Origin of the sequence: uncultured Albimonas sp., from assembly GCF_963977235.1 — a bacterium.
Lineage (GTDB): Bacteria > Pseudomonadota > Alphaproteobacteria > Rhodobacterales > Rhodobacteraceae > Albimonas.
The window spans coordinates 387,873-443,406 of record NZ_CAXBOD010000001.1; the positions used below are offsets into that span (position 1 = coordinate 387,873).

The window sequence follows — 55,534 nt, forward strand, 5'->3', positions numbered from 1 at the left end:
CGTCCTGCAGTGCCTGGATTACGTGGCGCATCTCGACGATTACGCCGAGCGCATCGGGATGTTCCACGTCAAGGACGCCGAGTTCAATCCGACCGGCCGCCAGGGCGTCTACGGCGGCTTCCAGGCTTGGGTGGACCGCGCCGGCCGCTTCCGCTCTCCGGGCGACGGTCAGGTGGATTTCGGCGCGATCTTCGCCAAGCTCGCCGCGATGGATTTCGACGGCTGGGCGGTGGTCGAGTGGGAATGCTGCCTCAAGCACCCCGAGGACGGCGCCCGCGAGGGCGCGCAGTTCGTGCGCGACCACATCATCCGCGTCACCGACCGCGCCTTCGACGATTTCGCCGACGGCGGCGCGGACGAGGCCGCCAACCGCAAGATGCTGGGGCTCGACCGATGAGCCGCTTCGCCGGCCGCACGGGCCCCATCCGCCTCGGCATGGTGGGCGGGGGCAAGGACGCCTTCATCGGGGCGGTGCACCGCATCGCCTCGCGCATGGACGGGGAGTTCGAGCTGGTCGCCGGCGCCCTCTCCTCCACCCCTGAGCGGGCGCAGGAGAGCGGGGCGGCGCTGGGCCTCTCGCCGGATCGGATCTACGACGACTTCGAGGCGATGGCCAGGCGCGAGGCGCGGCTGAAGGACGGGATCGAGGCGGTGGCGATCGTGACGCCGAACCACCTCCACTTCGCCCCCGCCCGCGCCTTCCTGCGCCGCGGCATCCATGTGATCTGCGACAAGCCGATGACCGCGACCGGCGCCGAGGCGAAGAAGCTAGCGGGCGAGGCGGAAAAATCCGACGCGCTCTTCGTCCTGACCCACAATTATTCCGGCTATCCGATGCTGCGCGAAGCCCGCGCCATGGTCGCCGAGGGCTTCATCGGCCGCCTGCGCGGCGTGCAGGTCGAATACGTGCAGGACTGGCTGGCGACGGCGGTCGAGACCGAGGGCTCGAAGCAGGCCGAGTGGCGCACCGATCCCGCCCGCTCCGGCGCCGGGGGCGCGCTGGGGGACATCGGCACCCACGCCTTCCACCTCGCCGGCTTCGTGGCGGGCGAGACGCCGGAGGCGGTCTCGGCCGACATCACCAGCTTCGTGCCGGGCCGCACGCTCGACGACGACGCGCGGGCGATGCTGCGCTACGCCTCGGGCGCCAAGGGCGCGCTGTGGTGCAGCCAGGTCGCGCCGGGGAACGAGAACCGCCTGACCCTGCGCCTTTACGGCGACAAGGGCGGGCTGGAGTGGTCCCACGAGGCGCCCGAGCACCTGATCGCCACCCCGCTCGGCGAGGCTCCGCGGATCCTGACCCGCGCCACCGCCGGCCCCGCCGCCACCCGCCTGCAGCGCGTGCCCCCGGGCCATCCGGAGGGCTATCTGGAAGCCTTCGGCAACATCTATGTCGAGGCCGCCCGCGCCATCCGCGCGCGGCGCGAGGGCGCCGCGCTCTCCTCCGAGGTGCTGGTTCCCGGCGTCGCGGACGGGCTGGCCGGGGTGCGCTTCGTCGAGGCCTGCGTCGCCTCGGCCGGGCGCGACGGCAAGTGGACGAGGCTGACGTGAGCGCCCTGGCGCCAGAGGCCGCGGCGGCCGCCCCCACCCTGGCGGCGCGGGGGATCTCGCGTCTGTTCGGCCCCAACCAGGTGCTGTTCGACGTCGATTTCGAGCTGCACCCCGGCGAGGTCCACGCCCTGATCGGCGAGAACGGCGCCGGCAAGTCCACCCTGATGAAGATCCTGGGCGGCTACCTGGCCCCCTCCGGCGGCGGGCTGGAGGTGGACGGGCGCCCGGCCGCCTTCGCCTCCCACCGAGAGGCGGAGGCGGAGGGGGTGATCCTGATCCACCAGGAATTCAACCTCGCCATGCCCCTGACGGTCGAGGAGAACATGTTCCTTGGCCGCGAACTGCGCCGGGGTCCGTTCCTCCGCTCGAAGGACATGCAGGCGGAGTGCCGGCGCCTGCTGGCCCGGCTCGACTGCACCGTGGATCCGCGGCTGCGCTGCCGCGACCTCTCGGTGCCCGAGCGGCAGATGGTCGAGATCGCCAAGGCGCTCGGTCAGAACGCCCGCGTGCTGATCATGGACGAGCCGACCGCCGTGCTGACCGCGCGCGAGACCGACGTGCTGCTGGAGCAGATCGAGCGGCTGCGGGCGGAGGGGACCGCGATCCTCTACACCTCCCACAAGCTGGGCGAGGTGGCGCGGATCGCCGACCGGGTGACGGTGCTGCGGGACGGCCATCGCGTCGCCTCGCGCGCGGCCGAGGGCTTCACCGAGCACGCGATGGCCGAGGCGATGGTGGGCCGGGAGCTGTCCAACCTGTTTCCGCCCAAGGCGGTCCCCGGGGCCGAGACCGTGCTCGAGGTGCGCGGCCTGACCGTGCCGGGTCATGCCAGGGACGCCTCGTTCCGCCTGCGCAAGGGCGAGGTGCTGGGCTTCGCCGGCCTCGTCGGCGCCGGGCGCACCGAGCTGATGGAGGGCGTCGCCGGCCTGCGCCCGGCCCGCGGCGAGGTCGAGGTCTTCGGCCGCAAGGTGAAGACCGAGGACCCCCGCGCGATGCGCGAGGCGGGCCTCGCCTACCTGACCGAGGACCGCAAGGAAAAGGGCCTGCTGCTGGGCTTCCCGTTGCAGGAGAACCTGACGCTGCTGGCGCTCGACCGTTTCACCCGCGGCGGCCTGCGCATCGACAAGGCCGCCGAGGCCCGCGCCCTGACCCGCGCGGTCGAGGAATTCGACCTGCGCGCCCGCGACCTGACGATGGACGCGGGCGGCCTCTCGGGCGGGAACCAGCAGAAGCTGCTGCTGGCCAAGACCATGCTGGCCGAGCCCGGGATCGTGATCATCGACGAGCCGACCCGGGGCATCGACATCGGCACGAAATCCCAGATCTACGCCTTCATCGCCGCGCTGGCCGCGGCGGGGAAGAGCGTCATCGTCGTCTCCTCCGAACTGCCCGAGGTCATCGGGCTCGCCGACCGGATCGTGGTGATGAACCGCGGCCGCATCGCCGGCGAGCTGGAGGGGGAGGCGATCTCCGAATCCGCGATCCTGCGCCTGGCCATGGGCCTGGACGAGAAGGAGCCCGAGCCCGCATGACCGCCGACGCCATCCCGACGGAGTCCGAGCCCCCCCGCCGCCCGCGCCGGCGGATCAACCTGCACGTGCTGGGGCCGCTGCTGGCGCTGGCGGCGCTGGTGATCCTGGGGGCCTCGCTGAACGACAACTTCCTCTCGGCGGGCAACGTGCAGAACGTGCTCGCCCGCTCGGCCTTCATCGGCATCATCGCGGTGGGCATGACCTTCGTGATCACCGCCGGCGGGATCGACCTGTCGGTCGGCTCGATGTCGGCCTTCACCGCCGGCGTGACCATCCTCGCGATGAACGCGATGATCGAGCCGCTGGGCGTCTCGGTCTTCACCATCGTCGCGGGGATGGGCGTGGCGCTGCTGACGGGCCTGTTCGCGGGCATGGTCAACGGCGCGCTGGTCGCCCGCGTGCGGATCGAGCCGTTCATCGTCACGCTCGGCGCGATGGGCGTCTATCGCTCGCTGACCACCTGGCTCGCGGACGGGGGCACGATCTCGCTGAGCTTCGAGCTGCGCTCGCTCTATCGCCCGGTCTACTACGACGGGCCGTTCGGGATCAGCTGGCCGATCATCGTTTTCGCGCTGGTGGCGATCCTGGGGGAGCTGGCGATGCGCTCGGCCCCCTTCGGGCGGCACTGCGCGGCCATCGGCGCCAACGAGCAGGTGGCCCGCTATTCCGCCGTGCGCGTGGACCGGATCCGCATGGCCACCTACGCCCTGCTGGGGCTGCTGGTGGGGGTCGCGACCATCATGTACGTGCCGCGCCTCGGCTCGGCCTCGGGCTCCACAGGCGTGCTGTGGGAGCTGGAGGCGATCGCGGCGGTGATCATCGGCGGCACCGTGCTCAAGGGCGGCTTCGGCCGGGTCTGGGGCGCGGTGGTCGGCGTGCTGATCCTGAGCCTGATCGACAACATCCTGAACCTCGCCTCGATCGTCAGCCCGTATCTCAACGGCGCGATCCAGGGCGTGATCGTCATTCTCGCCGTCGTGCTGCAGCGGGAGAGGAAGGCCGAGGACTGATCGGCCGAAGAACCATCCCGGCCCCAGGGGGGCGCCGGAGACATGCACTGGGAGGAAATCAGATGAACCGCAGGGATATCTTCAAGGGCGCCGCGCTGGGCGCGGCCCTGAGCCTCGGCGCCGCCGCCACGCCGGCGATGGCGCAGGAGGAGTACACCATCGGGGTCGCCATCCCCTCGGCCACCCATGGCTTCATGGGCGGGCTGAACTTCCACGCGCGCGAGGCGATCTCGCGGCTGGAGGAGACCTATCCCCAGCTCAGCTTCGTGCTGGCGACGTCGGGCGACGCCGGCAAGATGGTCAACGACATCGAGGACATGGTCGCCACCCGCGGCATCGACGCGCTGGTGGTCCTGCCCTTCGAATCCGAGCCCCTGACCTCGCCGGTGCAGGCGGTCAAGGAGCAGGGCATCTGGGTGACCGTCGTCGACCGCGGCCTGTCGGTGCCGGGCATCGAGGACCTCTACGTCGCCGGCGACAACACCGGCTTCGGCCGCGTGGCGGGCGAGTACTTCGCCGAGACGCTGGGCGAGGGCGACAACGTCGTGGTCCTGCGCGGCATCCCCACCACGCTCGACAACGAGCGGGTCGAGGCCTTCCAGGCGGCGATCGAGGGCTCGGGCATCAACGTGCTGGACATGCAGCACGGCAACTGGAATCGCGACGACGCGTTCAACGTGATGCAGGACTTCCTGTCCAAGTACGACGACATCGACGCGGTCTGGGCGGCCGACGACGACATGGCCATCGGCGTGCTGGAGGCGATCAGCCAGGCCGGCCGCGAGGACGAGATGTGGGTGGTCGGCGGCGCCGGCATGAAGGAGATCGTCAAGCGGATCATGGATGGCGACCCCCGCCTGCCCGTGAACGTCACCTACCCGCCCGCGCAGATCGCCACCGCGATCGAGCTGACCGCGCTGGGCCTGGTCTCGGCCACGCCGGTCTCGGGCCGGTTCATCATCGGCTCCCAGCGGATCACGCCGGAGAACGCCGAGCAGTTCTATTTCCCCGACAGCCCGTTCTGAGCGGGACGCCGGGCGGATTTCGCCCGGCCCGAAATCGAAGAGGGGCCCCCGCGGGCCCCTCTTCTTGCGTCCGGGCCCTGGCGGGCGGGATCACATGTCCTTGGCGATCTCGCCACCGGCGATGGTGCCGATCACCGCGCCCGCGCCCGTGGCCACGATCTGACCGCTGCCGCCGCCGAACAACGAGCCGACGGCCGCGCCGGTGACGCCGCCCAGGATCTGGCCCTGGGTCTGCTTGTCGATCGGCACGCCCGAACAGCCGGCGAGCGCGGCCAGCGCCAGCGCCGCCGCGGCGGCGCGCATCGGGGTTGAAAGGCGGGTCATTCCAGTCCCTCCAGGTAGACGTTGATCTCGGTCAGCGTGACCATGCCGTCGCGCGAGGCGTCGGCCTCGAAGAAGCGGACCATGCGGTCGCCCACCGCTTCGCCCAGCGACAGCATGCCATCGCCGTCCCGGTCGGCCTTCGCGAACTCGGCCGGGTCGGCCTCGTCGATCTCTGCGAGCGTCAGCATCCGGTCGCCGTCCGCGTCCAGCGTCGCGAAATGCCCGACGACCGAGGCGACATACTCGTCCACGTCCAGCATCCCGTCGCCGTTCGCGTCCATCGCCGCGAAGGCCGTCTCGACCTCCGCCGCCGCCGCGAGCCCCGGCGCGGCCAACAGGCCCAGCGCGGCGCCCATCCATACGAACCGTCTGCGCATCGTCATCCTCCTCCGGTTGTTCCGGGTTCCGTACAGCATCCGATCCTCGCGGCGCGAAAACAATCGAATTCAGAGGTGTCGCGGGCGCCGGAGAGCTCCGGCGGCGAAATGTCCGGACGTTTGTGGGGCGAGACGAGGTATCCCTGCGCATCCACGGCCAGGAGGATGCGGGATGGAGCTTCGCGGACAGGGGATCTGGATCACGGGGGCGGCCAGCGGCATCGGCGCGGCCTGCGCCGAGACGCTGGCGGCCGCCGGCGCGCGCCTGGCGCTGAGCGACCGCGACGCCCCCGCGCTGGAGGCCCGCGTCGAGGCCCTGCGCGCGGCGGGCGCCGAGGCGCTGGCCCTGCCGCTCGACGTCACCGACCCCGCCGCCTGCGCCGCGGCGGTGGCGCAGGCCGAGGCCGAACTGGGCCCCGTCGCGTTCCTGGTGGCGGCCGCCGGCGTCAACATCCGCCGTCGGGCGCTGGCGCAGCTCGATCCGCTCGAGGCGGCGCGGGTGATGGACGTGAACGCCAACGGCGTGGTCAACGCCGCGCTGGCGGTCCTGCCGGGGATGCGGGCGCGGGGCGGGGGTGGGATGGCGCTGATCTGCTCCTGGGCCGGGCGGCATGTGCAGCCGTTCACGGGGGCGGCCTACAACGCCTCCAAGCAGGCGGTCTCGGCCTTCAGCCACACGCTCAACATGGAGGAGGGCGCCAACGGCATCCGCGCCTGCGCGATCATGCCGGGCGAGGTCTCGACGCCGCTGCTGGCGGCCAAGGACGACGCGCCGACGCCGGGGATGCGCGCGCGGATGCTCCAGCCCCGGGACGTCGCCCGCGCGGCGCGCTTCGCGCTCGAGAGCCCGCCCCATGTCTGCGTGAACGAGATCCTGATCTCGCCGTCCTGGAACCGCCTCTACGTGCCGGCCGAGCGGCAGGCCGCCCAGGCGGAGGCGGACCGGGCCGCGGGGTTGGGGTAGGGCGGGCGCAGGCGGTCGCGACCTCTCGCGCGGCGACCTTCGCGGCGCTAGGCTGCCGGGCGAACGACAATGAGACGGGAGGACGACATGGGCGCGCTGGATGGAAAGACGGCCTGGGTGACGGGCGCGGGCGGGGGAATCGGCGAGGCCTCGGCCAGGGCGCTGGCCGCCTCGGGCGCGCGGGTGGTCCTGACCGGGCGGCGGCAGGCCGAACTCGACCGGGTCGCCGCCGACATCGAGGCCGCCGGCGGGATCGCAGAGGTGGCGCCGCTCGACGTCTCGGACGCCGGCGCCTGCGCGGCCGCGGCCCGCTCGATCGAGGCGGAGTTCGGGCGCGTCGACATCCTGGTGGCCAACGCCGGGGTGAACGTGCCCAAGCGGCACTCGGGCGAGATCTCGGCCGAGGACTTCCGCATGGTGGTCGACGTCAACCTGACCGGGGTGATGAACTGCACCATCCCGGTGATGGCGCAGATGCGCGCGGCCGGCGGCGGGCTGATCATCATGGTCAGCTCCTGGGCGGGGCGGCACGCCTCGAAAATCACCGGACCGGCCTACAACGCCTCCAAGCACGGGGTGGTGGCGCTGAGCCACTCGATCAACATGGAGGAGGGGGCCAACGGCATCCGCTCCTGCGTGATCATGCCGGGCGAGGTGAACACCCCGATCATGGAGAAGCGCCCCGTGCCCCCCTCGGAGGCGGTGCGCGCGCGCATGCTCCAGTCCGAGGACCTGGGCCGGGCGGTGCAGTTCGTGGCCGAGGCGCCGCCGCATGTCTGCATCAACGAGATCCTGATCTCGCCGACCTGGAACCGCACCTTCCTGCCGCCGGAGCTGCTGAACGAAGCGCGCGGCTGACCTGCGGAGCGGCCGGGCCGTCGCGCGTCGCGCCAAACGGATCGGAGGGGCGGGATCGGGACGCGAGCCCCCTGCAGCCCCGCCCGTCCGCGCCATGCGCGCCACGCAGGACGAGCTTGCGCGGCGCGCTGCAGCGCAACGCTTGACGCCGACGGCGGGCTCGGATTGTAAGGAGAGCGTGTGGCCGGGCGAAGCGGCCGTTTCCGCGACCCTTCCTCATCGGACGACCCATGGTTCCCCAAAGCGCCCGCAAGGGTCTCGGCTTCGCATTGCTCGCGGTGACCATCTTCGCGGCGCAGGACGGCGTCTCGAAGCACCTGGCCGAGGCCTATCCGCCGGTCTTCATCGTGATGATCCGCTACTGGGCCTTCGCGGCCTTCGTGGTGGTGCGCGCGCTGAACGCGCCGGGGGGCATCCGGCGCTCCGCCGTCTCGGCGAACGTGTGGCTGCAGCTCGCCCGCGGCGGGTTGCTGGCCGCGCAGGTGGTGGTGGCGATCACCGCATTCGCCAAGGTGGGGCTGGCGGCGACCATGTCGCTGTTCGCGGCCAACCCGCTGATCCTCGCCGCCCTCTCGGTCCCGGTGCTGGGCGAGGCGGTGGGCTGGCGGCGCTGGACCGCCATCGGCGTGGGCTTCGTGGGCGTGCTGATCATCGTCCGCCCGGGGCCGGGGCTGTTCGACTCCGACATCTGGCTGGCGGTGGTGGCGAGCATCGGGATCGCGGTCTACGGCGTGATGACCCGGCTCGCGAGCCGCAAGGACTCGGCCATGGTCAGCTTCTTCTACACTGGCGTCGGCGGACTGATCGTGGCCACGGCGGCGGGCATCTGGCACTGGACCTGGCTCGAGCCCGCCGACTGGATCTGGATGGGGATCCTGTGCGTGACCGGGGCGGCCGGGCACTATTTCTTCATCAAGGCGCTCGAGGCCGCGGACGCGGTTGTCACCCAGCCGGTGCAATACGTGCAGATCGTGCTGTCGACCTCGGTCGGGATCCTGATCTTCGGCGAGAACCTGGACTGGCCGATGGCGCTGGGGGCGACGATCGTGATCGGCGCCGGCCTGTTCACCGCCTGGCGCGACTGGGTGCGTTCGCGCAGCGCTTGACGGCGCCCGGGGTGGGGGGCGTCGCGCCGCCGCCCCCGCCGACCCCGCAGCTGGCGCGGGGGGGCGTGGGGGCGGAAGGCTCGGCCTCCGGCGCGCCGCGCGTGCGGATGTTCCAGGCGACGAAGGGGGCGAGCGCGGCCATGGCGATGGCGGTGATCACCAGCGCGTGCTGCAGCCCCACGAGGTCGGCCAGCGTCCCGATCCCGATCGAGCCGATCGAGGCCCCGCCGATCCCCGAGATCAGCCACAGCGACATCACCCGTCCGCGCTTGCCCTCGGGCGTCGAGAGCTGGGCGATGGTCTGGTTGGCGACGCCGACCATGGTCCCGCAGGCGCCGATCAGGGCGACCGTGGCGATGGCCGCGGGCCAGCTGCCCACCAGCCCCAGCAGCGCGGTGCCCAGCAGGCCCAGCGCGGTGGCGAAACGGGCGCGATTGCGCAGCGACTCGGCGCTGCGCCCGCCGCGGGCCATGTAGACGGCCGTCAGCACCGCTCCCGCGCCGGCGGTGGCGGTCAGCACGCCGAACCCCCCCGCGCCCTGGCCGTAGAGCCCGTCGGCCGCCACCGGCAACAGCTCGAGGCTGCCGCGGGCGGCGACGGCGAACAGCGCGTTCATCAGCACCGCCTCGCGCACCATCGGCTGGGCCATGGCATAGCGGGCGCCCTCGGCCAGCTGGTCGAGCACGCCGCGCACGCCATGGCGGGCCTTGGGGTCGGGCTCGGTCTGGGCCGGGGGGTAGGCGCCCAGCGAGGCGATGGCGATCACCTGGGGCACGAACAGCAGGGTCGCGACCCCCACGGCGCCGGGCGCGCCGTATTCGTGGATCAGCCAGCCGCCGAGCGCGGGGCCCATCATCCGGGTGACGTTGAAGTTCAGCGCCCCGATCGCCAGCGCTTGGCCCAGCACGTCCTGGGGCACCAGCCGGGGCATCAGCGCCATGCGGAACGGGTGGTAGGCCGAGGCCGCGAGCCCCATCCCGAGCGCGGAGGCCATCAGCACCGGCGCCGAGAGCGCGTCGGCCAGCGCCAGCCCGAACAGGATCGCGCCGAACAGGCATTGGGTCGCCTGCGCCGCCACGATCCCGCGCTTGGGGTCGATGCGGTCGGCGAGCACGCCGAAGAAGGGCCCGGAGAAGACGATGGGCGCAAAGGTCAGGAACGAGACCACGCCCGTCACCGCCGCGGATCCGGTCAGTTCCCACGCCAGCCACGCGATGGCGATGCGCAGCATCCAGCTGCCGTTCATTCCGAAGAAGTTGGCGGCGATGTAGCGGCGATAGGCGGGGTGACGGAAAGGAGCAGGCAGCATGACGCTCTGACTTGGCGCCGCCTCGGCCGTTCGTCCAGAGATATTTTTGGAAACCTTAGTATGCTGCACTGCGGCATTGCCGCTGCGTTGCGGTATGTGCGTTGCACAAGGCGGCCTTGCCGAAACGTCCGTTGTCCTGACCTATCGGATCGATAAATTCCAATCTCGAAAGACGGCGGATCCGGCGCTTCAGGCTGGCCGCCATCGCCCGAGAAGGAATATCCAGATGGCTCTGACCGCAGACGCCCCGATCGCCGCCTCCCGCGCGGCCTCCGCTTCCACCCCGACGCTGGGCCAGACCCTGCGCGGCTTGACCTCGCTCAGCGTGGCCCGCCTTGCCCGCTGGCGCGAGTATCGCCGCACGCTGGCCGAACTGCAGGCGCTGGACGACCGCACGCTCAACGACATGGCGCTGAACCGCGCCGGTCTGCCCGGCGTGGCGCGCGAGGCTGCGGGCTACCGTTGAAGCCAGGCGACCTCCCGGCGCCGGGGGCGGCACATATCAAAAGGGGCGGCCGCGCGATGCGGCCGCCCCTTTTTCATCTGTCCCGGCCTTCTGGCAGGATCGTCTGTGCGGATCCGCAGGTCCGGACGAATCGCCCGAGGGCGAAGGGCGACTCAGCCCCCGGTGACGCTCATGTGCCGACCGACCTCGCCCTGGATCTCCCGGCGGGAGTAGTCGAAGTCGTGGCCCTTGGGCTTGCGGGTGATCGCCTCGCGGATCGCCTGGCGGACCGGGGCGTCGTCGTGGGGGCTGGCGCGCAGCGCCGCGCGAAGGTCCGCGTCGTCGTCCTGGCCGAGGCACATGTAGAGCTGGCCGGTGCAGGTCAGACGCACGCGGTTGCAGCTCTCGCAGAAGTTGTGGGTCAGGGGGGTGATGAAGCCGACGCGCCCGCCCGTCTCCTGCGCGCGGACGTAGCGGGCGGGGCCGCCCGTGGACAGGGGGATGTCCTCGAGCGTGAATTCCTTGGCCAGCTCCTCGCGCACGGCGGTCAGGGGCATGTACTGGTCGAGCCGCTCCTCGCCGCCGATGTCGCCCATCGGCATCACCTCGATGAAGGTGATGTCCATCCCGCGCTCGTGGCACCAGCGGGTCATCGAGCGGATCTCGTCGTCGTTCACGCCCTTCAGCGCCACGGCGTTGATCTTGACGTGCAGCCCCGCCTCCTGCGCCGCATCCAGCCCGTCGAGGACCTGGGCGAAGCGGCCCCAGCGGGTGATCTCGCGGAAGCGCCCTTCGTCGAGCGTGTCGAGCGAGACGTTCACCCGCCGCACGCCGCAGTCGTAAAGCGGTTTGGCGAAGCGGCGAAGCTGGGTGGCGTTGGTGGTCAGCGTCAGCTCGTCGAGCCCGCCGCCGGGGGTGTTCGATTCCAGGCGGCGGCCCATCGCCTCGAAGAACTTCATGATGTCGCGGCGGACCAGCGGCTCGCCCCCGGTGATGCGCAGCTTGCGCACGCCGAGGTCGACGAAGGCGCCGCACATGCGCTCGAGCTCCTCCAGGCTGAGAAGATCCTTCTTGGGCAGGAAGGTCATGTTCTCGGCCATGCAGTAGACGCAGCGGAGGTCGCAGCGGTCGGTCACCGAGACGCGCAGGTAGGTGATCGGCCGGGCGAACGGGTCGATCAGCGGAGCCGTCGTGGCGTCCGCCGCAGCGGGGCGCGCGTCGGTCATGTCGTCTGCCTCCGGATCGGGCGCGCCGGGCAGGCGCGGTCAGAGGGCAACGTAGGCCTCGCGACCCCGGCCTGCAATGCGCCGCGCGCCAGGATCTGCGCCGCGACGCGCGGGCCGCGACGCCGTCCGCCCGGTTCCGGCCTGGCAACCGCGCCCACCGGAACGGGCGAAGTCATGAGCGCAACGCAATCCCGGGTTGCGTTGCCATCTGGTCAAAAAACGCGCTTCAGCATTGCGGCTTACGCACACGTTAACTACGTCGGAAGTGTCGAGGCGACCTGCACGGGCCGCACGGCGCCGCTGGGCGCCGGGGGCGCGTGCCGGCAGCTTTCTGCCCACAGGGAGACGTTGCGCCAGGGGCGACCGGTCAGGTCGCCCCGCGTCGGCTCGGCCACCGTATGCGTTGCTTCATGCGGCGAGCCCCAGGGCGTCGCGTCATCGCTGCAGGCCGTCCGTCCTCCCCAGGCGGACGGCCACCCCCCCGGTCTCCCGGCCCCCGTGCGGCCCGGCGAACCCAGAGGACGACGAGTATGGTGAAGAACGCCAGCGAGGCCCGCTTCCGCCGGTTCCTCGTGCGCCTGGACGCGGCCGAGGCGTCGGACGACGTCTGGTCCGCGGCGATGGATCTGGCGCAGGCCGAGGGCTTCGCGCGGCTGAGCTATCTGCACCACGACCCCGCCGCGCCCGAGCTGTCGGGCCTGAGCTTCGCGCGCGGCTTCGATCCCGACTGGATCGCCGCCTACCGCGACGAGGACCTGGTCCAGGTCGACCCGGTGCCCTGGACCGCGATGGGCGAGAGCGATCCGTTCCGCTGGAGCAGGGCCGGCGCGCTTCGGCAGATGTCGCAGTCCGAGATCGCCTTCATGGATCGGTTCCGCGCCGCGGGCGGGGGCGAGGGCCTGGCGATCCAGGCCTTCGGGCCGCGCCGGCGGATGGGCTACATCGGTCTGGGCCATGACGGGGCGGATCCGTTCGGCGAGGCCGAGGGCCGTCACGCGCCCGAACGGCTGCGCCTGCTTCAGGCGGCCTGCCAGGTGGCGCACCTGCGCGTCTGCGGCCTGCTGGACGCCAGCGCCCGGCCTCTGCCCGCGCTGAGCGTGCGCGAACGCGAAGTGCTGACCTGGATGGCGCGGGGCAAATCCAACCCGGCGATCGCGGGAATTCTGGGCTGCTCGGCGCACACGGTCGACACTCATGTGCGACGGCTGTTCGCCAAGCTGGACGTCGGGGATCGAATCTCCTGCGTGGTGCGGGCGACGGCAGTGGGCCTCGTCAGCGCATGAAGTCCGGACATACGGGACGGCTGCGAATGCAAGATGCCGGCGCGTCGTGTCACGCGATCGCGTGACTGGCGCCGCTGCGGAATCGCAACCATAAGCTGTGCGTATGAAACAACCGGGTCGACGGGTTCGCCCGTCCCTTGCTCGGCTGCTTCGCAGCGTACGGCGTAAAGCGGTCAATTGTCTGGTCATTTGCGTACCGGCCGCACCGCGCAGTCGCCCGCCGCCCCGTGCCGGGAGCGGTCGTGGCAGCAGGGTTCGCGTCCTTTCCCCAGAAGGACGCGGGATCGGCATCCGTGGATCGGCGTCCCCGCGCCGGCTGCGGATGAAAGCGGCCGCCCCCTTCCCACACTCCGGGGGGGCCGCGTTTCATCAGGCGGACCTGTTCCTGGTCCGTCGGACATCGGAGGCTCCCTCGACCCCGGGAGGCTCCAACGTCCGCCCGCGCCTCCGGTCTTTCCGGAGGTCGGGCCAAAGGCCTGTATCAAGGCGCCCGCCGGCGTGCTCCCCACACGCCGGCGGGAGACCTCTCCCCGAGATCCCCTGGTCCCCTCCGCGCCCGGCGGTTCAGCCGCTGGCGCGATCCTCGTCGGCGGCCTTGCGCGCGGCGGCGGCGTCGGCGGCCCTGGCCTCGGCGTCGGCGACGGGACCTGACAGGGCCTCCCACGCCTCCTCGGCGGTTTCGACAAAGCGGAACAGCTCGAGGTCGGCGTCCGAGATCGTGCCCGAGGCCGCCAGCGCCTTGAAGTCGATGATCGAGCGCCAGAAGCTCTCGCCGAACAGCAGGATCGGGACCGGCGCCATGCGCTTGGTCTGGATCAGGGTCAGCGCCTCGAACAGCTCGTCGAGCGTGCCGAACCCGCCCGGAAACACCGCGATCGCCTCCGCCCGCATCAGGAAGTGCATCTTGCGGATGGCGAAGTAGTGGAAGTTGAAGCTCAGCTCCGGGGTCACGTATTCGTTGGGCGCGCTCTCATGGGGCAGCACGATGCCGAGCCCGATCGAGCGTCCGCCCGCCTCCTGCGCGCCGCGGTTGCCGGCCTCCATCACGCCCGGGCCGCCGCCGGTGACGATCACGTGCCGCCGGCCGCCAGTGGCCATCGAGGCCTCGGTGCAGCGGGCGGCGAAGCGGCGGGCCTCCTCGTAGTATTTCGACAGCTCGCCCAGCACGGGCGTGCGGGCGCTGCCGGCGGTCTCCGGGCTGGGGATGCGGGCGCCGCCGAAGAACACCACGGTGGAGTCGACGCCGGCCTCGGTCATCAGCAGCTCGGCCTTCAGCAGTTCGAGCTGCAGGCGCACCGGGCGCAGGTCCTCGCGCTTGAGGAAGTCGAGGTCGCGGAACGACAGGCTGTAGGCGGGCGAGGCCGACTGCGGGGTCAGCGGCTGCCGCTCGGCCGAGGCGATGTCCTCCTGCGCGGAGCGGAAGATCGAGTGGCGGTCGTCCCTGGTCTGGGGCGGGGTCATCGGGGGTGGGGTCATCGGGGGCGGAGATCTCCGGGCAGGCCGGCCCCCGCGGTCGGGCGGCCGGGATTGCAATGGGGCGCGGAGCGATTGCGCCCCGCCGTCGCCCCCTCTATAGCCTGCGGCCGGAAAAGACGCGACGCCCGGCAGGAGACATCCATGACCGCCCCCGATCTGGCCGCCCTCGAAAAATCCGTCGAAGCCGCCTGGGAGGCGCGCGACGGCATCTCCGCCGCAACCAGGGGCGAGACCCGCGACGCCATCGAGAGCGCGCTGAGCCTGCTCGACGGCGGGACCGCCCGCGTGGCGCAGAAGGGCGCGGACGGAAACTGGGTCGTGAACCAGTGGCTGAAGAAGGCGGTGCTGCTGTCGTTCCGGCTGACCGACATGGCCCCGATTTCCGGCGGGCCCGGCGGGTCTGGCTGGTGGGACAAGGTCCCCTCCAAGTTCGACGGCTGGAACGAGGCCGAGTGGAAGGCCGCGGGCTTCCGCGCGGTGCCCAACTGCGTGGTGCGCCGCTCGGCCTACATCGCGCCGGGCGTGGTGCTGATGCCCTCCTTCGTGAACCTCGGGGCCTATGTGGACGAGGGCACGATGGTCGACACCTGGGCGACCGTCGGCTCCTGCGCGCAGATCGGCAAGGGCGTGCACCTGTCGGGCGGCGTGGGCATCGGCGGCGTGCTGGAGCCGATGCAGGCCGCCCCCACGATCATCGAGGACGGCTGCTTCATCGGCGCCCGCTCCGAGGTGGTCGAGGGCGTGATCGTGCGCGAGGGCTCGGTGCTGGGCATGGGCGTGTTCCTGGGCCAGTCCACCAAGATCGTCGACCGCACCACCGGCCAGATCCACATCGGCGAGGTGCCGCCCTATTCGGTGGTGGTGGCGGGCTCGATGCCCGGCCGGCCGCTTGCCACCGGCGAGCCGGGGCCCAATCTCTACTGCGCGGTGATCGTCAAGCGCGTGGACGCGGGCACCCGCAAGAAGACCTCGATCAACGAGCTGCTGCGCGACTGATCCGCGGCGCGTCTCTGCGGATCGGGGGCCCTCGGGGCCCCCTTTCCCGTTTCAGGAACCTGACCCATGGCCGACGACCGCGACTCCGGGCCCGCCGAGAAACCCGCCCGCCCCCGCAAGGACGGCGCGCCGGCGAAGGCCCCCCGTCCCCAGCAGGTGTTCACCCTGCTGGTCGAGGTCGGCCGCGCCGCGGGCGACGGCCTGCCCGCGGACTCCACCGGCGCGGCGCTGATGTGCTATGCCTCGGGCGTGGACGAGCCCGAGGCCGTGCGCGAGACCGTCGCCGTGCTCAAGACCGCCGAGATGTCCCCGCTGGAGGTCACCGGCTGGGGCACGGTCGAGGAACGCGAGGAGCGCGGCGAGGAGATCGACGAGGCTGACCGCGCGCTGATGGCCCGGGCGCTGGCCGAGAACGCGGTGATCGTCGCCCAGGTCCAGCCCTTCTACGACTGAGCGGACGGCAGGGCCCTTCCGCCCCTTGCCTTCGCCCGCCCCGAGCGCCGAGGATGCCCCTCATGACCCAGCCTGCCTCTCTCGCCTCCCTCGCCTCCGCCGCGCGGGAGACCTACCTGTCGTTCTTCACCGGCATGGTCGAAAACACCGTCGAGCCGGGCGTCGAGGGCATGTCCGAGGTTGGCGTGGACCTGGACGACGCCGCGTTCATGGGCGGCCTCTACCGATTCGATCTGGTGCTGCGCCTGCCCGACGACCGGGCGGTGTCGCTGGATTTCGCCATGGAGGTGCCCCATGGCCAGGATCTGCCCTCGTTCGCCGAGCGTCTGGGCGGGCTGACCCTGCATGTCTTCCGCCTGCGCTGGGACGACGTGGTGGTGCACCATGATCTCGGGGAACTGCCCGAGACCGCGCTGGAAGCCTGGTTCGAGCGCTGGTTCGACGTCGAGAACGAACGGCGCGAGGATGACGAGACGTTCCCCGCCGACCAGCTGCACTCGGCCGCGATGAAGCCGGGCAGCGTGGCGGTCGACTTCGGCACCGCCCCCGCCGCGGCGCTGCTCGAGCTGGTCTCGCTGCTGGAGGCGCAGGGCGCCCGCTCGGTGCAGATTGACGCCTCGCGCGATGTCGAGCCCGACGAGGATGACGAGACGATCGAGGAAGTGGAGCTCGACGACGACGAGGGTCTGATGGCGCTTGTCCGCCGCCGCGGCCCCCTGCTGAACTGAGCGTTCCGCCGGCAGGAGGGGGCGGGGATGACCGCGCTTGACCATTTCGGCCGCCCGCCCCCGGGCGAGGCCCCGGCCCGCCCGCCGCCGCCGGGCGACTATCGTTTCGTGGCGCTGGACGTCGAGACGGCCTGCGGCCCGGTCTCGAGCATCTGCCAGGTCGGCCTCGCCTGCGTGCGCCATGACGGCGGCATCGAAAGCTGGTCGACCTTCGTGGACCCGGGCGCGGAGGTCGGATTCTCGAACACCTGGCTGCACGGCATCGGCCGGGCCCATGTCGAGGGCGCGCCGCTGTTTCCTCAGGCGCTGGACCTTCTGGCGCCGCTGCTGGGCCGGCAGCCGCTGATCCAGCACTCGGGCTTCGACCGGCGCGCGGTCGCCGCCGCCTGCGAGCTGGCCGGGCGCGAGCCTCCGGACTGGCGCTGGCATGACAGTGTCCGCATCGCGCGCGCCGCCTGGCCGGAGTTCAAGGGCAATGGCGGCCACGGGCTGGGCCACCTGAAGCGGGCGCTGGCGCTCGATTTCCACCACCATGACGCCGAGGAGGACGCCCGCGCCGCCGCGATGGTGGTGCTGAAGGCCGAGATGCGCCTCGGCCTCTCCTTCGCCGAGATCGCCCCGCCCCCGGCTTTGCGCCGACGGGTCGTTGCCCGGCCCCGCTGACCGTCCTTCGGGCAACGCCGCTGGAGCGGCGGTCCGCGTGAGGCCCCGGGTCGGGCCCGGGGCGCGCCGGCGGCGAGCGTCGGGAGGAGATCCCGAACGGAATCGCCGCGGACCGTGCGCCGTCAGCCCTTCCTTAACCTCTATAGGGTCGCATCGGCCCTCCCGCATCGGAGGGAGACGCGCATGGGCGCCCGGGAAGACATGCTCAAGACGCTGCTCGGCGCGCGATTGGCGGGCGCGCCGCCCCCCTTGCCCCGCCCGGCCGATTTCGTCCGCGCCGGCCTGGCCGATCAGGTGGCCGCGGTCTATCGTGCGCTGGGCGGGCTGCTGGACGAGCCGCCGGGCGAGCGGCTGGGCCCCTGGGACCTGGCGCTGGCCTCGACCGCGGTGGAACTGGACGAGGCGCTGCACTTCAACCGCTGGCGCGCCGTGACGCTCGAGGCGCCCATCTACGGCGCCCTCCCCCGCTTCCCGCGGCGCAAGTACCGCGACTTCTGCGAGAGCGGCGAGGCCGAGGCGCTGAAGGCTGGCAGCTCCGGCGGCCGCTGGACGACCCCGAGCGCCGAGCGGCAGTTCGGCCCCTCCGCCCCTCCGGGTCAGCTCGCGGGCCCGGGCGCCGCGCGCTGGCGGCAGCGGGCCTTCTACGACTTCCTCAAGGACCTCGCCCCGCTCGCCTGCGGGGTGGCGATGACGCGCATCGCCATCTGGGACCGGGTGGCCTTCGCCCATGTCTCGATGACGCTGGGATATGCGCTCGACACCGGGCAGGCGAGCGCCGCCTCGGCCATGGCCCGGCTGATCGAGTCCCGCCGCCCGCTGGAGATGTCGGGCTCGGTCTGACCGCTCCGCGCGAGGCCGTCGGGGCCGACCGGAACCCCGGCGCGACCCTTGCCAATCCCGCGGCGCTGCGCTCCCTTGGCCGGGATCTTCCGCAGGAGCCCTCGATGTCCGACCCCGCCGCCCCCGTCGATCCCGTCGCCCTGACCTCGGCGCTGGTCAAGTGCCCCTCGGTCACGCCCGAGGAGGGCGGCGCGCTGGCGTTGCTCGAGGTGCTGCTGTCCTCGGCCGGCTTCCGCTGCACCCGGATCGACCGCAACGGCACCCCCAACCTCTATGCCCGCTTTGGCGAGCAGGGGCCGTGCCTGGGCTTCAACGGCCACACCGACGTGGTGCCCACCGGCGATCCCGCCCGCTGGGCGCGGCCGCCGTTCTCGGGCGAGATCGCCGAGGGCATGGTCTGGGGCCGGGGCGCCTGCGACATGAAATCGGGCGTCGCGGCCTTCGCCGCGGCGGCGGTGGACGCCGCCCGCCAGGGGGTGCGCGGCTCGCTGGCACTGATGATCACCGGGGACGAGGAAGGCCCCTCGACCGACGGCACCGTGGCGATCCTGGAGTGGATGGAGCGCCAGGGCGAGAAGGTCGACCATTGCCTCGTCGGCGAGCCGACCAGCCGCGAGAGCTTCGGCGACATGGTCAAGATCGGCCGCCGCGGCGCGATCACCGCCACGATCACCGCCGCCGGCCGCCAGGGCCACAGCGCCTACCCCCACAAGGCGCTGAACCCGCTGCCCCCGCTCGCCTCGCTGGCCGCGAAGCTCGCCGCCCATGAGCTCGACCAGGGCTCCGAGCACTTTCAGCCCACCACGCTGGCGCTGGTGGCGATCGAGACCGGCAACCCCGCCGCCAACGTGATCCCCGGCGAGGCGCGCGCCGTGGTCAACATCCGCTTCAACGACCTGCACTCGGGCGCCTCGCTGACCCGCTGGCTGGAGCGCGAGGCCGCCGAGGCAGAGGCCGCCGCCGGGGGGGTGAAGATCTCGGTCGCCACCCGCCTGACGGGCGAAAGCTTCCTGACCCCTCCGGGCGAGCTCTCGGACCTGATCTCGGGCGCCATCCAGGCCGAGACCGGGAAGACGCCCGAGTTGTCGACCTCCGGCGGCACCTCGGACGCGCGCTTCGTGAAGGCGCATTGCCCGGTGGCCGAGTTCGGGCTGACCGGCCTGACCATGCACCAGACCGACGAATGCGCCCCCGTGGCCGAGATCGAGCGGCTGAAGGCCGTCTACGCCCGGATCATCCGCGACTACTTCGCCTGACGCGCCAGGCCCGCAAGCCGGCCCGCAACGCCGCCGGCAGGCGCGCGTTCCCGCGCTCCGCGCGCGCTGGGCGCCCCGACGCCAGGCCTGCCGCGCCGCGCGGGCGCGACGCCGGGCCCCGTGCAAGGCCCGACGCGCGGCTCCCTCCGCCGCCGCGGTTGCGGAGCCGGGCGCGCTGTTCCTCCGCCGGTCATAGCGCGAAGCCGGACCGCGGCCAGCGTTGAGGGCTCACGATAGGTTTCCCGGGAAACCGGCTGAAAAGTGAACCCGATCCGCGCGGCGCGCGTAACTGTTCCCGACATGCAAGCCGCGAAAGACATATCCCCCGCCCTGCTCTGGCTGCGCCGCGACCTGCGGCTGGCCGACAACCCCGCGCTGCATGCCGCCATCGCGCGCGGCGGGCCGGTGATCGCGGTGTGGATCCTCGACCCGGTGGCCGAGGCGACCGGCGCGGCGCACCGCTGGCGGATGCAGGGCTCGCTCGGCTCGCTCGCCGCCGATCTCGAGGCGATGGGCGCCCGCCTGATCCTGCGCCGGGGCGAGGCGCTGGAGGTGCTGCGCAAGCTGGTCGCGCAGACCGGCGCCGGCGCGGTGCTGTGGAACCGCCTCTACGACCCCGAGGCGCGGGCGCGCGACGAGGCGGTCAAGGCGGCCCTGAAATCCGACGGCATCGAGGCGCAGAGCTTCAACGGCGCCCTGCTGCATGAGCCCTGGACCGTCGAGACCGGGCAGGGCGGCCCCTACAAGGTCTACACCCCCTACTGGCGCGCCGTGGCCGACCGGGTGGTGCACCAGCCGATCGAGGCGCCCTCGCGCTGGCCCTCGCCCGAGAGCTGGCCCGCCTCCGACACGCTCGAGTCCTGGGACATGGCCGCCGACATGCGCCGCGGCGCCGCGGTGCTGGCCGAGCGCGTCGCGATCGGCGAGCGCGCCGCCCGGCAGCGGCTGGCCGAGTTCCTCGAGGAGGACCTGCGCGCCTACCCCGACGAGCGCGACCGGCCGGACCGCGAGGCGACCTCCGGCCTCTCGCACCATCTGGCGACGGGCGAGATCTCGCCCCGCCAGATCTGGACCGCCGCCCAGCCGCATCGCCAGGGCGCGGTCGCGAAACCCGCGCAGAAATTCCTGCAGGAAGTGGTGTGGCGGGAGTTCGCCTATCACCTCCTCCACCACGCCCCGCAGATGAGCGACCGCAACTGGCGGCCCGAGTGGGACGCCTTCCCCTGGCGCGGGGACTGCGCGGACGCCGAGGCCTGGCGGCGCGGGCGCACCGGGATCGAGGCGGTAGACGCCGCGATGCGCGAGCTGTTCGTCACCGGGCGCATGCACAACCGATTCCGGATGATCGCGGCGAGCTACCTGACCAAGCACCTGCTGGTGCACTGGAAGGTCGGCGAGGCGTGGTTCCGCGACACGCTGGTGGACTGGGATCCGGCCTCGAACGCGCTGGGCTGGCAGTGGGTGGCGGGTTCGGGCCCCGACGCGACGCCCTACTTCCGGGTCTTCAACCCGCAGACCCAGGCCGAGAAGTTCGACCCCGACGCCGCCTATCGCGACCGCTACATCGCCGAGGGTCGCGACGCGCCCCATCCCGACGCGCTCGCCTTCTTCGAGGCCGCCCCGCGCGCCTGGGGCCTGAGCCCGAAGGATCCCTACCCCAAAGCGCCGATCGTCGGCCTGAAGGAGGGGCGGCAGAAGGCGCTGGACGCCTACCAGGACTGGAAGACCCGGCGCGACGCGGCCTGACGGCCCGACCCGCGCCCCTGCATCAGCCCGGCTCCGGCCGGCGAGACGGAGATACGAATGAAGATCGCGGTCATCGGCGCCGGCATCTCGGGCCTGGGCGCGGCGCTCGCCCTCGCGGAGCGCCACGACGTCCACCTGTTCGAACGGGACGCGCGCTTCGGCGGCCACGCCAACACGGTCGAGGTCCCCGGCGAGCGCTTCGGCCTGACCGATCCCATCGCCGTCGACACCGGCTTCATCGTCTACAACCGGCGCAACTATCCCAACCTGACGGCGCTGTTCGAGCATCTGGACGTGCCGACCAAGTGGTCCGACATGAGCTTCGGCTTCTCGCTGAAGGGCGGGGCCTACGAATACGCCTGCGACGACCTTGCCCGGCTGTTCGCCCAGCTCTCGAACTGCGCCAACCCGCGCCACATCCGGATGCTGGTCGAGATCCTGCGCTTCAACCGCTCGGCCGCCGAGGAGCTGGAGGGCGGCGCGCTGGAGGGCGTTTCGCTGGGCGACTGGCTGGCGGCGCGCGGCTACTCGACCGCCTTCCGCGACCGCTTCGTGCTGCCGATGGGAGGCGCGATCTGGTCGACCTCGACGGCGCGGATGCTGGACTTTCCGGCCTCGAGCTTCGTGGCCTTCTTCCGCAACCACGACCTGATGACCGGCCTCGACCCCGCGCAGCGCTGGCGCACGGTCGAGGGCGGCTCGCGCGAGTATGTGCGGCGGCTGGTGCAGGCGCTGGGTCCGCGCGCCTCGCTGGGGGTGGGGGCGCAGGCCGTGACCCGCGGCCCCGAGGGCGTGCGCATCCGCTTCTCCGACGGCTCCGAGGGGCGGTTCGACCAGGTGATCCTCGCGACCCACGCCGACGTCTCGCTGGGGATGCTGCATGACGCCGACGCGCAGGAGCGGTCGCTGCTGGGCGCGATCCGCTATGCCGACAACCGGGCGGTCCTGCACTCGGATCCCGCGCTGATGCCGCGCAGGCGCAAGGTGTGGTCGTCGTGGAACTTCCTCAGCCAGGGCGCGGCGGCGGACGCCGAGCGGCCGGCCGACGTCTCCTACTGGATGAACCGCTTGCAGGGGCTGCCGGCGCAGGCGCCGCTGTTCGTCTCGCTGAACCCCGGCCAGGCGCCGGATCCCGCGCTGGTGCATGGCGAATTCTCCTACGCCCATCCCCTCTACGACGGGGCGGCGTTCGAGGCGCAGTCGGGCATCGAGTCGATCCAGGGCCGCGGCGGCGTCTGGCACGCCGGCGCCTGGCTGGGCTGGGGCTTTCACGAGGACGGGCTGCGCGCCGGCCTGCGCGCCGCGATGGCGCTGGGCGCCCGCCCCGCCTGGGCGCGCGAGACCGGCGCCCCGATCGTCGAGCGCTTTGCGGCCACGGCGGCGGAATGAGCCGGAGCGCCCCTCTCGCGCCCGATCAGGGCTGCGCCTACGAGGGCCATGTGATGCACATGCGCCTGCGCCCGAAGGCGCACCGATTCCGCTACGGTCTGTGGACGCTGCTGCTCGACGTGGACCGGCTGGCCCAGACCGGCCGCGCGCTGCGCCTGTTCTCGACGAACCGGTTCAACCTGTTGTCGCATCACGACGCCGACCACGGCCCGCGCGACGGCTCTCCGCTGCGCCCCTGGGTCGAGGCGCGGCTGGCCGAGGCCGACCGCCCCCGCCCCGCCCGCATCCGCCTTCTGGCGATGCCGCGCTTTCTGGGCTGGGTGTTCAATCCGCTGTCGGTCTACTTCTGCGAGGACGCCGAAGGGCGGCTCGAGAGCGTGATCTACGAGGTGAAGAACACATTCGGCGACCAGGTGCCCTACGTGCTGGCCGCCGAGGGCGAGGGCCCGCGCCGCCACTCGCAGGCCAAGGAGATGTTCGTCTCGCCCTTCATCGGCATGGACCAGACCTATCGGTTTCACCTCGCCCCGGCGGGGGAGCGGCTGGCGATCCGCATCAAGCAGGGCGACGCGCAGGGCGACCTGCTGATCGCCACGCAGAACGGCGAGCGCCGGGCGCTGAGCGACGCGACGCTTGCGCGTCTCGCGCTGCGCGCGCCGCTGCTGCCCGCGCAGGTGATGGCCGCGATTCACTGGCAGGCGCTGCGCCTGTGGCTGAAGGGCGCGCCTTTTCGGCGGTATCGCGGCCCGAAAGGCGATTGCGGGGCCGCTCCGACGACGGAAGCGCTGGCCGAGCCGCCGATGGCTCGTTAGCTTTTGACGTGAGGGGCACGGATGATCAGAGGGAGGCCGCCGCATGACCGAACAGCTCAGTTCCACCCGGGGGCAGCAGGGCCTGCCCCGCTGGTTCGCCTCGGTCTTCGACGTCGTGGGACGGATCGAGACCGGCAGCATGACCTTCGTTCTGCCCGACGGCCGCACGTTCCTGGCGAGGGGCGAGCGTCCGGGCCCCGACGGCATCGTGCTGGTGCGCGATCCGGCCGTCTTCGCTCGGCTGATCCGCGAGGGAGAGATGGGCTTTGCAGAGGCCTACATGGACGGCGCCTGGGACAGTCCCGACCTGCAGGCGGTGCTGGACGTCGCCCTGATCAACAACGAGACCATCGCCCGCCCCTTCGCCGGGGCTGGCCTGGTGCGGATGGTCGAGCGCGTGCGCCACTGGATGAACCGCAACACCAGGACCGGATCGAAGCGCAACATCGCGGCGCATTACGACCTGGGCAACCCGTTCTACTCCCGCTGGCTGGACGGGAGCATGACCTACTCCTCGGCCCTGTTCTCGGGCACGCAGGAGAGCCTGGAGGCCGCGCAGCGCAACAAGTACGCCGCCATCTGCGACGCCATCGACGCGCCCGAGGGGGGCCATGTGCTCGAGATCGGCTGCGGCTGGGGCGGGTTCGCGGAATATGCGGCCGGCGAGCGGGGGCTGCGGGTCACCGCGCTGACCATCTCCCAGGCGCAGCACGACTTCGCGCGCCAGAGGATCTTCGAGGCCGGCCTCGCCGATCGGGTCGAGGTGGTGATCCGCGACTATCGCGACGAGACCGGAACCTACGACGGCGTCGCCTCGATCGAGATGTTCGAGGCGGTGGGCGAGAAGTTCTGGCCGGTCTATTTCGGAGCGTTGCACGACCGGCTGAAGCCCGACGCGCGCGCCTCGCTGCAGATCATCACCATCCACGACCGGCTGTTCGACGGCTACCGCAAGGGCGTGGACTTCGTGCAGAAGTACATCTTCCCCGGCGGCATGTTGCCCAGCCCCTCGGCCCTGGCCGAACAGACGCGCCGCGCGGGGCTCGAGATTGCCGGCTCGATCGAGTTCGGGGACAGCTACTCCGAAACCCTGCGCCGCTGGCGCGACCGCTTCGAGGACGCCTGGCAGGAGATCGCGCCGATGGGCTTCGACGAGCGGTTCCGGCGGATGTGGAACTTCTACCTCGCCTCCTGCGCGGCCTGCTTCAAGGCCGGCACCACGGACGTCACCCAGGTGACCCTGCGCCGGCCCGCCTGAGGCGGTCCGGGGCGCGATCCGGGGGGCGGCGTCCGATCCCGGGCCGCGGGCCCGATGCGCCTCCGCGACGTCGTGAACCCGGGGTTCATGACGATGAGACGGGGGTGAACCTTGCGGAGCGTCGGATGCATCGTCATGCTGGTCGCGTAGATGCGTAACCTGCAGCTCCGGAGTCGAGCGCGTGAGCAGAATGAACGGACCGGCTTCGGCCGGCGGCGGGGCTTTGGTCGCGCGGGACCGCTATGCGACCGCCCGCATCGTCACCTCCCTCCTGTTCGCCATCGCGGCGCTTGGCGTGGCGACGCTGCATTTCCACCTGCGGCCGCTGGCCGAGATCCACGATCCGGTCGAGGTCTATGGGGCCGCCGCCCTGTGCGCGGCGATCGCCTGCTGGAAGGGCCTGGGGACGAGTCTTGGACGCGGCCTTGGGGTCACGGTCCGGGCGGCGCTGGGCTCGGTTCTGGCCGCGGGACTGCTGTTCTGCGTCACGGCGGGCTGCCGGGCGGTCGCGACCGCCTACGGCTTCACCCATTTCGCCACCCCCGAGGCGCTGATCATGCACCTGGTCAAGAAGGCCCTCGAGATGGGCGAGGCGCTGATCGCCTCGCCGGCGCTGATCCCCGCGCTGCTGGCCGCGGTTGTGGTCGGCCTGCTGGGCGAGCTTGCCCGCCGCGCCTGGGACCGGGTGGTGATCGAGCCGAGCTGACCGGGGCGGCTGCCGCGGCGCGGGGGCGGGCATGACCTGGCCGCCCGCCCGCATCCTTGCGGCCTACGCCGCGCCGATGGCGCCCCTGGGGGCGCTGCATTTCCCTGTCTATGTCTATGTGCTGCCGGCCTATGCGGCGCTGGGGGCGGACCTCGGCGCGCTGGGCGTGTTCATGCTGGCCGCGCGCCTGCTGGACGGGATCAGCGACCCGGTGGTCGGCGTGATGTCGGATCGCACGCCCGCGGGGATCGCGACCCGCTTCGGGCGCCGGCGGCCGTGGATGGCGCTGGCCGGGCCGCTGATCCTGGTCGCCGCGGCGATGCTGCTGCTGCCGCCCGCGGGGCCCACGGCCCTGCACGCGGGCATCTGGCTGACCGCCTTGACGCTCGCCTGGACGCTGGCGCTGACCCCCTATCTGGCCTGGGGCGCCGAGCTGACGCCCGACTACGCCGGGCGGGTGCGCGTCTCCTCCTGGCGCGAGGCGGCGGGCGTGGCCGGGATGCTGGGCGCGGCCATCGCCTACGCCGCCGCCGACGGGCCCGCCGAGGGGCTGCGCAACGTCATGATCCTGCTGGCCGTCACGCTGCCGCCCGCCTTCGCCTGGGCGCTGTGGAAGACGCCCGAGCCCGCCGACCTCTCGACCCGCCGCCTGCCCTGGCGCGAGGCGCTGGGCCGGGCCGCGCGCAACCGTCCGTTCCTGCGGCTGCTGGCGGCGTGGCTGGCCAACGGGGCGGCGAACGCGCTGCCGGCCTCGCTGTTCCTGTTCTTCGTCTCCCACCGCCTGGCCGCGCCAGAGCATGCGGGCACGCTGCTGGCGGTCTACTTCCTGGCCGCTGTGGCGGGCATGCCGCTGTGGTCGCGCCTGTCCGAGCGGCGCGCGAAGCACAAGGTCTGGGGCGGCGCGATGCTGTGGGCCTGCGCGATCTTCGCGGTCGTGCCGTTTCTGGGGCCCGGCGACCTCTGGGCCTTCGCGGCGGTCTGCGTGCTGTCGGGCGTGGCGCTGGGCGCGGACCTGGCGTTGCCGCCGGCGATCCAGGCCGATGTGGTCGACGCCGACGCGGCCGAGGGCGGAGAGAGCCGCGCCGGCGCTTATTTCGCGGTCTGGTCGGTGGCCACCAAGGCCGCTCAGGCGCTGGCCGGCGGGGTGGCGTTCCTGACGCTCGACCTGGTGGGCTTCGATGCGGCGGCCGAGGTCAACTCCGAGTCCTCGCTGACGACTCTGGCGCTGCTCTATGCCGGGGCGCCGGTGGCGCTGAAGCTGCTGGCGGTGGCGCTGGTCTGGCGGTTTCCCATAGATGCGGCGGCGCAGGCCGAGCTGCGCCGCCGGATCGAGGAGGCGGCCGCGAGAGGCCGCAGGGGCTGAGCCCTCAGGCCGCCCGGCGCCGCCGCAGCAGCATCAGCCCGCCAAGCGCCGCGGCCAGCAGCGGAGCGGCCGCAGGCAGGGGGACCGGCGTGGTCGAGGGCGTGTCGATGGGGAAGTCGCCCTTGAAGCCCCAGGCGTGCGCCTCGCCGTCGGTCAGGTGCAGGGTCTGCGCGACGATGGTCCCCTCGTGGGAGCCGCCGCTCTGGGTGACCGTCGCATCGGGCGCCAGCACCACGCCGAACAGCTTCGTCCCCAGCCCGAGCGTGACCACGTCCCTGAAGTTCCAGATGATCCGCGAGGCGATCGAGAAGTCCGACACCCCCAGCGGGTTCGCCTTCAGCTTCGCGATCGAGTTAGCCGAGCCGTCCACGTTGATCACCAGCGTCGCGTCGGGGTCGAGCAGGTAGCCGATCCCGGTGTAGCTCGAGAACTCGTCGGTGGTGATGTTGTAGTAGGTGACGCCCGAGCCCGAGGCGGTGAAGGTCGCGTCGTTGTAGGCAAGGCTCGGCCCGGCGGCGCCCGACGCGTGGGCGAGCGCGGCGAGATCCTCGGAGGTCTCGGTCAGCAGCGACTTCACCTGGTCGGCGTCGGGGAACGAGAAGGCCGGCGCCGCCGGGGTCGCGCCGAACTGCATCGAGCCATTGTTGACGTTGTTGTTGCTGCCGGTCCCGGAGACGCGGCCGGAGACGTTGTTGAACGTCGAGTTCCTGACGTTCCCGTTGATGTCGGCCGTGCCGCCGTTGTTCATGGTCAGGTTGGTGACGTTGCCGCCCGTCACGACCGTCTGGCCGTTCCCGGCCGAGCTTTGCTGCCCGGACGCGCCGACCGTGCCGCCGACATAGATGTGGCCGCCGGATTGCGCGTTGTTGAACTGGAAGGCGTCGACGTTGCCCCAGATCTGGGCGGTCCCGGCCTGCTCGACCTTCACCGTGCCGGTGACGTTGCCGCCGGGGCCGCCCGTCTTGGCCGCGGCGGCGCCGACATAGAGCGCGTCGAACGACGAGGACGGGTTCGGATCGGTCTTGCCGTTGAGCATGAACGAGGCGTTGCCCGACGCGTTCAGGTTGCCGCCGATATAACCGCGGCCGTCCGCGTGCTGTCGCGAGGACATGTCCCCGAACACGATGACGTTGAAATCGTTGAGCAGCATGGCGGCGTCGAGGCCCGAAGCCCGAGCCGGCGACGCTGCGCCCGAGAGGGCGATCGCTGCCGAGACGGCAAGCGCAGCCCCGAGGCGCTTCAAGGATACGGAGAACGGCGTGCGGGCCCGCGCAGACGCGCACAGCCCACAATACGCACCGACCGCCGAAAGGCGGGCGTTGGTGGTTGACATGTTTGACCCCAAGAATTCGGCGCTAAGCTCCCCAGCCGCGCCGAGTTTCCATTATACCGTAACGTCGTGTCGTTCCCGGGCTCCCCGCCCGGCGATGCAGGACCGACTCAATTGTCGCTCCTCCATGACATGAACATTACATGAAGCGGCGGATCGGATCAACAGGCGTTCATTCGCCCCCGGTCACGCCTTCGGGAGACGTCGCCCGGTTGCGCCGGCCGGCGCCGCCCGGTTGCGCAGGCCGGCGCCGCGCGGTCGGGACCCTTGCCTTCGCGCGCCGCGCTGGCTATCGCCCGGACACGGAATTCCAGGCGAAGCGGCCCGCCCTCCGCGCACCGGCGCGAGGCGCGCGCCGCGGTTCGGAGGACGGCATGGACGGTCAGGACGGAAACGGCGACGCGGCGGGTCTCGAGGGGCTGCGCGCCCAATGGTTCGCCCGCATCGCCGAGGCCGCGGACGAGTCCGCGCTCGAGACGGTGCGCGTCGGCGCGCTGGGCAAGAAGGGCGAGGTCAGCCTGAAGATGCGCGAGCTGGGGAAGATGACGCCCGAGCAGCGCCAGACCGCCGGCCCCGCGCTGAACGCCCTGAAGGACGAGCTGAACTCGGCGCTGGCCGCCCGGCGCGCCTCGCTGGCCGACTCCGCGCTCGCCGAGCGTCTGCGCGCCGAGTGGCTGGACGTGACGCTGGCCCCGCGGCCTACGCGCCGTGGCTCGATCCACCCCGTCTCCCAGGTCACCGAGGAGGTCGCCGCGATCTTCGCCGACATGGGCTTCGGCGTGGCCGAGGGGCCGCAGGTCGAGACCGACTGGTACAACTTCGACGCGCTGAACATCCCCGGCCACCACCCCGCGCGCGCCGAGATGGACACGTTCTACATGGCTCGCGGCGAGGGCGACGCGCGCGCGCCCCACGTGCTGCGCACCCACACCTCGCCGGTGCAGATCCGCACCATGCAGGCGCAGGGCGCGCCGCTGCGCATCATCGCGCCGGGGCGGGTCTATCGCTCGGACTTCGACCAGACCCACACGCCGATGTTCCACCAGGTCGAGGGGCTGGCGGTCGACCGCGACATCTCGATGGCCAACCTGAAATGGTGCCTCGAGGAGTTCTTCGCCGCCTTCTTCGAGGTCGAGGGCGTCGAGACCCGGTTCCGCGCCTCGCACTTCCCGTTCACCGAACCCTCGGCCGAGGTCGACATCCGCTGCTCGTGGGTCGACGGCCAGCTGAAGGTCGGCGAGGGCGACGGCTGGCTCGAGGTTCTGGGCTCGGGCATGGTGCACCCCAAGGTGCTGGCCTATGGCGGCATCGACCCCGAGGTCTGGCAGGGCTTCGCCTTCGGCATGGGGATCGACCGGATCGCGATGCTGAAATACGGCATCCCCGACCTGCGCGCCTTCTTCGACAGCGACCTGCGCTGGCTGCGCCACTACGGCTTCTCGGCGCTGGACGTGCCGACGATGCGCGGCGGGCTGAGCGCCTGAGCCTGCCGGCAGGGCGATGACGAAGGCCGGCCCCCGGGGCCGGCCTTCGCGCGTTCAGCGGAGGCGGCGGGCGGGCCTCACCACTTCTCGTCCCGCGCCTTGATCGCCTGGCGCGGCTTGCGCGTCAGGAACCACAGGAACAGCGGCAGGCCGGCGCCGACGCCGATCGTCCAGGTGATCGGCAGGCAGACCAGGCTGGGCCAGTCGCGGCGCGCGACCACATGCGCCAGGGTGGCGAGCGTCAGCGCCACCGCCGCCACGGCCAGGTCCCAGACCATGCCCTCGGTCGCGGCGTTGACGGTCCAGGCCTCGAACAGCGCGTCGAGCGAATAGCCGTTCTCGTCGGCCCATTTCTTGAAGTGCAGCAGTGGAAACACCGCTCCCGCCAGCGCCAGGAGCAGCCACAGGACCCCGAGGCGACGCATCTCAGTCGTCCTCGAGATCGCGGATCGGCTGGGTCACCTCGCCCGGCGCGATCAGCTGAGGCGCGGGACTGCGCGTCGCATCGGTCGGCGGAACCGGATCGTTCTTGCGCGCGCAGCCCGTGGTGGCGGTCAGAACCGCCAGCGCAAGCATCGCTGACATGGCCGCGGCGCGGCGGCCGGATGGCCTTGCGCGGGCGCTCGCCCGCAAGTCGGATGGCTTCGGGCGGGCGCACGCCCGCGCATCAGGATCACACATCCCCATCACTCCCCAGTGACGCCCCCGCCCCGCGCGACTGTCGCCTGTCACGACGCGATGGTCACGCCTTTTCTGCTGTGTTTTCCGATCCGAGCCGCTCGCGCCACGCCGCCGCCTGCGCCCGCACGTTGGCCGGGGCCGTGCCGCCGTAGGAGGTGCGCGAGGCGACCGAGGCCTCGACCGTCAGCACGTCGAACACGCCCGCGGTGATCGCGGGGTTCACCGCCTGCATTTCGTCCAGCGTCAGGTCGGGCAGATCGCGGGAGCTGTCCTCGGCAAGCTTGACCAGCGCGCCGACCGCGTGGTGGGCGTCGCGGAACGGCAGCCCCGCCTCGCGCACCAGCCAGTCCGCGAGATCGGTGGCCGTCGAAAAGCCCGAGGCCGCCGCCGCCCGCAGGTTCTGCGCCTGGGGGAGCATGTCGCGCACCATCCCCTCCATCGCCGCCAGCGCCAGCATCAGGGAGTCGGCCGCGTCGAAAGCCTGCTCCTTGTCCTCCTGCATGTCCTTGGAATAGGCCATGGCGAGGCCCTTCATCACCGTGGACAGCCCCACGAACGCGCCCGTGATGCGGCCGACCTTGGCGCGCACCAGCTCGGCCGCGTCGGGGTTGCGCTTCTGGGGCATGATCGAGGAGCCGGTCGAGAACCGGTCCGACAGGCGCACGAAGCGGAACTGGGCCGAGGACCAGATCACCAGCTCCTCGGCGAAGCGGCTGAGGTGGGTGCCGGTGATCGAGGCGGCGGCCAGGAACTCGAGCGCAAAGTCCCGATCCGCCACGGTGTCGAGCGAGTTCGCCGTCGGGCGGTCGAAGCCCAGCGCCGCGGCGGTCATGTGACGGTCCAGCGGAAAGCCGGTGCCGGCGAGCGCCGCGGCCCCCAGCGGACATTCGTTCATCCGCGCGCGGGCGTCCTGGAAGCGGGAGCGGTCGCGCGCGAACATCTCCACATAGGCCATCATGTGGTGGCCCCAGGTGACGGGCTGCGCGGTCTGCAGATGGGTGAAGCCGGGCATCGGCAGGTCGGCCCCGGCCTCGGCCTGGCCGACCAGCGCCTCGATCAGGGCGGTCAGGCCCCCGATCGCCGCATCGGCCTGGTCGCGCACCCACATCCGGAAGTCGAGCGCCACTTGGTCGTTGCGCGAGCGCGCGGTGTGCAGCCGCCCCGCCGCCGGGCCGATCAGCTCGCGCAGGCGGTTCTCGACGTTCATGTGGATGTCTTCGAGCGCGGTCGAGAACTGGAAGGTCCCCGCCTCGATCTCTGACAAGACCGTGAGCAGCCCGGCGTCGATCTGGTCCCGGTCGGCGTCCGTGATAATCCCTTGGGCGGCGAGCATGGCCGCATGGGCGCGCGATCCCGCGACGTCCTGCCCGGCCAGCCGCCGGTCGAAGCCGATCGAGGCGTTGATCGCCTCCATGATCGCGTCGGGGCCAGAGGCGAAACGCCCGCCCCACATCGCGTTGGCGCCCGGGGTGGGGGTCGGTTTGTCGTCGCTCATCCGGGGACCTCGTCCTCGCGTGTCATGGGGGAGAGAACCATGCGCCTCGCCGGTCTCGTTGCGCTCGTCATAGGCGCCGCCGCGATCTTTGCAAACCCCGCGGCCGCCGGAGACGGGCTCTCGGCCGAGCAGCGGACCGAGATCGAGGGGATGCGCACCGGCGCGATGGCCAAGCTCTCGCTGCGCGAAACGCCCGGCGAGCCAATCGAGGCGGAGTTCGTCAACGAGAACGGCGCCTCGGCCTCGGTGGCGGAGTTTGCGGGCAAGGTCACGGTGCTGAACCTCTGGGCCACATGGTGTCCGCCGTGCCTGAAGGAGATGCCGTCGCTCAACAACCTGCAGGCCGCGCTCGAGGGGTCGGGCGCACAGGTCGTCACGGTGGCGGTGCAGTCGGGCGGTCGGGCGAAGGCCAAGGATTTCCTCAAGGAAAAGATGCTCTATCAGCTGTCGGCCTACGCCGATGAGCGCAACGCCCTGCCGCGCGAGGTGGGCATCCTGGGCCTGCCCACGACCCTGATCCTCGATCCTCAGGGCCGCGAGATCGCCCGCGTCCAGGGCGACGCCGAGTGGGACGCGCCCGAGGCCGAGGCCCTGCTGCGGCGTCTTGCCGAGATGACCGCCGCCGGCGGCTGACCGCGAGCCTGCGTCAGACCCCGGGTCGGCCCCGGGGTCCGGCGGACCTCGGGCCGCCGTGCCGGCGCTGTGGACGTCTGGTCGCGCGGTCGCGCCAGACGGCGCTTGCCCCCCGCCGCCCCCGCGCGCGCGGACACGGCGCTTGCCGGGCGCGCGCGCCGGGACTAGGCAGTCCTGTGCCCGCCCTTCCGCCAGGACGCCCATGACCGAACCGGCCGCCGTGCCCGCGCTGTGCGTGATCATCCCCGCCAGCGACGAGGAAGACCACATCGGCCGCTGCCTCTGCGCGGTGCTGGCGCAGCGCGGCCTGACCCCCGGCGCGCTGGAGGTGGTGGTCGCCGCCAACAACTGCCGCGACGCGACGGTCGCCCGCGCCCGCGCCCTCGCGCCCCGCTTTGCCGAGCTGGGCTGGCGGCTGGAGGTGCTCGACATCCCCGAGGGGGGCAAGACCCACGCCCTCAACCTTGGCGACGCGGCGACGCAGGCCGGGTCGCGGGCCTATCTCGACGCCGACGTGACCATGGACCCCGACCTGCTGGCCTGGGCGATCGGGGCGCTGGACCGGCCCGATCCGGTCTATGTCACCGGCGCGTTGCGGGTGGCGCGGGCGCGCAGCTGGATCACCCGCCGCTACGCCGACCTGTGGACACGGCTGCCGTTCGTGCGCCCCGGCTCGGCCCCCGGCGCGGGCCTGTTCGCGGTGAACGCTGCCGGGCGGGCGCGCTGGGGCGCCTTCCCCGCCATCATCTCCGACGATTCCTTCGTGCGCTGGAGCTTCGCGCCGCAGGAGCGGATCGAGGTTCGCGCCGGCTACGACTGGCCGATGGTCGAGGGGTTCGCGGCGCTGGTCCGCGTCCGCCGCCGCCAGGACGCCGGCCTGCGGGAGCTGCGGCGCCTCTATCCCGGGCTGCAGGCGAACGAGGGCAAGGGCCGATTGCGCCCCGCCGATCACCTGCGCCTGCTGGCGAGCGCGCCGCTCAGCTACCTTGTCTACACCGCCGTCTCGGTGGCGGTGCGCCTTCGCGGGCGCGACGGGGCGGAGTGGTCGCGGGGGCGGCGCTGAGGGGCCGCGCGTTTCCCGCCGCGATCTAAACGAAATCTAAACCCTGGCGCCTGCATGATGTCGCCGCGTCCTGCCGATCCCTGCGGGGCTTCGCGGGCGCGCCTTCCTGATCCGAGCCATGATTGCGCCCCTCCCCGGGCCCGTCCCGGGCCGGCGCCGGGAGTCCGCCATGCAGAACCCCTTCGACGACCGCGTCCTCGCCCTTTCCGGGCCGGCGCGCGACTATCTTCCCGTCACGCCCAACGACGGCGCGCCCCTGCCGCAGGTGGCGGTCGCGCTCTATGTCGAGGTCGGCGGCCGGGTCCGCTTCGTGTCCGAGGCCGGGGCCGAGCGCGACGTCGAGGCGCCCGACCACGGCTGGATCCTGTGCGGGATGCGCCAGGTGAAGGCCACCGGGACCACCGCCTCGGGCATTCACGCCCTGATCGTCACCTGAGGGGGCCGCGATGCTGGGTGGTCTTTTTGCGCGCGCGGGCGCGCTGATGGCGCGAGGGTCGTTTTGCCCGCGGCTGTCGGTCGAGGATGGAACCGTCCAGGCCGAGGCCCGTCAGGCCCCGCCCCCGCGCCTGACCTGCGAGGCGGCGGAGATCTCCGCCGAGGCGCGCGGCTGACGCCGACGCGGGCCGCGCGGGCGCGACGGCGGCCCGCGCCTGGCGCGGGTTCGCCGGCCCGCCCCGATCTCGACCGTCCCGCCGGCACGCGGCGCGGCCAGGCTTGCGCCCCCGGCGGTGCGGTCGATCCTTCCCCCCAACGGCGGAGCCCGCCGGCCAATGCGCCGGGTTCGCGCTCGCGTCGATCTCCCGGAACCGGCGAGACGCCGACCGGCTGGGGAGAGCGGGAGCCCGCGCGTCCCGCGGGGACGGGACGCGCGGGCGACGCCAGGCGGGCTCAGCGGCCTGGGGATCGGGCCGAGAGATCCACGCGCAGCGCCATGGTGGTCGCCACCGCCGGCGCAAAGGCGCTGACGCCGTAGTCCGAGCGGTCGACCTCGCCGGTCACGGTGAAGTCGGCCAGCGTGACCTCCGGGTCGTCGGCCGAGGGGATCAGTCCCTTGAGCACCACGTCGAAGGTTTCCTGCCGCGTGACGCCCTTGATGGTGACGTCGCCGGTGACGGTGGCGCGGGTGTCCGAGACCACCTGAACGCCGCTCGAGACGAAGGTGATCTGAGGGAACGCCTCGACGTCGAGCATGTCGTCGCCGCGGATGAAGTCGTCGCGCGCGCCCCAGTCGGTGTCGATCGACCGGGCGGCGATGGTGAAGCTGACCGACGAGGCGGTCTGGGCCACCGGATCGAAGTCGATGGCCGCCTCGAAGTCCTTGAACCGGCCCTCGACCAGCGAGAAGCCGACATGCTCCAGCGTGAAGGTCACGGCCGTCTTCTCACGGTCCATGATCCAGGTCTCGGCGGCGGCGGGCAGGTCGGAGGCCAGCACCGCGGGACAGGCGATCACGGCCGCGGACAGGACGGAGCGAATCGAGCGCATCGTGGAGACTCCTGCACAGGGGGGCGGGCCTCGGAGCGGTCGGGCCGCCGCCTCTCGGCGGGAACCGCGCGCTCCGTCGCCCGAGGTCTGATCGTTGGTGCCGCCAGAGCAGGAGTGGGCGCGTACCGCTCGATCACGAAGCCGTGAGGCTCATCGCCGGCGCCGCGCAGGCGGCCCTCGGGATGCAGAGGCGCGGGCGACGGAGCGAAAGGCTCGGGGTCTTGCCGCGGTATCAACTGGAAGTGGCGCAGGTTTTCGCCGGGTCAAGCCCGGGGAGCGACGTCGGGACAGCTAAAGGAGCGAGGTCGCCGCCGCGCCCCCGATCCCCGCCCTCAGGGCCGGGGGCTGATCTCCAGATCCACGCGGATCTCGACGTCCTTGCCCACGTGAGGGGCGGCGAAGCTGACGTCGTAGGCGGTTCGGTCGATCTCGCCGATGATGGTGAAGCCGGCCACCACCTCGCCGCCGGCGAGCGCCGAGGGGCCGTACTTGTTCAGCGCGGCGCGCAGGGTCTCGGTCCGGGTGATGCCGTTGATGGTCAGGTCGCCGGTGATGTCGGCCGCCTCGGCCGAGACCAGCCGCACCTGCGTCGAGACGAAGGAGATCACCGGGTGCGCCTCGGCGTCCAGGAAGTCGGGACCGCGCAGGTAGCGGTCGCGGCCTTCCCAGTTGGTGTCCACGCTCTCGGCGCGGATGCTGAAGTTGACCGTGGCCTGCTCGACCGCGTCGGGGTCGAGGTCGATTTCGGCGTCGAACTCCCGGAACCAGCCGTGCACCAGCGAGTAGCCCAGGTGGTCGACCGAGAACTTCACCTGGCTGTGGGAGCGGTCCATCTGCCAGCGATAGGCCGCGGCCGGCGAGGCCCATGCAAGGCCGATGCCCAGGGCCGCGGCCAGGACAAGCGCCCGGCCGGCGGTGCGGCTCCATCGGGGGCCGGGAACGGTGCTCTTGCGGGGCATGCGCGCATTCTCCCTCTCCGCACGACGGCACGGAGGTCAACCTTGTGAATCGCGCGCCCCGCGTCCAGTCCGGAATCGCGTCGGCCGGCAATCGGCCGCGCGGTCCGGGGACGGCGAGGAGGGGCGGGGGGACGGCGGGGTGGGGGACGGCGGGGCGCAAGCCGCGCGCGAGGCGGGAGCGGGGGCGGCTCAGCCCCGGCGCGGCCAGGTCATCCGCCGCAGGACGTCGTCGCGCTTGAGGAAATGGTGCTGGAGCGCGGCGCCGACATGGGCCGCCAGGATCGCGATCATCGCCCAGGCGCAGTAGAAGTGAATTGCGCCGAACGCCTCTTCCAGGCCGCGGTCGCCGGGCTGGAACGGGTCGGGCAGGGCGAACAGGCCGAAGACCATGTTCTTGATCCCGTAGCTGTCCTGCAGCGACGAGGCCGAGGCCATCAGCCAGCCCGAGATCGGCATCGCGATCATCAGCGCATACAGCGCCCAGTGCGCGCCCTCGGAGACCATGTGCTGCCAGCGCGGCGTGCCGGGCACGGGGGGCGGCGCGGGATGGGTCGCGCGCCAGATCAGCCGGGCGCCGGCCAGGGCGAAGGCCACGAAGCCCCAGCTCTTGTGCAGCTGCACCAGGTCGAACTGGGCGTACATGTCGGTGACCCACTGGGTCATGTAGAAGCCCAGGCCCAGCAGGAACAGGATCACCGCCGCGCTCAGCCAGTGAAGCAGGCGCGCGGGCCAGCCCCAGGCGCGGATATCGTTGCGAAGGGGCATCGAAGAGGTCCTCTGCGGGTCCGGGGGGCCGCCGCCCAGGGCCCGGGCGGCGGGGTCGGAACGGGCGGGCCGCGCGGGCCCGCCCGAGGCTCAGGCGCCGATCACTTGGCGGGCGACGCCTCGAGGTCGATGCGCACCGGCATGGTCGCGGCGACCGCCGGGGCGAAATAATCCACGCCATAGGCGGTGCGGTCCAGCTCGCCCTCGATGGTGAAGCCGACCACGGTCTGCTCGGGGTCAAGCGGCGAGGGGCCGGTCTTGTTGAGGGTCACGTCGAAGGTCTCCTCGTTGGTGACGCCCTTGATGGTGACGTCGCCGGTGACCTTGGCCTCGGTGTCCGAGATCATCTCGACGCCGGTCGAGACGAAGGTGATCTCGGGGTATTCCTCGACGTCGAGCATGTCGCCGCTCTTGATATGCGTGTCGCGGGCCTCCCAGCCGGTGTCGATCGAGCTGGTCTGCAGGGTGAAGCTGACGGTCGAGGCGGCCAGGTTCTCGGGATCGTAGTCGATGTCGGCCGAGAAGTCGTTGAAGCGGCCGTGGATCACCGAGAAGCCGATGTGGTCGACCGAGAAGATCACCGAGGCGTGGCTGCGGTCCATCGCGTAGGGCTCGGCCGCGGCGGGCAGGGCGGCGAGCAGGCCGGCGGCCAGGCCGAGGGCGGGGGCGAGAGCGGTGCGGGGGAGGCCCATGGTCGTGTCTCCGGGTTCAGGTTGCGTTGCGGCATATCTCGCATCGCCCCCGCTGGGAGAAAAGGCGCCCAGATCCGCACCAATTGTTTCCCGAATCCCCATTGACGATTTCGTGTGCGGGGCGCGGCCGCCTGCTGAAGATACATGCCGCCCCCTGGCGTTGCCGCAGCGCCCCGGCCCTTGCCGAACCCTGCGGGCGCGCAGGGCCCTGCAAAGCCGGCCCGCGGTGCGCCGGAGACGAAGCGCCCGAAGGGCGGCGCTGCGGCGCCGGGGCTTCGCATCTGCGCACCTGCCGGCGAGGCGGCCTCAGCGGGTGGGGACCGGCGCCTCGCCGCGATAGTCGTAGAAGCCGCGGCCCGCCTTGCGGCCCAGCCAGCCGGCCTCGACGTATTTCACCAGCAGCGGGCAGGGGCGGTACTTGGTGTCCGCCAGCCCGTCGTGGAGCACGTTCATGATCGCGAGGCACACGTCGAGCCCGATGAAGTCGGCCAGCTGCAGCGGGCCCATCGGGTGGTTGGCGCCGAGCCGCATGGCCTTGTCGATGCTCTCGACCGTGCCGACGCCCTCATAGAGGGTGTAGACCGCCTCGTTGATCATCGGCAGCAAGATGCGGTTGACGATGAAGGCGGGGAAATCCTCGGCGCTGGCGGCGGTCTTGCCCAGGCTCGCGACGACGGCCTTGAGCTCCTCGAACGTCGCCTGGTCGGTGGCGATGCCGCGGATCAGCTCCACCAGCTCCATCACCGGGACCGGGTTCATGAAGTGGAAGCCCATGAACCGCTCGGGCCGGTCGGTCAGCGAGGCGAGGCGCGTGATCGAGATCGAGGAGGTGTTCGAGGTCAGGATCGTGCGCTCGCCGAGATGGGGGGCGAGGGAGGCGAAGATCTGGTTCTTGATCTTCTCGTTCTCGGTGGCGGCCTCGATCACCAGGTCGGCCTGGGCGACGGGGACCAGGTCGGTGGTCTTGGCGATGCGGCCGAGCGCGTCGGCCTTCTCGGCCTCCGAGATCGCGCCGCGGCCGATCTGGCGGTCGAGGTTCTTCTCGATCTGGCCCAGCGCCTTGTCGATCCGCGCCTCGTCGATGTCGTTGAGGAAGACGTCGTAGCCCGCCAGCGCGAACACGTGGGCGATGCCGTTGCCCATCTGCCCTGCCCCGATGACGCCGACCGATTTGATCGCCATGCCGCGCACGCCTTTGCTGCCCCTGGATTTCGAGGCCGCACCCTATGCGCCGTGGGGGGCAGCGGCAAGAGCGGCCGCCCCGCGCCGGGTCAGTCGAGCGCGTCGCGCATCGGCCGCGCCTGGCCCCACAGCCGCAGGCGGGCGTCGCTGAGCGCGCCTCGGATGCGCACGCCGCCGGCGTCGGGGCCGCCCTCGAGGCCGTCGTCGGGCTCGATCGAGACGGCGCCCAGGCCTCGCAGCACGCCGCCGTCGAGCGTCACGCAGGGCCCCTTCGGCGCGTCGCCGGGGCGGGCGGCGTAGGCGATGACCACGGTGCGGGCCTCGCATTCCTCGCGCAGCCAGTCGGCGTCGACGAGGCCCCCCAGCATCACCACCGTCCAGCCGTTGCCCAGGCTGGCGGCGGCGCGGCGGGGCTGGCGGTCGATGCCGGGGCGGCCGGCGGCGAGGGTCTGGCCGACCGGGTCGCCGTCGTTGGCCAGCCAGGTGTCGATGACATAGCCGGCGCCGCGGGCGCGGTCGACGGCGCGGCCCTGCTCGCCCATCACCCCCAGGGCGGCGGCGCGCGGTGCGACCAGCAGGGCCGGCCGCTCGCCCCCCGGGATCCAGATCAGCGCGGCGGCAAGCATCGCCCCCAGGCCCAGATACCGCAGGCGCGAGGTCCAGATCACCAGCCACAGCCCCCCCAGCGCCAGCAGCGGCAGCGCGATCGGCGGCGGGCTGGCGACGGGGCGCACCGCGGCGGGAAGCCCGGCGAAGAGATGCGCGATGTCGAGGATCACGCCCACCCCCCAGCCCATCGCCGTCAGCGGCCACTGGTGCAGGCCCAGCGGCGCCAGCGCCGCCGACAGCGCCCCCATCGGCGCCACCCAGAAGGCCATCACCGGAGCCGCGAGCAGGTTGGCGGGCAGGCCCCAGGTGGTCATGCGGTTGAAATGCGCCGCCGCGAAGGGAGCCGTCGCCGCCCCCGCCACGACCGAGGTCAGCAACAGCCCCCCCGCCCACAACAGCAGCCGGCGCCCGCGCCCGGTCTGGTGGGCGGGGCGCAGCCAGCGGCGGTCGCGGGCCAGCTCCCACGCGCCCACCAGCGCGGCGGTGGCGGCGAAGGACATCTGGAAGCCCGCGTCCATCAGGCTCTCGGGCCGGATCAGCAGGATCGCCAGCGCCGCGGCGGCCAGCGCCCGCAGGCTGATCGCGGGCCGGTCGACCATGATCGCGATCAGCGCCGCGGCCGCCATCACAAACGCCCGCTGGGTGGCGACCGAGGCGCCCGAGACCGCCAGATACCCCGCCGCCGCCGCCAGCGCCGCGCCGGCCGCGGCCTTCTTGGTCGGCGCCCGCAGCGCCAGCCACGGCCAGCAGGCCAGCAGGAAGCGCGCGGTCCAGAAGGCGATCGCGGCCAGCAGCCCCATGTGCAGGCCCGAGATCGCCAGCAGATGCGCCAGGTTCGAATCGCGCAGCGCCTGCATGTCGGCGCCGCGCACCTCCTCGCGGCTGCCGGTCAGGATGGCGGCCGCGAAGGCCCCCTCGCGGTTCGGCAGGGCGGCGAGGATGCCGTCGGTCAGCCGGCCGCGGAATCGCTCCACCGCCAGGGCGACCTGCGCCAGGCTCCAGGGATCGGGGGCGGCGGCCTCTGCGACGTCGGGGTGGGCCGCGACCAGCGGGCCGCGGGCGAAGCCGATGCCGCCCAGCGACTCGAACCAGGCGTGGCGGCGGAAATCGAAGCCGCCGGGCTCGACCGGCCCCTCGGGCGGACCGATCTGGGCGAAGACGTCGATCCGCTCGCCCAGCGAGACCTTGCGCGCGAAGGCCCCCTCGAGCAGCGTCACCCGCACCCGCTCGGGCGTCTCGCCGGGCGAGAGGCCGTAGATCACCACGTCGCGCAGCTCGACCCGCCGCCGGTCGGTGCGCGAGCGGGTGATCTCGGACACCCGGCCCTGCACGGTGGCGTCGATCCGCTCGGCCAGCACCGGCGCCGCGGCCGAGTGAGCGCGCAGCGAGGCCGCCGCGAATCCCGCCGCCACCAGCGCCGCGGCGACCAGCACGGCCGCGCCCGCGGGCGGCAGCGCGGTTGTCCCGGGGATCCGTCGCCCCATCATCAGGATCGGCGCGATGGCCGCCGGCAGCGCCACGCAGGCGGCGACCGCCCAGGCGTCGGGCTCGGCCAGCAGGGAGAAATAGATCCAGATGCCCAGGCCCAGGAAGGCCGGCGCCCACAGCGGCGCGCGCCGGCGCTCGCGCTCGGCCAGGCGGGCCCACAGCTCCGCCGCCCGCGTTCGGAACGCGGGTCGCCATCGCGCGTGGGCGAGGGACGGGTTGTGCGGGACATCGGGCATTGCCATAACAGCGCCGCAGTTTAGCCGAATTCGCACCGCGCGCCAGCGGGACTCCCCACGGCGGACCCGGAATTCCTCCCGACCTGTGAAGGCCCATGACCTCTGACGCCACCAGCTCCAAGACCGCACGCCCCGTTGTGACGCGCTTTGCGCCGTCGCCCACGGGCTTCCTGCACATCGGCGGCGCGCGCACGGCGCTGTTCAACTGGCTCTACGCCCGCGGCCGCGACGGGACCTTCCTGTTGCGCATCGAGGACACCGACCGCGAGCGCTCGACCCCCGAGGCCACCCAGGCGATCATCGACGGCCTGCGCTGGCTCGGCCTAGACTGGGACGGCGACCCGATCAGCCAGTATGAGCGCGCCGACCGCCACCGCGACTGCGCGCTGCAGCTGCTCGAGGCCGGCGCCGCCTACCGCTGCTGGTCCACCAAGGAGGAGATCGACGCCGCGCGCGAGGCCGCCAAGGCCGAGGGCCGGCCGCCGCTGTTCGTCTCGCCCTGGCGCGACCGCGACGACGGCGACCTCGATCAGCCCCACGTGATCCGCCTGAAATCCCCGCGCGAGGGCGAGGTGAGCGTCGACGACGCGGTGCAGGGGCTGGTCACCTGGAAGGCGTCCCAGATGGACGACCTGATCCTGCTGCGCTCCGACGGCTCGCCCGTCTACATGCTGGCGGTGGTGGTCGACGACCACGACATGGGCGTCACCCATGTGATCCGCGGCGACGACCACCTGACCAACGCCGCCCGCCAGGCGCTGATCTACAAGGGCCTGGGCTGGGAGGTTCCGGTCTTCGCCCATATCCCGCTGATCCACGGGCCGGACGGCGCCAAGCTCTCCAAGCGCCACGGCGCCCTGGGCATCGAGGCCTATCGCGACATGGGCTACCTGCCCGAGGCGCTGCGCAACTACCTTTCGCGGCTCGGCTGGGCGCATGGCGACGACGAGTTCTTCACCTCCGAGCAGGCCATCGCCTGGTTCGACCTGCCGCAGATCAACAAGGCCGCGGCCCGCATCGACTTCGCCAAGATGGAGCACCTGAACGGGATGCACATCCGCGCGGCGTCGGATTCCCGGCTGGCGCAGGCGGCCGACGAGCTTATTGCAGCGCAGCACAAGTCGCGCCCCGGTCCCGAAAAGGCGGCCGCGTTTCTTGAGGCGATGCCCGGTCTGAAGGAGCGGGCGAAGACAATCAACGAACTGATCGACCTCGCCTATTACATATTCGCCGAACGCCCGCTCGAGTTCGATGAGAAGGCCGCCAAGCTCCTCTCGGAGGACGCGCGCGCGATGCTCGCGCGATTGACTTCGCATCTGCGGAACAATACCTCTTGGGACAGCGACGTCCTTCAGGACGTGGCAAGGAATTTCGCCGAGACAGAGGGCCTGAAGCTCGGAAAGGTGGCTCAGCCGTTGCGGGCCGCGCTCACCGGACGAGCCATTTCGCCGAGCGTTTTCGACGTGATGGAGACGCTTGGGCGCGATGAATGCCTCGCGCGACTGGAGGATGCCGCCGCCGGCTGATAGATCCGGGGGCGGTTAGCGACGGGCGGGCCGCGCCTTGGCCCGCCGCACTGGACGACGGGCGGAACCCTCCGCTCCGCCGATGGCCCAAGCGCCGCGCCGAATGCCGAGCGCGCGCCAGCGAAGGGAGAGCATCTTGCCCAAGGACACCGGAAAGAACGCCACGTTCACCATCGAGGGTCAGACCTACGAGTTCCCCGTCTACTCGGGCACCCTGGGGCCGGACGTGGTCGACATCGGCAAGCTCTACGCGAAGGCCGACGTGTTCACCTTCGACCCGGGCTACACCTCGACCGGGTCCTGCGAATCGAAGATCACCTTCATCGACGGCGAAAAGGGCGAGCTGCTGTATCGCGGCTACCCGATCGACCAGCTGGCCGAGAAGTCCCACTACCTCGAGGTCTGCTACCTCCTCCTCTACGGAGAGCTGCCCACCAAGGCGCAGATGGAGGACTTCGAGACCCGCGTCACGAAGCACACCATGCTTCATGAGCAGATGAAGAACTTCTACTCCGGCTTCCGCCGCGACGCCCACCCGATGGCGGTGGTCTGCGGCGTGGTCGGGGCTATGTCGGCCTTCTACCACGACTCGACCGACATCAACGATCCCTGGCAGCGCGAAGTGGCGACCATCCGCCTGATCGCCAAGCTGCCGACGATCGTGGCCTGGGCCTTCAAGTACGCCGCGGGTCAGCCGATGATCTATCCGCGCAACGACCTGACCTACGCCGAGAACTTCCTGCACATGTGCTTCTCGGTCCCGGCCGAGGAATACGAGGTGTCGCCGGTGCTGGCCAAGGCCATGGACCGGATCTTCACCCTGCACGCCGATCACGAGCAGAACGCCTCGACCTCGACGGTGCGTCTGGCGGGCTCCTCGGGGGCCAACCCCTTCGCCTGCATCGCCGCGGGCGTCGCCTGCCTGTGGGGTCCCGCCCACGGCGGCGCCAACCAGGCCTGCCTGGAGATGCTGCGCGAGATCGGGACGGTCGACCAGATCCCGACCTACATCAAGAAGGCCAAGGACAAGGACGATCCGTTCCGCCTGATGGGCTTCGGGCACCGCGTCTACAAGAACTTCGACCCTCGCGCGAAAGTGATGAAGGAGAGCGCCGACGAGGTGCTGGGCCTGCTGGGGATCGAGAACAACGAGACGCTGGCCGTCGCCAAGGAGCTCGAGAAGATCGCGCTCGAGGACGAGTACTTCGTCGAGAAGAAGCTCTACCCGAACGTCGACTTCTACTCGGGCATCATCCTCGAGGCGATGGGCTTCCCCACCTCGATGTTCACGCCGATCTTCGCGCTGTCGCGCACGGTCGGCTGGATCTCGCAGTGGAAGGAGATGATGGAGGAGAGCGGGCGCATCGGCCGGCCCCGCCAGCTCTACACCGGCGCGGGCTTCCGCGACTACACGGACGTCGAGACCCGCTGAACCGGCGGCTCCCGCCCGAGACCCGATCGAAAGGCCTCCCCCCACGGGGAGGCCTTTTTCGTGGGCGGAGGTGCCGCGTCGGGCGCGGCGCCGGTTTCGCGGTCGCGCGCGCGGCGCGTGGCGGGGGGAGGTGGGTGTGGCCAGGGGCCGGGCGGCGACGGCGCGCCGGAACGGGGAGGGCGCTTCGGGAGCTCACCAGAGAACAGGCCCCGCGCCTGTCCTCCGCAGCCGTCCGTCGCTGAAGATGCCTGAGCGACTCGTCCGGCCCGTTCAAGGACAAGCCGCGCAAGCGCGGTCGCTGCGCGATCCTTGACCGGGCCGGACGAGTCGCTCTTTACGGCATCAGCGACGGACGGCTCCGGAGAACAGGCGCTTTCGGGGGGGCTTAGGCGGGGGCGCCCGGAGGAAGGGGGGGGCTGGTCAGCGAAAAGGGGCCCCCAAGGGAGGCCCCGATCGAAGGGACGCGGGGTGCGCGTCGCGGTTCGGCCGGCCGGCTCGGCGAACCGGGCTCGGCCGGTCGCGGATCAGCTGATCCCCGTTCAGCTGATCACCGTGTAGCCGATGGCGATGACCACCATCGCGGCGACGGCCAGGCCGAGCGAATTGCGCAGCACCCGCCAGACGCCGGTGGCCTCGGCCTGAGCGCCGCCGACCTCGGTCGGGTCGCTGGGATCGTTCAGCTCGGGCTTGACCATATCGGGCACGTCCTCGCTGCGGGTCTCCGCGGCGGCGGGATCGTGAGTGCGGCTCATAGCGGCCTCCTTTCGTCTCCAGCTTCGTCGCTGTCCAGACGGGACGTAAGATGAAGCGGGGCGAGGGCAACTCACGCCTGCGTCAGAAACAATCCGTTGAAGCGGCGCGCGGCTGCGCGGACTTCCGGCGCGGCCCGCGGGGCTCAGCCGCGCCGCGGGCCGCGCGCGGCGGCCGCGATCACCGAGCGGGCGGCGCGCGTCGAGGGCGGCTCTCCGTCCCGCCCCAGCAACGCCAGCGCCCGGTCGGCGGCGGAGAGCTGGGCGTCGCGCGCCGGCCCCGGCCCGAGCAGCGGGTCGAGCGCGGCGGCCACCTTGGCGGGGACCAGAAAGTGCTGGATGAACTCGGGCACCGCGCGCTCTTTCAGCAGCAGGTTCAGAAGGTTGGCGGTGTCGATCTTCAGCAGACGGCGGGCGATGACGGCGGTCAGCGGGTTCACCCGGTAGCCGATCACCTGCGGCACCCGCATCGCCGCCAGCTCCAGCGTCACCGTGCCCGAGGCCGCCAGCGCCGCGTCCGAGGCCGCCATGGCCGCGAACTTGCGCCGCTCCGCCTCGGCGGGGTCGAGGCCGCGGGGGTCGAGGACATGGGCCTCCACCGGCCAGGCGGCGGCCAGCTCGCGCGCCGCGTCGGCCACGCCGGCTGCGGCGGGCAGCACCACGGCGAGGTCGGGGTGGCGCTGCGCCAGCAGACCCAGCGCCTCGCCGAAGGGGGCGGCGAGGCGCGCGACCTCGCCGCGCCGCGAGCCGGGCATGACGCAGAGGAGGGGGCGGCCGGCGGCGCCGATCTGCGCCCGCACCGCGGCCTGCGCCTCGGCCGAGGGGCGGGGCAGGCGGCTGGCGGGGTGGCCGACGAAATCGCAGGTCATCCCCTCGGCCGTCATGTAGGGGGGCTCGAAGGGCAGCAGGGCCAGCACATGGTCGGTGTAGCGGGCCATCTTGCGCGCCCGCCCCGGCCGCCAGGCCCAGACCGAGGGCGCGACGTAGTGCACCGTGGTCAGGCCGGGGCATGCCGCGCGGGCCCGGCGCGCCACCCGCAGGCCGAAGGCGGGGCTGTCGATGGTCAGCAGCACGTCGGGCGCCCAGGCCGCGACGTCGGCCGCCGTCTCGTCCATGCGGGCGAGGATCGCGCGCAGGCGGGGCAGCACCTCGAACAGGCCCATCACCGCCAGCTCGTCGGAGGGGAACAGGCTGTGGAGCCCCTCGGCCTGCATCAGCTCTCCGCCGACGCCGCGGATCTCGAGGCCGCGGTCGCCCAGCTCCTCGCGCAGGGCGCGGATCAGGGGGGCGCCGAGACGGTCGCCGGAGGCCTCGCCGGCGACGAGGCAGACGCGGAGGGGGCGCGCGCTCACGGGGCCTCGGGGGCGGTCTCTGGCGGGCGGGCCCAGAGGAACAGGCCGGCGGCGTCGGCGGCGGCGACGGTCTCCTCGCGGCCCAGCACCAGCACGCCGTCGGCGGCGAGGGCGATGCCGGCGAGCCCCGCCTCGGCGGCCCTGGCCACGGTGTCGGGGCCGATGGCGGGCAGGTCGAGGCGCCAGTCCTGGCCCGGCTTGGGCGCCTTGTAGAGCACGCCTTTCGCCTCCCCGGCCCGCAGCCGGGCGGGGACGCGGGCGACCTCGGAAAGGAGCGCGTCAGTGCCTGCGATCGCCTCGACGCCCAGGCACACGCCCGAGGCGACGACGGCGGCCTGGCCCACGTCGACGGCGCCCAGCGCCTCGACCACCGCGGCGGCGCGGGCGGCGTCCTCGCGGTCGGCCTCGCCGGGTTGCACGGCGCCCAGCACCCCGGCGGGCGCCAGCAGGTCCTGCAGCAGCTCATGCGCGCCGACCATGCGGTAGCCCTCGTCCTCGAAGATCGAGGCGAAGCCGCGCAGCATCCCGTCGTCGCCCTTGCGCAGCAGGGTCAGGGCCTTGGCGATCAGCGCCAGGCCCTTCAGGTCGAGCCGCAGGGGATCGAGCTTCGGGCGGGCCATCGCGCCGGCGAAGCAGATCCGGTCGCAGCCCTTCGCCTTCAGCGCCTTGAACAGGCGGCCGGGTTTCTCGAAGGGCAGGTCGAGCACGTCCATGCCCTCGGCCCAGGGGGCCTGCGTGCCCTCGAAGCGGACGATCAGCAGGGGCAGGCCGCGGCGGCGGCGATCCTCGGCGATCAGGCGGGGCAGGGCGCCGGTTCCGGCAACCAGGGCCAGCGCGCCCTCGGACCCGTCGGCCACGCCGTCAGCCCCGCGGGGTGACGAAGTGGCGGGAGCTTTCGGCCAGCATGAAGCGGCAGACGTCGGCGGCGAGCGGGGTGGTCCAGCGTTCGGCCGCCTCGGCCGCGCGGGCGGCGACGCTGCCGGCGCCCTCGGTGAAGATGAAGTCCACCGCGGCGCGCAGGTCCGCGATATGCGCCCGCTCGGCCTTGGCGCGGCGCAGGCCGACCAGGTTCAGCCCGGCGAGCTGCGCCCGGTCGCCGGTGACCGAGCCATAGGGGATCACGTCGCGCTCGACCCCGGTCAGGCCGCCGACCATCGCGCCCCGGCCGATGCGCGAGTGCTGGTGGACGGCCGCGTTGCCGCCGATGATGGCGCGGTCCTCGACGATCACGTGGCCGCCGAGCGGGGCGTTGTTGGCCAGGATCACCCCGTTGCCGACGATGCAGTCGTGGCCGACATGGGTCGAGGCCATGAACAGGCAGCCGTCGCCGATCCGGGTCACGAACCCGCCCCCCTCGGTTCCGAGGTTCATGGTCACGTGCTCGCGGATCATGTTTCGCGCGCCGATCTCGAGGCGGCTGTCCTCGCCGGCGTATTTCAGGTCCTGGGGCTGGGCGCCGAGCACGGCGAAGGGCCACACGCGGGTGCCCTCGCCGATGGTGGTGCGTCCCTCGACCACGACGTGGGAGCGCAGCTCGACCCCCGCGGCCAGCGAGACGCGGGCGCCGACCGTGCAGAACGGGCCGACCGTCGCGCCGGCGCCGATCTCGGCCCCGTCCTCGACGATCGCGGTGGGGTGGACGTTGGCCGAGGGATCCACGGCCATGCTCAACCCTGCCGCGATTTGTGGTCAGGCATCACGATCATCGCCGAGAAATCGGCCTCGGCGCAGATCTTGTCGTCCACCCAGGCCTCTCCCCAGAATTTCCAGATCCGGCCGCGGCCGCGCAGGATCTTCACCCGCAGCTCCATCCGGTCGCCGGGCACCACCCGGTTGCGGAAGCGGCACTTGTCGAGCGTCATGAAGTAGACCAGCAGATCCTGGCCCTCCATGCCCAGCGTGTCGACGACCAGCACGGCGGCGGTCTGGGCCATGGCCTCGACGATCAGCACGCCGGGCATGATCGGCTCGTCCGGGAAATGGCCGGTGAACTGCGGCTCGTTCATCGTGACCATCTTGATCCCGACGCAGCTGTCGCCCTTGACCATCTTCTCGACGCGGTCGACGAGGAGGAAGGGGTAGCGGTGGGGGATCATCCGCTGGATGCGGGAGATGTCGGCGGACCCGTATTCGGCCTGCGCGGGAGCGGTCGCGGCGTCGTCGATCGCCGGCGCGTCTGCGGAAGGGGTCTCGGTCATGTCCTGGCCCTGGCTGCGTCGTTCGGCGCTCCTGATTGCAGGACGGCCGCGTCAGGTCAAGTCGCGGGGGCCGTGAGGGGGCTGCGGGACGCTCCGAGGCCCGCGACGCAGCGATTTCCGGGCGTTGGAGAGGTTCAGGCCGCGCTCAGAAAGGTGGCGAGATTGCGGCTCGCCCGCCAGGCGGCGCCGGGGTCGGGCCGGCGCGGGGCGTCAGCGGGGCATCAGCGGGGCATCAGGTCGTCGGGCGGGTCGAAGCGGACCGCGCCCATCTCGGCGTCGTAGCGCTCGATCGCGAGGTTGGTGACGTCGAGCGCGGGGTCGGCCGCGGCCACGGCCGAGGCGTCGAGCAGGACCAGCGATCCTGTCTCCCGGCGCAGGGCTTCGAGCACGCGCGGCAGGGCCGACGCGAGGGCCTGGCGGGCCTCCTGCGTGAACTTCTGGAACAGGGCGCGGCGGTCCTGTCCGGCGGCGCGCTCGGCCTTCACCTTTCGGTCGAACTCGCGGGCGCGGGCGTCGAACTGGTCGGGGGGCAGGGTGGGCTTGAGGCGGGTGAGCTCCTGCTCCTCGACCTGCAGCTCGGTCTTCACGCGCTCCAGCTCGGCGGTGACCCGCTCGAGCGTCTCGCGCTCGGTCTCCTGCAGGGCGCGGGCGGCGGCGGAATTCTCGAGCACGGCCTGGCGGTTGACGATCAGGATCGGGCTTCGGGGAAGCGTGGCGCGCGGCCCCAGTGCGCCCGAGGGGGCCTGGGCGGCGCCGGGCCTGGTCTGGCCTTGCCCGGTCTGGCCTTGCGCGGTCTGGCCTTGCGCGGGACCCGGCGCGGTCTGGGACGGCGCGGCCTGGGGGGGCGCGGCCTGGTCGGACGGGGACGGGCTCGGGTCCGCCGGAGCCCGCGGCGCCGGGGCGGGCGTTTCGGGCGAGAGCGTCTCGGGCGAGGGGGCCAGGGGCGTGGACGTCGCCGCGGGCGCCTCCGCCGTCGGAGCGGCCTGGTCCTGCGCCGCGGCCGGTCCCGCCAGCAGGGCGCAGGCGAGGCCCAGCGCCGCGCCGGCGGCGGCCGCGCGCCGCGATGCCGGGCGCGCGGGCACGATCAGAACCGCGTGCCGACCGTGAAGCGGAAGAACTCGCGGTCGTCGCTGTCGTCATAGGCCAGCGGGTAGGCGAAGTTGAACCGCAGCGGGCCGAAGGCGCTGTCGATATAGAGCGCGGCGCCGACCGAGGCGCGCAGCGACATCGAATCGTCGATGGTCACCGGCGGGCGCTTGCCGCGGTCGGGGAAGGTGGTCTCGTCCAGTCCGAACAGCGTGCCGACGTCGGCGAAGACGCCGCCGTAGACGCCGAACTCCTCCGGCAGGCCGATCGGGAAGCTGAGGTCCGAGCGCAGCACCGCGTAGTAGTTGCCGCCCAGCGAGTCGTCGCGGGTGTAGTTGAACCGCCGCGGCGGCACGAAGGGCTTGCCGGTGGTCGGGTCGATCCGCGCGAAGGTGGTGGACGAATCGTCCCTCGGGCCGATGCCCGCGGTGCCGAAGCCGCGGAAGCTGTCGCCGCCCAGGAAGAACCGGTCGGTCACCCGCACGCCGTCGCCGGCCGAGAAGATCGCGCCGGCCTCGGCCTCGACGGAGGCGACCAGCTCGTCGTCGAAGAAGCCCTGGTAGGCCTTGGCCCGCGCCACCGTGCGGCTGAACACGGTCGAGCTGCCCATGGCGGTGACGTCCTCGCTCAGCTCCACGATGAAGCCGCCGGCGGGCTCCACGGGATCGTCGCGCTTGTCCAGCGTCCAGGTGGCGCCGACGCCCATGTAGAACTCGTCGCCCTCGTCCGCGACGATGGCCGGCGAGGCGAAGCGCTGCACGTCGCGGATCTCGTCCTGGGACAGGCGGATGCGGGTCTGCAGCCGCTGGTCCTCGCCCACCGGAAACTCGAGGTAGGGCAGGAACTGCAGCCGGGTTTCCTTGAACGAGGAGTAGTCGGTGCGGTCATCGCGCAGCCAGCCGATGTCGAAACCGCCCGTGAGGTCGCGGTCGAGCAGGCGCGGCTCCTCGAACACCAGGCGGACCTGCTGGGTCTCGCCGGAGATCGAGACCGAGGCCGACACGTACTGCCCGCGGCCGAGGAAGTTGCGCTCCGACACCGTGAGATCGCCGATCGGGCCGTCCGCCGAGGAGAAGCCGACGCCGAAGGAGATCGATCCGGTCAGCCGCTCCTCGACCGAGGTCTTGATGACCGCGCGGTCGTCGGCCGAGCCGCGCTCGGGGCGCACGTCGACCGTCTCGAAGAAGCCCAGCTCGCGCAGGCGGGCGCGGGCCTGCTGGACCTCCTGGGCGTTGTAGGCGTCGCCCTCGGCCATGTTGAACTCGCGCCGGATGACGCGGTCGAGCGTGCGGGTGTTGCCCTCGATGTCGATGCGCTCGACATAGACGCGCGGGCCTTCGGCCACCTCCAGCGTCACGCCGATGACGCGGTTCTCGGGGTCGGTGTCGGCGCGCGGGCGCACGTCCACGAAGGCGTAGCCCTGCTGGCCGAGCTGGAAGATCAGATTCTCGATCGCCTCGTCGACGTCCGAAATCGAGTAGATCTCCCCCGGCTCCATCGGGAAGATCGCGGTGAAGCTTTCGGGGTCGACGCCGGGGATGCGGATGTCGAGGCCGAGGTCGCCGAAGGTGTACTGCTCGCCTTCCTCCACCGTGAAGGTGATCAGGAAGTCCTCGCGGTCGGCCGCGAGCTCGGCGGTGGCCGACAGCACTTGGAAGTCGGCGTAGCCGTAGTCGAGGTAGTAGCGGCGCAGCAGCTCCTTGTCATACTCCAGCCGGTCCGGATCGTAGGTGCCGGTGGAGAAGATCCAGGCCAGCAGGCCGTTCTCGCGAGTCTGGATGGCGCCGCGCAGGCGGCTGTCGGAGAACTCGCGGTTGCCCACGAAGTCGATCGAGCGGATGCCGGTCGGCTCGCCCTCGTCGATCTCGAACACGAGGTCGACGCGGTTGTTCTCCCGCTCGATGATCACCGGCTCGACGGTGGCGCCGTAGCGGCCGGCGCGGCGGTAGAGGTCGAGCAGGGTCTGCGCGTCGCGATCGGCGGTGGCGCGCGAGAAGGCCGCGCGCGAGGCCGAGGTGACCGAGCCCATCAGCACGTCGTCGTCGAGCTCGTCGTTGCCCTCGAAGGTGACGAGGTTGATGTAGGGCGCCTCGCGCACCTGCACGAGCAGGCCGTCGGCCATCGGCGAGATGGTCACGTCCTGGAACAGGCCGGTGTCGAGCAGGCGGCGCAGGGATTCGTTGATCTGCGCGGCGGTCGCAGGCTCGCCGATCTGGACGGTCATGTAGGCCTGGATGGTCGAGTCGTCGACGCGCTGGGCGCCCTCGACCAGGATCCGCTGCACGTTCGAGACCACCGGCGCGTCCTGGGCCGCGGCCGGGGCTGCGGCCAGCAGGGCCAGCGCCGAGGCCGAGGCGGCCAGCGCCCCGGGGACGGCGGCAGGCAGGGCTGCGGCCAGCGTCGCGGCCAGCGCCTGCGCCCGCAGGGCAGGCGCCGGGTCGCGCAGGCGTCCGCAGGAAGTGCGTCCGCCGCGCCGCGCCGTCGTGGTCCGCTGTGCCGCCATGTCGATGCTCTCCGCCTCGTTCCGGCCCGGCCCGACCGTTCTGGTGGAGGGGTCCGGGTGGAACCCCTTTAGATCGGATTCTAGGGCGGGGTCAAAGGCGTCGCTGCAGCGCATCGACGTTGCCGCGCCGGGCGCCGCCACGGCGCCGCGCCCGGGGCGCGCCGGAGGGCCCGCGATCCGCCCGCCGTCTTCCCGTCCGGCCCCCGCTCCGCGCCGGCGCAGGCGGGCGCCGCGGTCACAGTCCCCGGGCGTGCAGGAAGTCGTCGATCGCCTGCCAGACAGGGCCGCCGACGGGGCCGTCGGGGTCCTCCATCAGCGTCTCGTGGCGGCCCTGATTGATCTCGACGAGGGTGACCTGCCCCCCTTGGCTCCCCCCGTGGCGCGCGGCGTGGGCGTGGATCGGGGCGGGGTCGACCACCGTCTCGTCCGAGCCCAGCAGAACCAGCCGCGGGACCTCGGGCCCGGGCGCGCGGGCGAGCGCCGCGGTCTCGGCGAAGGCCGCGTCCACCCAGCCGAAGGTCGGCGAGGCCAGCGTCAGCTCGGGGTGCGCCTGCGCCTGGGCGACGAACCGGTCCCAGAATCCGCGGTCGGTGGTCAGCACGTTGCCCTCGAAGCCCGCGTCGAGGACATAGGTCGACTCGGGCGGACCCGGCCGCGCCGCCCGCCGGGCGCCGCCCATCCGGGTGGCGACATGCACGACGGGCCGCGCGAAGGCCGCCGTGCCGCCCAGCCTGAGCCCCCACATCGGCGCCGAGAAGATCGCCGCCGCGGGGCGCGTCGCCTCGGCCGAGAGCGCCCCGTCGACCAGCGCGCGCAGGCCGATGCAGCCGCCCATCGAGTGGCACAGCAGCACCCGCGGCCCGGTGTGCGCGGCGACCTCGGCCCAGCCCAGCAGGGCCCGGATGTCGGCCTGGAACTCGGCGAAGCGCCCGACATGGCCGAGCCGCGGCGTCGCGCGGTCCGAAAGACCCTGGCCCCGCCAGTCCAGCGAGGCGACGTCGAAGCCCCGCGCCCGCAGCCGGGCGATCACGGGGGCGTATTTCTCGAGATACTCGGTGCGGCCCGGGAACAGCAGCGCCAGCCCCCGCGCGGCCCCGCCGCCGCCCCCGGCGCCGGGCGCGCGCCACAGCGCGGCGCGCAGCCGGGGCGCGCCGCCCGGCCCCCGGGGGACGCGCAGCCAGACGCAGGCGTCCGGCGCCGGGGGGCCGGCGGCCTCGCCATGCCAGGGCGCGGGGCCCTCGACCACGGTCGGCTCGACCTTCGACGGCGACTTGGCCTGCGCGCCCCGGGCCATGGCTCAGGCCAGCAGCGAGCTGAGCGCCATCGCCTTGGACATGTCCCCGTCCACCTTCAGACGCCCGGACATGAAGGCCGAAGTCGGGCTGAGGTCGCCAGAGACCAGCCCGCGGAAGGTGTCCTCGTCGGCCGAGATCGTGCAGTCGGCCTCGGAATCGTCCTGGGTGACCTTGTCGCCCTCGACCCGCAGGGCGCCGACGCCCTCGATGTCGAACTTGATCGAGCCGTCGATCGACTGGCCGTTCAGGCGGTTCTGCAGCTCTTCCGCAGCGGCGGCGATGGTCTCGCTCATCAGGTGTTCCCCCTTCGGGTGTCCATTCGGGTTGCCAGGTCGGTCGCCGCGCGATCACGTCACGGCGAGGATGTCCGTTTAGGGGGCGCCCTCGCCCCTCCCGCGCTTCGCATTTCGCACGCGGGCGGCTACACTGTCATGCATGACGCACAGGTCAAACCGTTCCCTTGCGGCCCCCCGCGCGCTGGCCTCGGCCCTCGTGCTGGGCGCCGTCGCGTCCACGGTCCCCTGGGGCCCGTGGGGCGCCCCGCAGCTTGCCGCCCAGCCGCTGGAGGAGGTCGTGCCCGCGCCCGGGTCGCGCCCCGAGCCGCAGCAGGCCCCGGCCCGCCCCCCCGATTCGCCCGCGACAGCGTCCGGGAGCGAGGAGGAGGCCGCGCGCCCCGACCTCTCGACCGTCGAGGGACGCCGCGCGCGCCTCGACCAGCTCTTCGCCCAGCTGCCGGAGGCGGACGAGGCCCAGGCCGCAAAGATCCAGTCCGAGATCCAGCGCCTGTGGGCGCGGTCGGACAGCGACACCATGGACCTGATCCTGCTGCGCGGCCGCAACGCGCTCGAGCGGCAGGAGCTGGTCAAGGCGCTGCACCACTTCACCGCCGCCACCGACCACGCCCCCGACTTCGCCGAGGCCTGGAACCTGCGCGCCACCGCCTTCTTCATGCATGGCGAGCTGGGCATGGCCCTGTCGGACATCGAGCATGTGCTGGCGCTCGAGCCGCGCCATTTCGGCGCGCTCTCGGGCCTGGGCGTGATCCTCGAGCAGCTGGGCCGCGAGGCCGACGCCCTGGCCGCCTTCCGCGAGGCGCAGCGGATCAATCCGCACCTCGAGAACGTCGATGAGGCGATCGAGCGTCTTGCCCATGAGGTCGACGGACGCAATATCTGAAGCGCCGGCCCCAGCCTCCCGCCGGCCCCGATCCGCCCCCCCCGTGCCGGGATCTCGCCCAGCGCCGGACGACCTCGCCCCTTGACGCGCGGCCTCCGCCGCGCCGAACGTCCCCCGGACGACATGCGAAACCGCCGCCGGCCCTGGCTTTCAGGGGCCGACGCGCCCCCCCCCGGAGACCCGACGCGTGCTCGACGCCTCCGCCTCGACCCCACGCACCGCCCATCCGCGCGACGGGACGGTGACCGCGGTCCTCGGCCCCACCAACACCGGCAAGACCCACTATGCGATCGAGCGGATGCTGGCGCATCGCACCGGCGTCATGGGCCTGCCGCTGCGCCTGCTGGCGCGCGAGGTCTACGACCGGATCGTGGCGCTCCGCGGCCCCTCGGTCGTAGCCCTGGTGACCGGCGAGGAGAAGATCGCCCCGCCCCGCGCCCAGTACTGGGTGTGCACGGTCGAGGCGATGCCGACCGAGATCGGCGCCGATTTCCTTGCGGTCGACGAGATCCAGCTCTGCGCCGACCCAGAGCGGGGGCACGTCTTCACCGACCGGTTGCTGAACGCCCGCGGCCTGCACGAGACGCTGTTCCTGGGGTCCGATTCCATGCGCGGCGCCATCGCGGCGCTGATCCCGCGGGCGCGGTTCATGAAGCGGGACCGGTTCTCGAGCCTGACCTACAGCGGCGGCAAGAAGCTCAGCCGGATGCCCGCGCGCTCGGTCGTGGTCAGCTTCTCGGTGGACAGCGTCTATGCCATCGCCGAGCTGATGCGCCGCCAGAAGGGCGGGGTGGCGGTGGTGATGGGCGCGCTGAGCCCGCGCACCCGCAACGCGCAGGTCGAGCTTTATCAGAACGGCGACGTCGAGCATCTGGTGGCCACCGACGCCATCGGCATGGGGCTGAACCTCGACGTCAACCACGTCTACTTCTCGGCCACGCGCAAGTTCGACGGCCGCGGCTTCCGGGAGCTTCGCCCCAACGAACTCGCCCAGATCGCCGGCCGGGCCGGGCGCTACAAGACCGACGGCGCCTTCGGGGTGACGGGCGAGGCCGAGGCGCTGGACGCCGAGGTGATCGAGGCGATCGAGGAGCACCGCTTCGCCCCCGTGCGCCGGCTGATGTGGCGCAACACGCGCCTGGCCTTCGGCTCGGTCGACGCGCTGATCGGCAGCCTCGAGGCGCCGCCGAGCGAGCCCGGATTGATGAAGGCGCGCGAGGCCGACGACCTCCTGACGCTGAAAGCGCTGGCCGAGGAGCCCGAGATTCGCGACATGGCCCGCGACGGCCCCGCGGTGCGCCGGTTGTGGGAGACCTGCCAGATCCCGGATTTCCGCAAGGTGTCGGAACGGGAGCACGCGACGCTGGTGTCGCGGATTTACCGGTTCCTCCGCTCGGAGCGCGGCGTTATACCCTCCGA

At 72.2% G+C, this 55,534-nt stretch carries 54 protein-coding genes (2 of these 54 only partly in view); 30 read left to right on the plus strand and 24 right to left on the minus strand.

Annotated features, from left to right (window positions below):
* The 5 genes from AAC134_RS01830 to AAC134_RS01850 form a co-directional block, all read left to right on the plus strand.
* Nucleotides 1-397, plus strand: the final stretch of a protein-coding gene (locus tag AAC134_RS01830; RefSeq protein WP_339947325.1) for a sugar phosphate isomerase/epimerase. It extends 662 nt beyond the left edge of the window; the window shows 397 of its 1,059 coding nt (coding positions 663-1,059); the start codon falls outside the window, past its left edge; the stop codon is at nt 395-397.
* Complete coding sequence (locus AAC134_RS01835) at nt 394-1,551, plus strand: Gfo/Idh/MocA family oxidoreductase (RefSeq protein ID WP_339947326.1); 1,158 nt, start codon at nt 394-396, stop codon at nt 1,549-1,551. The genes AAC134_RS01830 and AAC134_RS01835 overlap by 4 nt, the downstream gene beginning before the upstream one ends.
* Nucleotides 1,548-3,083: a sugar ABC transporter ATP-binding protein gene (locus AAC134_RS01840; RefSeq protein ID WP_339947327.1), complete on the plus strand. Its 1,536-nt coding sequence runs from the start codon at nt 1,548-1,550 to the stop codon at nt 3,081-3,083. Before AAC134_RS01835 ends, AAC134_RS01840 begins: the two co-directional genes overlap by 4 nt.
* Nucleotides 3,080-4,093, plus strand: a complete 1,014-nt coding sequence (locus AAC134_RS01845) for an ABC transporter permease (protein WP_339947328.1) — start codon at nt 3,080-3,082, stop codon at nt 4,091-4,093. The genes AAC134_RS01840 and AAC134_RS01845 overlap by 4 nt, the downstream gene beginning before the upstream one ends.
* A 62-nt stretch (nt 4,094-4,155) precedes the next feature.
* The gene (locus AAC134_RS01850) at nt 4,156-5,118 is read left to right on the plus strand and encodes an ABC transporter substrate-binding protein (RefSeq protein ID WP_339947329.1); all 963 of its coding nucleotides are present in this window, start codon (nt 4,156-4,158) and stop codon (nt 5,116-5,118) included.
* 90 nt (nt 5,119-5,208) lie between these two features.
* Here AAC134_RS01850 and AAC134_RS01855 read toward each other — a convergent pair whose 3' ends face one another.
* On the minus strand, nt 5,209-5,442 hold the full coding sequence (locus tag AAC134_RS01855) for a glycine zipper 2TM domain-containing protein (RefSeq protein WP_339947330.1): 234 nt from the start codon (nt 5,440-5,442) through the stop codon (nt 5,209-5,211).
* Complete coding sequence (locus AAC134_RS01860; RefSeq protein ID WP_339947331.1) at nt 5,439-5,819, minus strand: hypothetical protein; 381 nt, start codon at nt 5,817-5,819, stop codon at nt 5,439-5,441. Before AAC134_RS01860 ends, AAC134_RS01855 begins: the two co-directional genes overlap by 4 nt.
* Nucleotides 5,820-5,991: 172 nt before the next feature.
* On the opposite strand from AAC134_RS01860, the gene AAC134_RS01865 reads away from it, so the two are divergent.
* The 3 genes from AAC134_RS01865 to AAC134_RS01875 all read left to right on the plus strand — a co-directional run bounded on the left by AAC134_RS01865 (nt 5,992) and on the right by AAC134_RS01875 (nt 8,747).
* Nucleotides 5,992-6,783, plus strand: a complete 792-nt coding sequence (locus tag AAC134_RS01865; RefSeq protein ID WP_339947332.1) for an SDR family NAD(P)-dependent oxidoreductase — start codon at nt 5,992-5,994, stop codon at nt 6,781-6,783.
* A gap of 69 nt (nt 6,784-6,852) precedes the next feature.
* Nucleotides 6,853-7,641 carry an SDR family oxidoreductase gene (locus AAC134_RS01870; RefSeq protein ID WP_339947333.1) on the plus strand — a complete coding sequence of 263 codons (789 nt, stop codon included), beginning with the start codon at nt 6,853-6,855 and terminating at the stop codon, nt 7,639-7,641.
* Nucleotides 7,642-7,871: 230 nt separating this feature from the next.
* The gene (locus AAC134_RS01875) at nt 7,872-8,747 is read left to right on the plus strand and encodes a DMT family transporter (protein WP_339947334.1); all 876 of its coding nucleotides are present in this window, start codon (nt 7,872-7,874) and stop codon (nt 8,745-8,747) included.
* Here the strand turns inward: AAC134_RS01875 and AAC134_RS01880 are convergent.
* On the minus strand, nt 8,707-10,056 hold the full coding sequence (locus tag AAC134_RS01880) for an MFS transporter (RefSeq protein WP_339947335.1): 1,350 nt from the start codon (nt 10,054-10,056) through the stop codon (nt 8,707-8,709). The genes AAC134_RS01875 and AAC134_RS01880 overlap by 41 nt on opposite strands.
* A 226-nt stretch (nt 10,057-10,282) precedes the next feature.
* On the opposite strand from AAC134_RS01880, the gene AAC134_RS01885 reads away from it, so the two are divergent.
* Nucleotides 10,283-10,522 carry a DUF1127 domain-containing protein gene (locus tag AAC134_RS01885; RefSeq protein WP_339947336.1) on the plus strand — a complete coding sequence of 80 codons (240 nt, stop codon included), beginning with the start codon at nt 10,283-10,285 and terminating at the stop codon, nt 10,520-10,522.
* Between the two features lie 152 nt (nt 10,523-10,674).
* Here AAC134_RS01885 and moaA read toward each other — a convergent pair whose 3' ends face one another.
* The gene (moaA, locus tag AAC134_RS01890) at nt 10,675-11,727 is read right to left on the minus strand and encodes a GTP 3',8-cyclase MoaA (RefSeq protein ID WP_339947337.1); all 1,053 of its coding nucleotides are present in this window, start codon (nt 11,725-11,727) and stop codon (nt 10,675-10,677) included.
* 530 nt (nt 11,728-12,257) lie between these two features.
* Here moaA and AAC134_RS01895 point away from each other — a divergent pair.
* Nucleotides 12,258-13,010 (plus strand): LuxR family transcriptional regulator, encoded by a 753-nt coding sequence (locus tag AAC134_RS01895; protein ID WP_339947338.1) that lies wholly within the window; start codon nt 12,258-12,260, stop codon nt 13,008-13,010.
* Nucleotides 13,011-13,574: 564 nt separating this feature from the next.
* Here the strand turns inward: AAC134_RS01895 and AAC134_RS01900 are convergent.
* Nucleotides 13,575-14,486, minus strand: a complete 912-nt coding sequence (locus AAC134_RS01900; RefSeq protein ID WP_339947339.1) for an LOG family protein — start codon at nt 14,484-14,486, stop codon at nt 13,575-13,577.
* Nucleotides 14,487-14,627: 141 nt separating this feature from the next.
* On the opposite strand from AAC134_RS01900, the gene dapD reads away from it, so the two are divergent.
* The 12 genes from dapD to AAC134_RS01960 all read left to right on the plus strand — a co-directional run bounded on the left by dapD (nt 14,628) and on the right by AAC134_RS01960 (nt 26,696).
* Complete coding sequence (dapD, locus tag AAC134_RS01905; protein ID WP_339947340.1) at nt 14,628-15,482, plus strand: 2,3,4,5-tetrahydropyridine-2,6-dicarboxylate N-succinyltransferase; 855 nt, start codon at nt 14,628-14,630, stop codon at nt 15,480-15,482.
* A 66-nt stretch (nt 15,483-15,548) separates the two neighbouring features.
* Nucleotides 15,549-15,935, plus strand: coding sequence for a hypothetical protein (locus AAC134_RS01910; RefSeq protein ID WP_339947341.1), 387 nt, complete (start codon nt 15,549-15,551; stop codon nt 15,933-15,935).
* 62 nt (nt 15,936-15,997) lie between these two features.
* Nucleotides 15,998-16,663: a hypothetical protein gene (locus AAC134_RS01915; protein WP_339947342.1), complete on the plus strand. Its 666-nt coding sequence runs from the start codon at nt 15,998-16,000 to the stop codon at nt 16,661-16,663.
* A 27-nt stretch (nt 16,664-16,690) separates the two neighbouring features.
* Nucleotides 16,691-17,326 (plus strand): exonuclease domain-containing protein, encoded by a 636-nt coding sequence (locus AAC134_RS01920; protein WP_339947343.1) that lies wholly within the window; start codon nt 16,691-16,693, stop codon nt 17,324-17,326.
* 183 nt (nt 17,327-17,509) lie between these two features.
* A complete protein-coding gene (locus AAC134_RS01925) occupies nt 17,510-18,166 on the plus strand; it encodes a hypothetical protein (RefSeq protein WP_339947344.1) in 657 nt (218 codons plus the stop codon).
* Nucleotides 18,167-18,270: 104 nt separating this feature from the next.
* Nucleotides 18,271-19,422, plus strand: coding sequence for a succinyl-diaminopimelate desuccinylase (dapE, locus tag AAC134_RS01930; protein ID WP_339947345.1), 1,152 nt, complete (start codon nt 18,271-18,273; stop codon nt 19,420-19,422).
* Nucleotides 19,423-19,722: 300 nt separating this feature from the next.
* Nucleotides 19,723-21,168 carry a deoxyribodipyrimidine photo-lyase gene (locus AAC134_RS01935; protein ID WP_339947346.1) on the plus strand — a complete coding sequence of 482 codons (1,446 nt, stop codon included), beginning with the start codon at nt 19,723-19,725 and terminating at the stop codon, nt 21,166-21,168.
* Nucleotides 21,169-21,225: 57 nt separating this feature from the next.
* Nucleotides 21,226-22,557 (plus strand): FAD-dependent oxidoreductase, encoded by a 1,332-nt coding sequence (locus tag AAC134_RS01940; RefSeq protein ID WP_339947347.1) that lies wholly within the window; start codon nt 21,226-21,228, stop codon nt 22,555-22,557.
* Nucleotides 22,554-23,369, plus strand: coding sequence for a DUF1365 domain-containing protein (locus tag AAC134_RS01945; RefSeq protein WP_339947348.1), 816 nt, complete (start codon nt 22,554-22,556; stop codon nt 23,367-23,369). The genes AAC134_RS01940 and AAC134_RS01945 overlap by 4 nt, the downstream gene beginning before the upstream one ends.
* A gap of 43 nt (nt 23,370-23,412) precedes the next feature.
* Nucleotides 23,413-24,627, plus strand: coding sequence for a cyclopropane-fatty-acyl-phospholipid synthase family protein (locus tag AAC134_RS01950; protein ID WP_339947349.1), 1,215 nt, complete (start codon nt 23,413-23,415; stop codon nt 24,625-24,627).
* 181 nt (nt 24,628-24,808) lie between these two features.
* On the plus strand, nt 24,809-25,333 hold the full coding sequence (locus AAC134_RS01955) for a hypothetical protein (RefSeq protein ID WP_339947350.1): 525 nt from the start codon (nt 24,809-24,811) through the stop codon (nt 25,331-25,333).
* Between the two features lie 31 nt (nt 25,334-25,364).
* Nucleotides 25,365-26,696 carry an MFS transporter gene (locus tag AAC134_RS01960; protein WP_339947351.1) on the plus strand — a complete coding sequence of 444 codons (1,332 nt, stop codon included), beginning with the start codon at nt 25,365-25,367 and terminating at the stop codon, nt 26,694-26,696.
* 4 nt (nt 26,697-26,700) lie between these two features.
* On the opposite strand, the gene AAC134_RS01965 is transcribed toward AAC134_RS01960, so the two are convergent.
* Entirely contained in the window at nt 26,701-27,846 is a 1,146-nt protein-coding gene (locus AAC134_RS01965) for a collagen-binding domain-containing protein (RefSeq protein WP_339947352.1), read from the minus strand.
* A gap of 554 nt (nt 27,847-28,400) precedes the next feature.
* On the opposite strand from AAC134_RS01965, the gene pheS reads away from it, so the two are divergent.
* Complete coding sequence (gene pheS, locus AAC134_RS01970) at nt 28,401-29,510, plus strand: phenylalanine--tRNA ligase subunit alpha (RefSeq protein WP_339947353.1); 1,110 nt, start codon at nt 28,401-28,403, stop codon at nt 29,508-29,510.
* Between the two features lie 77 nt (nt 29,511-29,587).
* On the opposite strand, the gene AAC134_RS01975 is transcribed toward pheS, so the two are convergent.
* The 3 genes from AAC134_RS01975 to argH form a co-directional block, all read right to left on the minus strand.
* Nucleotides 29,588-29,935, minus strand: coding sequence for a DUF2834 domain-containing protein (locus tag AAC134_RS01975; RefSeq protein WP_339947354.1), 348 nt, complete (start codon nt 29,933-29,935; stop codon nt 29,588-29,590).
* 1 nt (nt 29,936) lies between these two features.
* Nucleotides 29,937-30,095: a hypothetical protein gene (locus AAC134_RS01980; protein WP_339947355.1), complete on the minus strand. Its 159-nt coding sequence runs from the start codon at nt 30,093-30,095 to the stop codon at nt 29,937-29,939.
* Between the two features lie 157 nt (nt 30,096-30,252).
* Nucleotides 30,253-31,686: an argininosuccinate lyase gene (gene argH / locus AAC134_RS01985; protein ID WP_339947356.1), complete on the minus strand. Its 1,434-nt coding sequence runs from the start codon at nt 31,684-31,686 to the stop codon at nt 30,253-30,255.
* A gap of 39 nt (nt 31,687-31,725) precedes the next feature.
* Here argH and AAC134_RS01990 point away from each other — a divergent pair, with 39 nt between their 5' ends.
* The 3 genes from AAC134_RS01990 to AAC134_RS02000 all read left to right on the plus strand — a co-directional run bounded on the left by AAC134_RS01990 (nt 31,726) and on the right by AAC134_RS02000 (nt 33,818).
* Nucleotides 31,726-32,319, plus strand: a complete 594-nt coding sequence (locus AAC134_RS01990) for a TlpA disulfide reductase family protein (protein WP_339947357.1) — start codon at nt 31,726-31,728, stop codon at nt 32,317-32,319.
* 202 nt (nt 32,320-32,521) lie between these two features.
* A complete protein-coding gene (locus AAC134_RS01995; protein WP_339947358.1) occupies nt 32,522-33,382 on the plus strand; it encodes a glycosyltransferase in 861 nt (286 codons plus the stop codon).
* Between the two features lie 169 nt (nt 33,383-33,551).
* Nucleotides 33,552-33,818, plus strand: a complete 267-nt coding sequence (locus AAC134_RS02000; RefSeq protein WP_339947359.1) for a hypothetical protein — start codon at nt 33,552-33,554, stop codon at nt 33,816-33,818.
* A gap of 452 nt (nt 33,819-34,270) precedes the next feature.
* Here the strand turns inward: AAC134_RS02000 and AAC134_RS02005 are convergent, their stop codons facing one another.
* From AAC134_RS02005 to AAC134_RS02030, 6 genes are all read right to left on the minus strand, one after another.
* Entirely contained in the window at nt 34,271-34,867 is a 597-nt protein-coding gene (locus AAC134_RS02005) for a YceI family protein (protein WP_339947360.1), read from the minus strand.
* 332 nt (nt 34,868-35,199) lie between these two features.
* A complete protein-coding gene (locus AAC134_RS02010) occupies nt 35,200-35,826 on the minus strand; it encodes a YceI family protein (protein WP_339947361.1) in 627 nt (208 codons plus the stop codon).
* A gap of 189 nt (nt 35,827-36,015) precedes the next feature.
* Nucleotides 36,016-36,591 (minus strand): cytochrome b, encoded by a 576-nt coding sequence (locus AAC134_RS02015; RefSeq protein WP_339947362.1) that lies wholly within the window; start codon nt 36,589-36,591, stop codon nt 36,016-36,018.
* Between the two features lie 101 nt (nt 36,592-36,692).
* Complete coding sequence (locus AAC134_RS02020; protein WP_339947363.1) at nt 36,693-37,283, minus strand: YceI family protein; 591 nt, start codon at nt 37,281-37,283, stop codon at nt 36,693-36,695.
* Between the two features lie 306 nt (nt 37,284-37,589).
* Entirely contained in the window at nt 37,590-38,465 is an 876-nt protein-coding gene (locus AAC134_RS02025) for a 3-hydroxybutyryl-CoA dehydrogenase (protein WP_339947364.1), read from the minus strand.
* An 89-nt stretch (nt 38,466-38,554) separates the two neighbouring features.
* Entirely contained in the window at nt 38,555-40,798 is a 2,244-nt protein-coding gene (locus tag AAC134_RS02030) for a ComEC/Rec2 family competence protein (RefSeq protein WP_339947365.1), read from the minus strand.
* A 95-nt stretch (nt 40,799-40,893) separates the two neighbouring features.
* On the opposite strand from AAC134_RS02030, the gene gltX reads away from it, so the two are divergent.
* Both gltX and gltA read left to right on the plus strand, forming a co-directional pair.
* The gene (gene gltX, locus AAC134_RS02035; protein ID WP_339947366.1) at nt 40,894-42,324 is read left to right on the plus strand and encodes a glutamate--tRNA ligase; all 1,431 of its coding nucleotides are present in this window, start codon (nt 40,894-40,896) and stop codon (nt 42,322-42,324) included.
* A 136-nt stretch (nt 42,325-42,460) separates the two neighbouring features.
* On the plus strand, nt 42,461-43,756 hold the full coding sequence (gene gltA, locus AAC134_RS02040; protein WP_339947367.1) for a citrate synthase: 1,296 nt from the start codon (nt 42,461-42,463) through the stop codon (nt 43,754-43,756).
* A gap of 539 nt (nt 43,757-44,295) precedes the next feature.
* Here gltA and AAC134_RS02045 read toward each other — a convergent pair.
* From AAC134_RS02045 to AAC134_RS02085, 9 genes are all read right to left on the minus strand, one after another.
* Nucleotides 44,296-44,508, minus strand: coding sequence for a hypothetical protein (locus tag AAC134_RS02045; RefSeq protein ID WP_339947368.1), 213 nt, complete (start codon nt 44,506-44,508; stop codon nt 44,296-44,298).
* A 143-nt stretch (nt 44,509-44,651) separates the two neighbouring features.
* On the minus strand, nt 44,652-45,857 hold the full coding sequence (gene lpxB / locus AAC134_RS02050; RefSeq protein WP_339947369.1) for a lipid-A-disaccharide synthase: 1,206 nt from the start codon (nt 45,855-45,857) through the stop codon (nt 44,652-44,654).
* On the minus strand, nt 45,854-46,714 hold the full coding sequence (lpxI, locus tag AAC134_RS02055) for a UDP-2,3-diacylglucosamine diphosphatase LpxI (RefSeq protein WP_339947370.1): 861 nt from the start codon (nt 46,712-46,714) through the stop codon (nt 45,854-45,856). The genes lpxB and lpxI overlap by 4 nt, the downstream gene beginning before the upstream one ends.
* Before the next feature lie 4 nt (nt 46,715-46,718).
* Nucleotides 46,719-47,522 (minus strand): acyl-ACP--UDP-N-acetylglucosamine O-acyltransferase, encoded by an 804-nt coding sequence (gene lpxA / locus AAC134_RS02060; RefSeq protein WP_339947371.1) that lies wholly within the window; start codon nt 47,520-47,522, stop codon nt 46,719-46,721.
* Between the two features lie 2 nt (nt 47,523-47,524).
* Nucleotides 47,525-48,055, minus strand: a complete 531-nt coding sequence (gene fabZ / locus AAC134_RS02065; protein ID WP_339947372.1) for a 3-hydroxyacyl-ACP dehydratase FabZ — start codon at nt 48,053-48,055, stop codon at nt 47,525-47,527.
* Between the two features lie 221 nt (nt 48,056-48,276).
* Nucleotides 48,277-49,137 carry an OmpH family outer membrane protein gene (locus AAC134_RS02070; RefSeq protein WP_339947373.1) on the minus strand — a complete coding sequence of 287 codons (861 nt, stop codon included), beginning with the start codon at nt 49,135-49,137 and terminating at the stop codon, nt 48,277-48,279.
* Between the two features lie 2 nt (nt 49,138-49,139).
* Nucleotides 49,140-51,644, minus strand: coding sequence for an outer membrane protein assembly factor BamA (bamA, locus tag AAC134_RS02075; protein ID WP_339947374.1), 2,505 nt, complete (start codon nt 51,642-51,644; stop codon nt 49,140-49,142).
* Nucleotides 51,645-51,879: 235 nt separating this feature from the next.
* Nucleotides 51,880-52,938 carry an alpha/beta hydrolase gene (locus tag AAC134_RS02080; RefSeq protein WP_339947375.1) on the minus strand — a complete coding sequence of 353 codons (1,059 nt, stop codon included), beginning with the start codon at nt 52,936-52,938 and terminating at the stop codon, nt 51,880-51,882.
* A 3-nt stretch (nt 52,939-52,941) separates the two neighbouring features.
* On the minus strand, nt 52,942-53,232 hold the full coding sequence (locus AAC134_RS02085; RefSeq protein ID WP_339947376.1) for an SCP2 sterol-binding domain-containing protein: 291 nt from the start codon (nt 53,230-53,232) through the stop codon (nt 52,942-52,944).
* A gap of 142 nt (nt 53,233-53,374) precedes the next feature.
* Between AAC134_RS02085 and AAC134_RS02090 the strand changes: the two genes are divergently transcribed.
* Both AAC134_RS02090 and AAC134_RS02095 read left to right on the plus strand, forming a co-directional pair.
* Entirely contained in the window at nt 53,375-54,115 is a 741-nt protein-coding gene (locus AAC134_RS02090) for a tetratricopeptide repeat protein (protein WP_339947377.1), read from the plus strand.
* Between the two features lie 187 nt (nt 54,116-54,302).
* Nucleotides 54,303-55,534: the 5' end (the start) of a helicase-related protein gene (locus AAC134_RS02095; protein WP_339947378.1), read on the plus strand. Its footprint extends 2,032 nt past the window's final position; only the first 1,232 of its 3,264 coding nucleotides appear in the window; its start codon is at nt 54,303-54,305; its stop codon lies off the right edge, out of view.

Coding starts and splice junctions, on each gene's coding strand:
- AAC134_RS01835 (WP_339947326.1), top strand. CDS start 394: ATGAGCCGCTTCGCCGGCCGCACGGGCCCCATCCGCCTCGGCATGGTG.
- AAC134_RS01845 (WP_339947328.1), top strand. CDS start 3,080: ATGACCGCCGACGCCATCCCGACGGAGTCCGAGCCCCCCCGCCGCCCG.
- AAC134_RS01850 (WP_339947329.1), top strand. CDS start 4,156: ATGAACCGCAGGGATATCTTCAAGGGCGCCGCGCTGGGCGCGGCCCTG.
- AAC134_RS01855 (WP_339947330.1), bottom strand. CDS start 5,442: ATGACCCGCCTTTCAACCCCGATGCGCGCCGCCGCGGCGGCGCTGGCG.
- AAC134_RS01860 (WP_339947331.1), bottom strand. CDS start 5,819: ATGCGCAGACGGTTCGTATGGATGGGCGCCGCGCTGGGCCTGTTGGCC.
- AAC134_RS01865 (WP_339947332.1), top strand. CDS start 5,992: ATGGAGCTTCGCGGACAGGGGATCTGGATCACGGGGGCGGCCAGCGGC.
- AAC134_RS01870 (WP_339947333.1), top strand. CDS start 6,853: ATGAGACGGGAGGACGACATGGGCGCGCTGGATGGAAAGACGGCCTGG.
- AAC134_RS01875 (WP_339947334.1), top strand. CDS start 7,872: ATGGTTCCCCAAAGCGCCCGCAAGGGTCTCGGCTTCGCATTGCTCGCG.
- AAC134_RS01880 (WP_339947335.1), bottom strand. CDS start 10,056: ATGCTGCCTGCTCCTTTCCGTCACCCCGCCTATCGCCGCTACATCGCC.
- AAC134_RS01885 (WP_339947336.1), top strand. CDS start 10,283: ATGGCTCTGACCGCAGACGCCCCGATCGCCGCCTCCCGCGCGGCCTCC.
- moaA (WP_339947337.1), bottom strand. CDS start 11,727: ATGACCGACGCGCGCCCCGCTGCGGCGGACGCCACGACGGCTCCGCTG.
- AAC134_RS01895 (WP_339947338.1), top strand. CDS start 12,258: ATGGTGAAGAACGCCAGCGAGGCCCGCTTCCGCCGGTTCCTCGTGCGC.
- AAC134_RS01900 (WP_339947339.1), bottom strand. CDS start 14,486: ATGACCCCACCCCCGATGACCCCGCCCCAGACCAGGGACGACCGCCAC.
- dapD (WP_339947340.1), top strand. CDS start 14,628: ATGACCGCCCCCGATCTGGCCGCCCTCGAAAAATCCGTCGAAGCCGCC.
- AAC134_RS01910 (WP_339947341.1), top strand. CDS start 15,549: ATGGCCGACGACCGCGACTCCGGGCCCGCCGAGAAACCCGCCCGCCCC.
- AAC134_RS01915 (WP_339947342.1), top strand. CDS start 15,998: ATGACCCAGCCTGCCTCTCTCGCCTCCCTCGCCTCCGCCGCGCGGGAG.
- AAC134_RS01920 (WP_339947343.1), top strand. CDS start 16,691: ATGACCGCGCTTGACCATTTCGGCCGCCCGCCCCCGGGCGAGGCCCCG.
- AAC134_RS01925 (WP_339947344.1), top strand. CDS start 17,510: ATGGGCGCCCGGGAAGACATGCTCAAGACGCTGCTCGGCGCGCGATTG.
- dapE (WP_339947345.1), top strand. CDS start 18,271: ATGTCCGACCCCGCCGCCCCCGTCGATCCCGTCGCCCTGACCTCGGCG.
- AAC134_RS01935 (WP_339947346.1), top strand. CDS start 19,723: ATGCAAGCCGCGAAAGACATATCCCCCGCCCTGCTCTGGCTGCGCCGC.
- AAC134_RS01940 (WP_339947347.1), top strand. CDS start 21,226: ATGAAGATCGCGGTCATCGGCGCCGGCATCTCGGGCCTGGGCGCGGCG.
- AAC134_RS01945 (WP_339947348.1), top strand. CDS start 22,554: ATGAGCCGGAGCGCCCCTCTCGCGCCCGATCAGGGCTGCGCCTACGAG.
- AAC134_RS01950 (WP_339947349.1), top strand. CDS start 23,413: ATGACCGAACAGCTCAGTTCCACCCGGGGGCAGCAGGGCCTGCCCCGC.
- AAC134_RS01960 (WP_339947351.1), top strand. CDS start 25,365: ATGACCTGGCCGCCCGCCCGCATCCTTGCGGCCTACGCCGCGCCGATG.
- AAC134_RS01965 (WP_339947352.1), bottom strand. CDS start 27,846: ATGCTGCTCAACGATTTCAACGTCATCGTGTTCGGGGACATGTCCTCG.
- pheS (WP_339947353.1), top strand. CDS start 28,401: ATGGACGGTCAGGACGGAAACGGCGACGCGGCGGGTCTCGAGGGGCTG.
- AAC134_RS01975 (WP_339947354.1), bottom strand. CDS start 29,935: ATGCGTCGCCTCGGGGTCCTGTGGCTGCTCCTGGCGCTGGCGGGAGCG.
- AAC134_RS01980 (WP_339947355.1), bottom strand. CDS start 30,095: ATGTCAGCGATGCTTGCGCTGGCGGTTCTGACCGCCACCACGGGCTGC.
- argH (WP_339947356.1), bottom strand. CDS start 31,686: ATGAGCGACGACAAACCGACCCCCACCCCGGGCGCCAACGCGATGTGG.
- AAC134_RS01990 (WP_339947357.1), top strand. CDS start 31,726: ATGCGCCTCGCCGGTCTCGTTGCGCTCGTCATAGGCGCCGCCGCGATC.
- AAC134_RS01995 (WP_339947358.1), top strand. CDS start 32,522: ATGACCGAACCGGCCGCCGTGCCCGCGCTGTGCGTGATCATCCCCGCC.
- AAC134_RS02000 (WP_339947359.1), top strand. CDS start 33,552: ATGCAGAACCCCTTCGACGACCGCGTCCTCGCCCTTTCCGGGCCGGCG.
- AAC134_RS02005 (WP_339947360.1), bottom strand. CDS start 34,867: ATGCGCTCGATTCGCTCCGTCCTGTCCGCGGCCGTGATCGCCTGTCCC.
- AAC134_RS02010 (WP_339947361.1), bottom strand. CDS start 35,826: ATGCCCCGCAAGAGCACCGTTCCCGGCCCCCGATGGAGCCGCACCGCC.
- AAC134_RS02015 (WP_339947362.1), bottom strand. CDS start 36,591: ATGCCCCTTCGCAACGATATCCGCGCCTGGGGCTGGCCCGCGCGCCTG.
- AAC134_RS02020 (WP_339947363.1), bottom strand. CDS start 37,283: ATGGGCCTCCCCCGCACCGCTCTCGCCCCCGCCCTCGGCCTGGCCGCC.
- AAC134_RS02025 (WP_339947364.1), bottom strand. CDS start 38,465: ATGGCGATCAAATCGGTCGGCGTCATCGGGGCAGGGCAGATGGGCAAC.
- AAC134_RS02030 (WP_339947365.1), bottom strand. CDS start 40,798: ATGCCCGATGTCCCGCACAACCCGTCCCTCGCCCACGCGCGATGGCGA.
- gltX (WP_339947366.1), top strand. CDS start 40,894: ATGACCTCTGACGCCACCAGCTCCAAGACCGCACGCCCCGTTGTGACG.
- AAC134_RS02045 (WP_339947368.1), bottom strand. CDS start 44,508: ATGAGCCGCACTCACGATCCCGCCGCCGCGGAGACCCGCAGCGAGGAC.
- lpxA (WP_339947371.1), bottom strand. CDS start 47,522: ATGGCCGTGGATCCCTCGGCCAACGTCCACCCCACCGCGATCGTCGAG.
- fabZ (WP_339947372.1), bottom strand. CDS start 48,055: ATGACCGAGACCCCTTCCGCAGACGCGCCGGCGATCGACGACGCCGCG.
- bamA (WP_339947374.1), bottom strand. CDS start 51,644: ATGGCGGCACAGCGGACCACGACGGCGCGGCGCGGCGGACGCACTTCC.
- AAC134_RS02080 (WP_339947375.1), bottom strand. CDS start 52,938: ATGGCCCGGGGCGCGCAGGCCAAGTCGCCGTCGAAGGTCGAGCCGACC.
- AAC134_RS02085 (WP_339947376.1), bottom strand. CDS start 53,232: ATGAGCGAGACCATCGCCGCCGCTGCGGAAGAGCTGCAGAACCGCCTG.
- AAC134_RS02090 (WP_339947377.1), top strand. CDS start 53,375: ATGACGCACAGGTCAAACCGTTCCCTTGCGGCCCCCCGCGCGCTGGCC.